The organism is Streptomyces sp. NPDC088400 (assembly GCF_044753355.1).
GTDB lineage: Bacteria > Actinomycetota > Actinomycetes > Streptomycetales > Streptomycetaceae > Streptomyces.
Genome location: NZ_JBIVMZ010000003.1, coordinates 208,928 through 266,598, shown reverse-complemented (window position 1 = coordinate 266,598; position 57,671 = coordinate 208,928). Strand labels below are relative to the sequence as shown.

Sequence of the window (57,671 nt, the reverse complement as noted above, 5' to 3'; positions counted from 1 at the left end):
ACGGTCACGATCCAGTGTTTCGCGGCCCCCGCCTGATCCGACGAAAGACCCGAGTGCCCCTCCGGGCAACAGGTGTCGGTGGCCCCGCGCCGAGGCCACCGAAACCCAGGTCAGTGACGTCGTCCGCCGCGCCCGAGTCCGTTCGCCGACTCCAACCGCACCAGGGCCGCTTCGAGTTGTGGGGCGACATGGCACCAAGTCCAGTCGACCCGGTCGTCCGGAGCGGCACGAGGAACCACCTCCACCAACATGATCAGGTAGAGGTAGCAGCGGTAGAGTGCCATCCGCAGCCGGGCCGGAGCGTCGAACACCACCCGGCCGCCCGCCGCCGCGTATCCGGCCAGAAAGTCGGCGTCGTCCTCGATGTCGCCGAGCAGCGCGGGCGAGACGAACTCCGCGAGCGGATCGCCCCAGAACATCCGCTCGCCGTCGATGATCCCGCTGACCGAACGTGCGCCGGCCGCGCCGTCGAGCAGCACATTGCCCTGCCACAGATCGAAGTGGACCGCGACGGGGACAGCGACCTCGTCGAGCACCTCCGACACCCCGGCCGTCAGGGCACGGATCGCGTGGGAGCTCCGGGGCAGCCGCGCCCCGTAGCGTTCGGCGTCGTCCAGAAGCCGTTCCATCATCGTGGTGAACGCTTCCCGCCATGTCCCGGTGAGTGGGCCCAGGGGGTGCCCCGGGTAACCGAATCCGGGCCCGGTCACCGTATGCGAACGGGCGACCAATCCCCCCAACTCCCGCCGTAGCGCTGCACGTTCCTCAGGCGACAGATCCCCGTCCGACTCCTGCCACGGCGTCCCCGGGCGCTCGGACATGATCAGGAACGCCCCCGTCGCGGCGCCCGGATCGGTCTCGTACCGCACGACCTGCGGCACCGGCACGCCGCCGACCGCGCCCACCGCGGTGTAGAACGTCACCTCGCCGTGGAGCAGTCCGCGCTCGTAGCCGAGTCCGGGGAGTGACATGGGCGGGGGAATCTTGACCACCCACCGGCGCCCGTCGCGCAGGGTGATCCGGACGAGCGTGTTGTACGTGCCGCCCGGCAGAGGCTCGCGCAGCGACACGTCCTCGGGCCGGACGCCGATGGATCCGACCGCCGCGTCCACCGCGGACAGAATCGCGGACGGGGGCATGGGCTGCCCATTTCTTCTGCTTTTCTGATGAGCCGTCAATCTTGCTCCCAGGTGGTACGGATGGGTGTACAGCGGTCGAAACAGCCGCATAGCGTGCAACCGTCTGCTTTCCGTCATCGTCCAGAGTTGTGGAAGGCACGGAAGAGACGGATTACCACAACAGCACGACAGAAGGACACGGAGAGAAGCATGGTGAAAAGGATCAAGACGCTGGCATCGATCGGTGTCGGCGTACTCGCCACCGGTCTGTTCCTGGCCGGCGGTACGGCCACGGCGCAGGCCGCCGCGGCAGGTCTGCCGTACGGCGTCACGGCGTACACGAATGTCAATGTCCGTGCCGAGGCCACGACCGCGAGCCCGATCACCGGACACGTCGCGGCCAATGAGACCCGCGGCGCCTCCTGCTGGAAGACCGGCCAGAACATCACCGACAACGGCTACTCCAACGACGTCTGGGTGCGGCTCGCCGAGGGCTATGTCAGCGCCGTATACCTCAAGGGTGACAAATACGGCGGGCTGCCGGCCTCCGCGCGCTGCTGACTCCTGTTCGTCCCATGGCCGGGCCGGGCGCGGCGTCGCGGGGAAGTGCCGAGCCGCCCGTCCCGTCCGGTGCTCGTCGAGGACACCGGACGGGCAGCGGACGGAACGGTCAGCGCTCCGAAACGGATGCCTCGGCCTGGTCCGGGCCCAGCCTGCGTGTCGAACTGCGCACCACCAGCTCGGGCTGGAGCACGACGGAGCGATGCGTGTGGTGTTCCGTGTCCTGGCCCGTCTCGTCCATCAGCATCTCCGCGGCCGCGCGCCCCATCGCGTCCGCCGGCTGCCGTACCGAAGTGAGCGGTACGACCGCCGCCGCGGCGAACTCGATGTCGTCGTAACCGACGATCGACACATCGCCGGGAACGTCGACTCCGGCCCCGTACATGGCTTGCAGCACCCCCAGCGCCAGCAGGTCGTTGGCGCAGAAGACGGCCGTCGGGCGCTGCGCGAGACCCAGCAGCCGTGCGCCGGCGTCTATGCCGGACGCCACGTCGAGACGCGCCGACTCCACCTGCCGCAGGGCCTCTTCGGGCAGACCGGCCTCGCGCAGGGCGGCCAGCGCGCCCGTACGACGATCCCGGCACTGCGGGAGGAACATCGGGCCACTGATGTACGTGATGGAGCGGTGCCCGGCCGCGAGCAGATGCCGGACCGCGAGCGCGCCGCCGGCCACATCGTCCACCGAGACGGAGCAGCCCTCGGCGGCCGGTACGGCCCGGTCGACATGGACGTACGGAATGTTCTGGCGCGCGAACTCCCGCACATTGCGGCCGGTCGTGTCGGCCGGCGTCAGCAGCACTCCGCGTACCCGCTGTTCGGCGAAGAGCGACAGATACTCCGCTTCCTCGGCCGAACTTCCCGCGCTGTTGCAGAGCATCACCCCGAGCCCGGCCTCGCGGGCCGCGCGCTCGGCGCCCTTCGCGACGGCGACGAAGAACGGGTTCGCCATGTCGAGCACCAGGATGGCCAGAATGCGGCTGGTGCCGACCCGGAGCTGCCGGGCCGTCTCGCTCCGGACGAAGCCGAGCTGGTCGATCACCGCCCGTACCCGGACGCGGGTCTGTTCCGACACCTTCTCGGGTCGGTTGAGCACGTTCGAGACGGTGCCGACCGAGACCCCGGCCAGCCGGGCCACGTCCTTGATGCCGACCGTCTGCGTCACGCGTCCTGCCCGTCCTGTCACATCGTGTTGGGACCCCTGATCGGTGTGACCATCATATGCGCGGCGGGTGCCGCGTAGACGGGTGGCCCGGAGCCGGCCGTACGCGTTACGACCGGGCCCTCCCGGCGCCGATCGATGCCGCCGCCCGGTCCCAGCCGGCCTGGTCGCCGGTGGGCTCGTACCGGCGCGGTTCCAGCGTGCCCCGGAGCAGCGCGCGCAGGTCGGCGAGATCGCCGCCGACGGAGCCGGCCGCGCGTGCCTGTACGAGTACGTTGCCGAAGGCGGCGGCCTCCGCGGGGCCCGCGACCACGGGGAGGCCACAGGCGTCGGCGGTGAGGCGGCACAGGAGTTCGTTGTGCGCGCCACCACCGACGATGTGCACGGTGTCCACGACGCGGCCGGACAGCCGCTGGGCGTCCTCGATGGCGCGCCGGTGGGCGAGGGCCAGCGAGTCGAGGACACAGCGGGTGATCTCGGCGGGCCCTTCCGGCGCGTGCCCACCGGAGCGGCGAACGGCGTCCGTGATGCGCCGGGGCATGTCGCCGGGGGCGAGGAACGCCGGGTCGTCGGCGTCCACGAACGACCGCAGCCCCGGCACATCGGCTGCCTCGCGCAGGAGCCGGTCCAGCCGCTGGGGAGTGCCCTCGGCCTCCCAGGTACGCAGGCATTCCTGGAGCAGCCACAGCCCCATGATGTTGCGGAGATAGCGGACGGTTCCGTCGACGCCCAGTTCGTTGGTGAAGTTGGCCGCTCTGCTCTCCTCGGTGAGGACGGGGGCGTCCAGCTCCAGCCCCGCGAGCGACCAGGTGCCGGTGGCCACATAGGCGAACCGGTCGCCCGACGCGGGGACCGCCACCACGGCGGAAGCGGTGTCGTGGGAACCGACGGCCGTCACCGGAACCGGATCCGTCAGCCCGGTCTCGGCCAGGACCTCGGGGAGCAGCCGCCCCGCTCGGTCGCCCGGTCCGCGCAGAGGTGCGAACAGCGTCAGATCGATCCCGAGGGCGTCCGCGACGGGCCGGGACCAGTCACGGGTGCGGGGGTCGATGAGCTGTGTCGTGGAGGCGTTGGTGATCTCGGTCCCGGCTTCGCCGGTGAGCCAGTACGCGATCAGGTCCGGGATCAGCAGCAGTCGGCGCGCGGCGGTGAGCACCGGACCGCCCTGCGCGGCGGTCAGCTGGTACAGGGTGTTGAACGGCAGGTACTGGAGGCCGGTGGCCGCGTAGAGGACATCCGGCGGCAGCACCGCGGCGACCTTGTCCGCGACGCCCTCGGTGCGGGTGTCGCGGTAGTGCACCGGGTTGCCGAGCAGCGCACCGGACGCGTCGAGCAGCCCGTAATCGACGGCCCAGGTATCGATACCGATGCTCGCCGGCGCCCGCCCCGCTGTCGTACCGGCCGCCCGCAGCCCGTCGAGCACGCCCCCGTACAGGGACAGGATGTCCCAGTGCAGTGTTCCGGCGGCGCGCACCGGGCGGTTGGGGAACCGGTGGACTTCCTGGAGACGCAGTGTGCCCGCGCCACGGTTCGAGACATGACCGACCATGACCCGGCCGCTGGACGCGCCGAGGTCGACAGCGGCGAAGGGGAGCGGTCCGGTGCGTGAGGCTGGTGAGGCCCCCAGGACCGGCGAGGTGCGTGAGGCGGATGAAGTGGGTGACACGACGGACCTCGTTGGTCGGCTGGTCGGCTGGTCGGCTGGTCGGCTGGTCGGTGGATCGGCAGAGCTGCTGATCGATGGATCGGCGGTCGGGCAGGAAGCCGTGCCGAACGGAACACGGTGGCCAGGGCAGTACGGAGCACGGTGGCCGGGGCCGGTCGTGCCCCGGCCCGACGCCGTACGGAGACGGGACTTCCGCAACCCGTCCTGACGTCAGCGCAGGAACGCCGCCGCCACCCCCGCGTCGACCGGGATGTGCAGCCCCGTGGTGTGGCTGAGGTCGCCGCCCGTGAGGGCGAACACCGCGTTGGCCACATGCTCGGGCAGCACTTCCCGCTTGAGCAGTGTGCGCTGGGCGTAGAACTCGCCGAGCTTCTCCTCCTCCACGCCGTACACCGCCGCGCGTTCGGCGCCCCAGCCGCCCGCGAAGATGCCGGATCCGCGGACCACTCCGTCGGGGTTCACACCATTGACCCGGACCCCGAGCCCGCCCAGCTCGGCGGCCAACAGCCGTACCTGATGGGCCTGGTCGGCCTTGGTCGCGGAGTACGCGATGTTGTTGGGCCCCGCGAACACCGCGTTCTTGGAGGTGATGTAGACGATGTCGCCGCCGAAGCCCTGGTCGGTCATCACCCGCGCGGCCTCGCGGGAGACCAGGAAGGAGCCGCGGGCCATGATGTTGTGCTGGATGTCCCAGTCCCCGGCGGTGGTCTCCAGCAGTGGCTTTGAGATCGAGATACCGGCGTTGTTGACGACCAGATCCACTCCGCCGAAGGCGCGGGCCGCCGCGTCGAACGCGGCCCTGATCTGCTCCTCGTCGGTCACATCGGCGGTCACCGCGATCGCCTTGTCCAAGCCGCCCAGTTCGCCGGCGACCGTCGCGGCGCTCTCGGCCTTGAGGTCGGCGACCACGACACACGCACCCTCGGCGGCCAGCCGGTGCGCGACGGCCCGGCCGATCCCGGAGCCCGCGCCCGTCACCAGCGCGACCCGGGTGGCCAGCGCCTTGGGCGCGGGCATCCGGCGCAGCTTGGCCTCTTCCAACTCCCAGTACTCGATACGGAACTTCTCGGACTCCTCGATGGGCGCGTACGAGGAGACCGCCTCGGCGCCGCGCATCACATTGATGGCGTTGAGGTAGAACTCCCCGGCGACCCGGGCGGTCTGCTTGTCCTTGCCGAAAGAGAACATGCCCACGCCCGGCACCAGCACGATCGCCGGGTCGGCGCCGCGCATCGGCGGCGAATCGGGGGAGGCGTGCCGTTCGTAGTAGGCCCGGTACTCCTCGCGGTAGGCGGAGTGCAGCTCGGCCAGCCGCTCCTTTGTCCGCTCCAGCGGCGCGTCCGAGGGCAGATCGAGGACCAGGGGGCGGACCTTGGTGCGCAGGAAGTGATCGGGGCAGGAGGTTCCCAGGGCCGCCAGCCGCGGGTGCTCGGCGCGGGAGACGAAGTCGAGGACCGGCCCGCTGTCGTCGAAGTGGCCGACCTGGGGCCGGTCGGTGGAGGCCAGACCACGGATCAGTGGGGCGAGCGCGGCGGCCCTGGCCTGACGTTCGTCCTCGGGCAGCGGCTCGTACCCGGGGAGTACGGGACCGAAGGGCTCGGGCGTGCCCCGCTCGGCCAGGAAGGCCTCGGCGGTACGGATGATGTGCAGGGAGTTGCGCCCACACTCCTCGGAGCTGTCGCCCCAGGCGGTGATGCCATGGCCGCCGAGCACACAGCCGATCGCCGCCGGGTTGGCCTCCTTGACCGCGGCGATGTCCAGGCCCAGCTGAAATCCGGGGCGCCGCCAGGGCACCCAGACCACGGTGTCGCCGAAGCACTCGGCCGTCAGCTTCTCGCCGTCCGCCGCGCAGGCCAGGGCGATGCCGGAGTCGGGATGGAGGTGATCCACGTGAGGGGCGTCGACCAGACCGTGCATGGCGGTGTCGATCGACGGGGCGGCACCTCCCTTGCCGTGCAGGCAGTAGTCGAACGCGGCGACCATCTCGTCCTCGCGCGCCACCCCCGGATAGACCGCGGTGAGCGCGCGCAGCCGGTCGACGCGCAGCGCGGCCAGTCCGCCCGCCGTGAGGGTGCCCAGATCGCCGCCGGATCCCTTGACCCACATCAACTCGACGTCGTCGCCGGTCACGGGGTCGGTGGCGGATCCCTTCGCGGAGGTGTTGCCACCGGCGTAGTTGGTGTTGCGGGGGTCGGCGCCGAGCCGGTGCGAACGGTCGAGCAGCTGAGCCGCCGCGGGATGGAGGTGAGGCTGGTCGGTCATCATGTCCCTCTGTGATGTGCGGTCCGCGGGCGAGGCGGACCTACGAGGCCGGTGTACGGGGGCGTACGAGGCGGGTGTACGAGACTCACGGGTCAGGTGTGCGGGACGTGCGCGACGCACGTACGGGGCGGGCGCCAGAAGACGGCCGTACGTGACGGCCGTTCAGGCTCCCCAGCCCGCCTGGGTGCCGCCGATCCGCTCGGCGACGATCTTCTTTCCGTAACCGGACGCGTGATACGCGGCGACCGGGTCGGCGTCCGCGCCCAGTTCGGCACGGGCCTCGGCCACCAGCGGGCGTACATCGGTGTTGAAGGCGTCCATCAGCACCGCGTTGGCCGCCAGTACGTCCCCGCCGCGCTGAGCCGCGTCCAGCGCCTCCGCGTCCACCAGCAGAGCCTTGGCCGTGGCCTCCTGGACATTCATCACCGACCGGATGATCGCGGGGATCTTCTCCTCGATGTTATGGCACTGGTCGAGCATGAAGGCGGTGTCCGGAGTGAACCCGCCGCCCCTGATCACCTCGTACATGATCCGGAACAGCTGGAAGGGGTCGGCGGCCCCGACCATCAGATCGTCGTCGGCGTAGAAGCGGGAGTTGAAGTCGAATCCGCCGAGCTTCCTCTCCCGCAGCAGGACCGCGACGATGAACTCGATGTTGGTGCCCGGCGCGTGGTGCCCGGTGTCCACGACGACCTGGGCCTTCTGCCCCAGCCGCAGGCAGTGCGCGTACGCCGTCCCCCAGTCCGGTACGTCCATCGCGTAGAAGGCGGGCTCGAACAGCTTGTACTCCAGCAGCATCCGCTGGCCCTCGCCGAGCCGCTCGTACACCGCCGAGAGTGCCTCGCCGAGCCGCCCCTGGCGTGCCGAGATGTCGTCCTGGCCCGGGTAGTTGGTCCCGTCGGAGAACCACAGCTTCAGATCGCGTGACCCGGTGGCGTCCATGACGTCCACGCACTCCAGCAGGTGGCCGAGCGCCTTGCGGCGCACCGCCGGGTCCGGATGGGTGACGGAACCCAGCTTGTAGTCGTCGTCCTGGAACACGTTCGAGTTGATCGCCCCGACGCGCAGTCCCAGCTCCCGGGCGTGGGCGGCGAGCGCGCCGTAGTCGTCCACGCGGTCCCACGGGATGTGCAGGGCCACCGACGGGGCCACGCCCGTGTGCGCGTGCACCCGCGCGGCGTCGGCCAGTTTCTCCTGCGGTGTCCGCGGCACACCCGGCTGCGCGAACACCTTGAACCGCGTGCCCGAATTCCCGAACGCCCAGGACGGCGTTTCGACGGCCTGCGATTTCAGCGCCGCCTTCACAGCGGACTCGGCGGATCGACCCGTCATCTCTCAGCGCTCCCGTGGTGCGGACTCGCGACGCGAGTCCGCGAGTCAATGATGCGATCAGTGGCGCGATCAATAAGGCAATCAGCGAGGCAATTCCTTATGAATCGTTTCATCGCGGTGAAGCTATGGGAGTCGCGCGGACGTGTCAACCCCTCGTGCGACACCTGTGGTTGCCCGGGACGCACCCCGTGAATTCACCGGAAAATGTCGCGCACGGACCATTGACGCCGTCGGCGAACGGCGTTTAGCTTCCGTGCAATCTCGTTGAAACCTTTCACGGCGTTGACGTCACGAGCCCCGCCGCCGAGGAGCCTCCATGAACCAGCCCGCCCCGGGTCCCGCCCCGGTCCTGGCGCTGAAGGATGTCAGCAAGTCCTTCGGCGCCGTACGGGCCTTGCGGGACGTCTCCCTGCGACTGTTCCCCGGTGAGGCACACGCCCTCGCCGGGGAGAACGGCGCGGGCAAGTCCACCCTGATCAAGACGTTCGCGGGCGTGCACCGGCCCGACACCGGCGCTGTGCTGCTGGACGGCGCGCCCGTCGTCTTCCACGGCCCGGCGGACGCCCGGGACGCCGGAATCGCCGTCATCTACCAGGAGCCGACCCTCTTCCCCGACCTGTCCATCGCCGAGAACATCTTCATGGGGCGTCAGCCGCGCCGGTCCCTGGGCCGTATCGACCGTGCGGCCGTACGGGACACCACCGCCGCCCTCATGAAGCGGCTCGGCGTGGAGCTCGACCCCGACCGGCCCGCCCGTGGACTGTCCATCGCCGACCAGCAGATCGTCGAGATCGCCAAGGCGCTCTCCTTCGACGCGCGCGTCCTCATCATGGACGAGCCCACGGCGGCCCTGACGGGCAGCGAGACGGCCCGGCTGTTCTCCGTCGTAAGAACCCTGCGGGCCGAAGGCGCGGCCGTCCTGTTCATCTCCCACCGGCTGGAGGAGATCTTCGAACTCTGCCAGCGGGTCACCACCCTGCGCGACGGCCGCTGGATCTCCTCCGAGTTACTGGCCGGACTCACCGAGGACGATCTGGTACGCGGCATGGTCGGCCGTGACCTCGGTGAGCTGTATCCCAAGCAGCGGGCGGAGGTGGGGGAGACGGCCCTGTCGGTGCGCCGGCTGACCCGGGAGGGCGTGTTCCGGGACGTGTCGTTCGAAGTGCGGCGGGGCGAGATCGTCGCGCTGGCGGGGCTGGTCGGCGCCGGCCGCAGCGAGGTGGCACAGGCCGTCTTCGGTGTCGACCGGGCCGACGCGGGCGAGGTCCAGGTCAACGGACGTACGCTGGCCGCCGGTTCACCGACCGCCGCCATGGACGCCGGGCTCGCGCTCGTCCCCGAGGACCGGCGTCAGCGCGGTCTGGTGATGGACATGTCCATCGAACGGAACATCGCCCTCACCGGACTCGACCGGCTCGGCCGGGGCGGCATGGTGCGCCGGACGCTGGAGCGCGGCCGGGCCGCGGACTGGGCCGTACGCCTGCGACTCAAGTACAACCGCCTCGCCGATCCCGTCGGCGTGCTCTCCGGCGGCAATCAGCAGAAGGTCGTCCTCGCGAAGTGGCTCGCCACCGAACCGGCCGTGCTCATCGTCGACGAACCGACCCGCGGAATCGACGTCGGCACCAAGGCCGAGGTGCACCGCCTGCTGTCCTCGCTGGCCGCCGACGGGCTCGCGGTCCTCATGATCTCCTCCGACCTGCCCGAAGTCCTGGGCATGGCCGACCGGGTGCTCGTCATGCACGAGGGCCGGCTCACCGCGGAGATCCCCCGGACCGAGGCCACCGAGGAAACGGTCATGGCGGCCGCGACCGGGCGTAACGCGAAGGCGGCGGCATGACCACCACGCTGGACAAGCCCACCACGACGAAGAAGGACGACGGCTCGGCCCGCTCGCTGGTCGACGCGGTGTTCCGGGCCCGGGAGATCAGCATCGCCGGAGCGCTGGCGCTGCTCGTCCTCGGCACCTGGATCTCCAACCCGCGCTTCCTCGACGACCAGGGCGTCAAGGACCTTCTCCTCAACGCCTCCATCCTGGTCCTGCTCGCCGTCGGCCAGTCCGTGGTCGTCGTCACCCGCAACATCGACCTCTCGGTCGGCTCGGTCGTCGGGCTCTCCGCCTTCGCCTGCGGCAAGTTCGTCGCCGGCACCGACCACGGCGTACTCACGGTGATGCTGCTGGGCATCGCTCTCGGTGTGGCCTGCGGACTGGTGAGCGGCGCCCTGGTCAGCTTCGGCCGGGTCCCCGCGCTCGTGGTCACCCTCGGCATGCTCTACATCATCCAGGGACTCGACTACTGGTGGGCGCAGGGCGACCAGATCAGCGCCGTCGACGTCCCCGACCCGATCCTCGACCTGGGCAGCGGGAGCGTCCTGGGCATCCCCTACCTGCCGCTCATCGCCGTGCTCCTGCTCGCCGCCACCGCGTACTTCCTGCGCGGCTACCGCTCCGGGCGCGAGCTGTACGCGATCGGCTCCAACCCGGAGGCCGCCCGGCTGGCCGGTGTGCCGATCCGCCGCCGGATCCTCGGGGCGTACGCCTTCTCCGGCGCCGTGGCAGGTTTCGCCGGCGCCCTGTGGCTCGCCCGCTTCGGAACCGTCGTCGCGGACAACGCCCACGGCTGGGAACTCACCGTCGTCAGCGCCGTGGTCGTCGGCGGCGTCGCCATCACCGGCGGCACCGGCACGGTATGGGGCGCGGCGCTCGGCGCGTTGCTGCTCACCACCATCGGCAGCGCGCTGGTCGTCCTGAAGGTCGACGCGTTCTGGCAGGGCGCCATCACGGGCGGGCTGCTCCTCCTGGCCATCAGCGTCGACCGGATCGTCACCCTGCGCATGACAGCCGCACTGAGGAAGAGGAGCGCCCGGCATGGGAATGGCGCCTGAGACAGAGACAGGGAAAGCGGCGGAGAAAGAGGCAGCGCCGGGGTCCCCGGCGAAGGCGCCCGGCCCCCGCTCCGCGACGGTCCGTGAGTCCGTCAAGGCCGTGGGACTGCGCTGGGACACGGCGGTCGGCGTCCTGCTGGTGGCGGTCCTCACCGTCGGTCTCGGCACCACCGACGGTTTCGGCTCCGGCGAGAACCTCGCCTTCGCCTTCAACGACATCGTCGAAGTCGCCCTCATCGCCCTCCCCATGACCCTGCTGGTGGTGGCCGGGCAGGTCGATCTGTCCGTCGCCTCCATGCTGGGTCTGGGCAGCGCGCTGACCGGGTCGCTGTGGAGCGCGGGCTGGGCCTTCGAGCTGATCGTGCCGGTCGTGCTGCTGGTGGGAGTCGCCGGAGGCCTCCTCAACGGCTGGCTGGTCACACGCGTGGGCCTGCCCTCGCTCGCCGTCACCATCGGCACCCTCGCCCTCTACCGGGGCCTCGCCTCCGTCGTACTGGGCAGCGACGCGGAGACCGGCTTCCCTCAGGCGTACGCCGACTGGGCCGTGGACACCACCACCATCCCCGGAACCTTCATCACGTATCCCATCGCCCTGTTCATCGTGCTGGCCGTGGCCACGGCCGTACTGCTGCACTCCACCGCCTTCGGACGGTCGCTGTTCGCCATCGGCGCGCAGGAGGAGGCCGCGTACTTCGCCGGGATCAGGGTCAAGCGCTTCAAACTGATCCTCTTCGTCGTCACCGGACTGTTCTCCGCCTTCGCGGGGATCGTCTTCACCCTCCGCTACGGCAGCGCGCGCGCCGACAACGGCCTCGGCTTCGAAATGCTCGTCATCGCCTCCGTCCTGCTCGGCGGCGTCGACTTCGACGGCGGCAAGGGCACGCTCTTCGGCGCGGTCGCCGGTGTGCTGCTCATCGGAGTCCTCAAGAACCTGCTCACGCTGAACGATGTGCCGAACGAGGTGCAGGTCATCGTCACCGGGCTGCTGCTCGTCGCCTCCGTCCTCACGCCACGGGTCATCGCCTCCGTGGTCGAACGCCGGCACCGGCGCGCGGCCGTCGCCCTCCCCGAGTCCTGATCCCACACCGGGCCGCTGAGTAGCCGTCAGCCCCCGCGCCCACCGAGCCCGGCCGATCCCCGCCCGAGCGTCTGAACCTTCCGAAAGGCCCACGCCCGCCATGATGATCCGTACCGCCGCCCGGCGCCGCGCAGCTGCCACCGCCGCCACCGCCTGTGCCCTCGCGCTCGCGCTGACCGCCTGTTCCGGAACCACCAAGGACAGCGCGGAGAAGGACACGTCGAACGCGGGCAACGCCGCCGAGGCCGACCCGAGCGCCCCCCTGAAGAAGGACCTCAAGCTCGCGTTCCTGCCCAAGCAGATCAACAACCCGTACGAGAAGATCGTCGACGAGGCGGGCATCGCCGCCGCCGAGGAGTACGGCGGGACCGGCAAGGAAGTCGGCCCCTCCGATGCCAACGCCTCGTCCCAGGTCTCGTACATCAACACACTCATCCAGCAGCGCCAGGACGCCATCCTGATCGCGGCCAACGACCCGAACGCGGTGTGCGGCCCCCTCAAGCAGGCCATGAAGAAGAACATCAAGGTCGTCGCGTACGACTCCGACACCGCCAAGGACTGCCGGCAGGTGTTCATCAACCAGGCCAGCTCGGAGGAGATCGGACGCAGTCTCGTCCAGCACCTGGGCGAACAGCTCGGCTACCAGGGCAAGATCGCCATCCTCTCGGCCACCCAGAACGCCACGAACCAGAACACCTGGATCGAGTTCATGAAGGACGAACTGAAGCTGCCCAAGTACAAGAACATGCGGCTCGTGAAGGTCGCGTACGGAGACGACGCGGACCAGAAGTCCTTCCAGCAGACCCAGGGCCTGCTCCAGGCGTACCCGGACCTCAAGGGCATCATCTCGCCCACCACCGTCGGCATCGCTGCCGCCGCCCGCTACCTCAGCGACTCCTCGTACAAGGGCAAGGTCGTCCTCAACGGCCTGGGTACCCCGAACCAGATGCGCAAGTACGTCAAGGACGGCACCGTCGAGCAGTTCTCGTTGTGGAACCCCGAGGAGCTCGGCTACTTGGGCTCGTACGCGGCCGCCGCACTGGCCTCCGGCCAGATCACCGGCGCCGAGGGCGAGAAGTTCAAGGCGGGCAAGCTCGGCGAGTACACCATCGGCAAGAACGGCGAGGTCATTCTCGGCGAGCCTACCGTCTTCGACAAGAAGAACATCGACAAGTTCGACTTCTGAATCGTCACGTCCGACTTCCGATCGGAGGGGCCCGTGGAACGCGTCTGTTTCCTGCTGAAGGTCCGTCAGGACCGCATCACCGAATACCGGGAGCGGCACGACGCCGTCTGGCCGGAGATGCTCCAGGCCCTGACGGAGTGCGGCTGGGGGAACTACTCGCTCTTCCTGCGCGACGACGGGCTGCTCGTCGGCTACCTGGAGACCGAGGACTTCGCGGCGGCCCGGGCCGCCATGGCCGCCACCGAGGTCAACGCCCGGTGGCAGGCGGACATGGCGCCCTTCTTCGAGAACGAAGCGCCCGAAACCATGGGCGCCGATTTCGTGACACGCCCCAGGCCGGACGAGGCGATGAAGCCGCTCACCGAGGTGTTCCACCTCGCTTGAGCCACACCGAGCCACACACCGAGAGGCATCGACATGAGGAACACGAGGCCCAGGAGACGCCCCAGGACCGCCACAGGACTGGCCACCGCACTCCTCACCGCCGCGACCCTGCCCGGCGCGGCCGGCACGGCACGGGCGGCGGACCCGGCGCCGGCGGTCACCAAGCTCGCCGACACCCGACTCGACAGCCAGGCCGTCTACTTCGTGTCGTACGACGGCCTGGTCAACAACAACTCGTTCCAGAAGAACGGGCTGCTGACCTACCAGGGCTACCAATACGCCGCCTGGTACACCGGTGACCGCACCGCCGTCATCGCCCGCCGTGCACTCGGCGCGTCCGCCTGGCAGACGGCGCGGCTGCCGCACCAGCTCACCGTCAACGACTCCCACAACGTCATCTCCATGGGCATCTCACGCGTCGACGGCCGGCTGCACATCAACATGGACTCGCACAGCAACGGCTTCTTCTACGTCAAGTCGGCGGCCGGGCTGCTGAACGACCCCGCCGGACGCGCCTGGAACAGCGGCCAGTTCGGCTCCGTACAGACCACCCTCGACGGGCTCGCCCTCACCTCGCAGTTCACCTATCCGCAGTTCGTCGCCACCCCTGAGGGCCGCCTCCAGCTCAGCTATCGTGTCGGCGTCTCCGGCAACGGCCGCAACGCGCTGGCCGAGTACGACGGCTCCAGATGGACCGGCCTCGGCGAATGGTCGAGCTCCACCGGCACGTACACCAGCGAGCACGGTTCCAGCACCGCCCGCAACATGTATCTGCACGGTATCGACTACGGCGCCGACGGCAGGCTGAACGCCTTCTACACCTGGCGCGAGCAGAGCAACGCCGTGATGTGCGACAGCGGCGGACTCACCAACCACGACACCGGTTACGTCTACAGCGCCGACCGCGGCCGCACCTGGCGCAACGCCGCCGGCACGGTCGTCGGCACCACAGGCGGATCCGACAAGGTGGCGGTCAACGACGCCGGTACGGTCGTCGACCCCCTCAACCCCGACCACTCGCTGATGAACCAGGAGAGCCAGGCCACCGACCGCGCGGGCCTGCCACACGCGATCATCAGCTATGTCCCCGGCCGTTTCGGCCAGTGCACCACGAACTACGTGAACGACCGGACGGCGAACGGCCGCGCCTTCCATGTCTTCAAGAACGCCGCGGGCACCTGGAAGAAGACCGAGATACCGGTCGCGCCGAACTCCACCCAGCGCACCCACCTCGTCCTCGACCGGTACGACAACGCCTACGCCGTCATGCCGTACGGACGGATCGTCGCGGCCTCCAAGTCCTCCGGGTACAGCGACTGGAAGACCGTGTTCGACGGCGCCGGGCTCAACGCCTTCGGCGAGGTGGTCGTCGACGACACCCGCCTTACCCAGGACGGGTTCCTGTCGTTCATGTACCAGCAGAAGTCGAGCGGCACCACCCCCTCGCCGCTGCGCGTCATCGACTTCCGGCTCCCGTCCTGAGGAACCCTCGGGACCCCCACGGCATTAAGGAACCACCATGCCCCCTCGCACTCCCGCAGTCGCCCGCCGGCCGAAGATCGGCCTGGTCGCCGGGGGACTCGGCGCCTACTGGCCGCAGTTCCCCGACCTGCTCCCGCAACTCGAGCGCTCCGCGTCCCGTGTCACGGAACGTATGCGGGAGTTCGACGCCGAGGTCATCGACGTCGGCTTCATCTCCGACGCGCAGGAGGGGGCCGCTGCCGCCGAGAAGCTGCGCGCCGCCGACTGCGACCTGATCGTCGGCTTCCTCACCACGTACATGACGGCCACCATGCTCGTCCCCATCGCCCAGCGCAGTGGCGCTCCCGTCCTGCTGATCAACCTCCAGCCCACCCCGTCGATGGATCACGCGTCCTTCGACACCGGGCAGTGGCTGGCGTACTGCGGTGCCTGTCCGCTGCCGGAGATGGCCAACGCCTTCGAACGCGTCGGCGTACCGTTCCGCTCCGTCTCCGGGCACCTGGAGGACGAGCGCGCCTGGCGGCGCATCGGCCGCTGGATCCGCGCCGCCGGTGTCCGCTCGGTCCTCCGCAACGGCCGGCACGGCCTGATGGGGCATCTCTACCCCGGGATGTACGACGTCTCCACCGACCTCACCATGGTCCCCGGCCGGCTGGGCGGCCATGTGGAAGTGGTGGAATTCGACGATCTGCGGGTACGGGTCGACCAGGTCAAGGACGACGAACTCACCGCCAAACTGGACGAGACCCGTGACATCTTCGAACTCGCCGACTCCGTGGTCGAGGACGACCTCCGGTGGGCCGCCCGCGTCTCCGTCGGTCTCGACCGGCTGGTCGCCGACTTCGACCTGGACTCGCTCGCGTACTACCACCGCGGGCTGGACGCCGAGATCCACGAACGGCTCGGCGCCGGCATGATCCTCGGCTCCTCGCTGCTGACCGCCCGGGGAATCCCGGCCTGCGGTGAGTACGAGCTGCGCACCTCACTGGCCATGCTGATCGCCGACCGTCTGGGCGCCGGAGGCTCGTTCACCGAACTCCAGGCGCTGGACTTCACCGCCGACGTGGTCGAGATGGGACACGACGGACCCGGGCACCTCGCCATCAGCGAGCGCAAGCCGCTGCTGCGCGGACTCGGCGTCTACCACGGCAAGCGCGGCTGGGGCGTCTCCGTCGAGTTCGACGTACGGCACGGGCCCGTCACCCTGGTCGGGCTCGGACAGAGCCGCGACGGCCGGTACCGCCTGATCGCCGCCGAGGGCGAGGTCGTCCCGGGACCGCACCTGGAGATCGGCAACACCACCTCCCGCGTCGACTTCGGCTGCGACCCGGGGGAGTGGACCGACGCCTGGAGCGCCAGTGGTGTCGGCCACCACTGGGCCCTGGCCACCGGCCGGCTGCTGCCGGAACTGCGCGCACTGTCCGGACTCAGCGACCTGGAGCTTGTGGAAGTCTCCGTCTGATGCGTCGCCCGGTGGGAATCAAGGACGTGGCGGGCGCGGCCGGTGTCTCGGTGGGCACCGTCTCGAACGTGATCAACCGCCCCGAGTCCGTCACCGAGGAGACCCGCCGGCGCGTCCTGTCCGCCATCGACCGGCTCGGCTATGTGCGCAGCGAATCCGCACGTCTGCTGCGCGCGGGCGGTAGCCGAATTCTGGCCATGCTGGTGCTCGACATGGCCAACCCGTTCTTCGTGGGGGTGGCCTCGGGCGCGGAGCGCTCCGCGCGCGCGGCCGGGCTCGGGGTGATGCTGTGCAACAGCGCGGAGAGCCCGGCGGAGGAGGCCGCCTACCTCACGATGTTCACCGAGCAGCAGGTACGGGGAGTGCTTGTCACTCCTGCCGACATGACCGGCCGCAACATCGACATGTTCCGCCGCCATGGCATCCCCTTCGTCTTCGTCGACCGCATCGTGCCGAGTGCGGACGGCTGTTCGGTCTCCGTGGACGATGTGGCGGGCGGTGCCCTGGCCGTACGGCATCTGCTGCGGCGCGGCTGCCAGGACATCGCGTACGTCAGCGGCCCGATGCGTCTGGCGCAGTGCCAGAACCGCCGCGAGGGCGCGCTGCTCGCCCTCGCGGAAGCGGGACTGCCGCCCGACGCGCTCCGGCATGTCGAGGCCGCCCGCCTCGATGTCGCGGCGGGCCGGGACGCCGGGGCGCGGCTGCTCGGCATGGCACGGCGGCCCGCCGCCGTGTTCTGCGCCAACGACCTGCTCGCGCTTGGCGTGTTGCAGACCCTCTACCACGCGGGGATACGGGTTCCCGAGGACGTCGCGCTGGCCGGCTACGACGACATCGAGTTCGCCTCGGCAGCCGCCGTACCGCTGACATCGGTGCGCCAACCCGCCATACAGCTGGGCGAGGTTGCGGCGGATCTGCTCATAGAGGAGACCGGCGACGCCGCCGCCGGACACACGCACCGGCGCATCGTGCTCCAGCCGGAGCTGGTGGTACGCGCCTCCACGCTGTCCAGGCCGTCCTGCTGAAGAGGCCGGGAAGCGCCCTCGACAACTCCCCGACTTGGTCTAGACCTTGACAGGGTCCACGCAACTCGGCTTTGGTTCCTTCACCCCCCATGGCGAGCGCCGGAGACGGCGGCTCGCGCGAAGGAGTGAGTCATTTGAGACCGATCTCGGCACGGTCGGGGCAGCGCGTTCTGGCACTGCTCACGGCGATGGTTTCGGCCCTTGTGATATTCCTGCCCGCCTCCTCCGCCTCCGCGGACACCTTCAGGGCCGACGGTTCCAGGGCGGACCGTGCGGCAATGGCCTGTGAATACCCGGCCTGGGTCGCGGGCCGCTGGTACAACGCCGGCGACATCGTCCGGTACACCGATGGGAACTACTACCGGGCGGAGCACGAGAACCCGGGTTACGACCCGGTCATCAGCACCTGGTACTGGGAGCCGTTCAACTGTGGCGGCGGCGGGAATCCGACCGGATTCGTCGTCAGCGAGGCCCAGTTCAACCAGATGTTCCCGGGCCGGAACCCCTTCTACACCTACAGCGGCCTGACCGCCGCGCTGTCCGCCTACCCGGGCTTCGCGAAGACCGGCGGCGACACCGTCATGCGCCAGGAGGCCGCCGCGTTCCTGGCCAACGTGGGCCATGAGACGGGTGGACTCGTCCACATCGTCGAGCAGAACAGCGCCAACTACCCGCACTACTGCGACTGGTCGCAGCCGTTCGGCTGCCCCGCGGGCCAGGCCATGTACTACGGCCGTGGACCGATACAGCTCAGCTGGAACTACAACTACAAGGCGGCGGGCGACGCCCTGGGCATCGACCTGCTCAACAACCCGCGCCTGGTGGAGACCGACGCGGCCGTGGCCTGGAAGACGGCCCTCTGGTTCTGGAACACCCAGACCGGCGCGGGCAGGATGACCCCGCACAACGCGATGGTCAACGGCAGTGGCTTCGGGGAGACCATCCGGAGCATCAACGGAAGCATCGAATGCAACGGTGGCAACCCCGGACAGGTGCAAAGCCGGATCAACAGCTACCAGCGCTTCGTACAGATCCTCGGAACCACCCCTGGCAACAACCTGAGCTGCTGAGCTCCTGAGCCGCTGAATCCCTGAGTGACCGAGCTCGTGGAGGGCCGAGCCGCTCAGGCGGCCGGGTCCCCCAGTGGCCGAGCCACTGAGCCTCCGAACCGCTGAGCCTCCGAGCCACTCAGGACATGTGACGGGCCGGTCCGACGACATCCACATCGTCGGACCGGCCTTCGTAGGATCCGGGCGGTCCGCCGGCCGGTGGCGGTACGGAAACGGACGCGGCGGTCCGGTCCCTGTCACCTCGGACCAGCTCGGCGTTGAACTGCGCACCGGCCAGCAGGGAGAGGTTGGTGACCCAGAGCCAGACGAGGAACACGATGGCACCGGCGAGCGATCCGTACAGCCGGTTGTACGTACCGGCGTGGGCCGTGTAGACGGCGAAGCCGGCCGACGTCAGCAACCAGAGCGCGACCCCCAGGATCCCGCCGGGCAGGGACCGCCGCAGCCGACGCGTCCCGGGCGGACCGGTACGGAACACGATGAGCACCAGAACGGCCGCGAGCGCCAACAACAGCGGCCACTTCAGCACGTTCCACACCACCGTCGCAGTGGTGGCCATCCCCAGCACACGCCCCAGCGCGACCGCCGCCTCCCCACTCAGCACGAGCGTGAAGGCGCTGGTCACCAGAAGCGCCAGCAGAGCACAGGCCGTGAGCGCGATACGCGGCGCGGTACGCCACGGCGGCCGGTGGTCGACCGCGCCGTGCATGGTGTGCAGCGCGCGGCGGAACACCCCGAGATAGCTGGAGGCCGACCACAGCGCGCCGACCGTGCCGAACGACGCCAGCAGCCAGGCCGCTGCGCGCTGCCGCGCCATCTCTTCCAGCGCGTCGCGGACCAGGATCTGGGACTGCCCCGGCACGAGTGCCGACACCTGGCCGACCAGTTTTCCGCTGGCGTCGGAACCGGCGAGCCCGATGGAGCAGAGGGTGACGAGCAGCGCCGGGAAAATCGCCAGGACGGCGTAGTAGGTCAGGGCCGCGGCCCGGTCCGTGGCGTCGTCGTGCCACAGCGCGATCGGCGTACGCCGCAGCGCGCCGGTCAGCCGGCCCTGGCGCGGCCCGTCGGCCGCGCGCGGCCGACCGCGCTCAGCGGGACCCGCCCCGCCGCCCTGCGACGAGATCCCGCGCCCGGATTCCTCGGCGGACACGCTGCCTCCCACTTCCTCGATCGTGCTGTCCGCGAACCGGCGGACCCGGCCTACCTTGCCTCATCGCGCCCAGGGGCAACGACCCGCGCCGGTCCGCCCTGGCCCGCACTTCGCCTCTACCCGTTCCGGAGCGGATCAGGGCGAACGGTCCTACGGGCCTCTGAACATCTCTTGATCCCTACATCCCTCCATCTCTACATCTTTACGGAGCGTGGCGGTTCGCCCGCCGAAGAACTGTTTGGCCTCCGTCTCGTTGTCCTGGTCGGGGCGGCGGCCGGCCTCTGCGCCCCCGTCGCACACCTGAGCCGCTGCCCCGACCAAGCAATGTGTCCGCGCCCCGTTCCCGGTTCCGGCAGGCCCAGCGGGTTCCGCTGCCGGATCCCGTACGTACGGCGTGGGCACCACCGACGAACGGAGGTCGTTCATGCCAGGCGGAACGCGGACGGAGCCGGAACGCGCGCGGGCGAAGCGGCCCGCACCCGTGGCCGTCGGCCCCGAACCTCCCGGCGAAGCCGCGCCGTCCGGCGGCGGCCGCTCCCGGCGCCGTCTGCTGCGCGCGGCGTTCACCCTCGGTGTGGTCGCGGGCGTCTCGGCGGCGCTGGCCCCTGTCTTCGTGGCGGGCCGTCGGGTCACCCGGGGAGTGGTTCGGGGAGCGGCCGGCGGAGGAGCGGGCACGGCGGCCGAAGTGAGCCGGGTCTTCGACGGGATGTACCGGGGACGCCGTATCCAGATCGGTGCAGGTGGTGCAGGTGGTGCAGGTGGTGCCGGTGGTGCCGGTGCGGTGCCTGCGCACCTCGCCTCCGAGCCCGACGCCTCCGCCCCTTCTGTCCCCCCAGCCTCAGCGGTTCCGGACGACTCCCCGCCGTCGCCGGCATCCGCGTACGACATCCGGATCGACGGCCGCTCCCTGCATGTGATGCGGCGCGCCGACGGCAGCTTCCTGAGCGCGGTCAATCACTACGAGTCGTTCCCGACGCTGCTCGAAACGGCCCGTGCGGCGGTCGACGACCTCGACGGCGCCCAACTGTCGCTCTCCGGGCCCATCCACCACATCTGACAGGAGGAGACCTCACCGGTGTACACCAGAAAGAACCAGCGCAAGCTCACCAGCGCCGAGAAGAAGAGGTTCGTCGGCGCCGTCCTGGAGCTCAAACGCCGGGGTGAGTACGAGGAGTTCGTCCAACTGCACATCCAGTACTACGTCTCCGACGCGGAGGACGGGCCGCGCGCGGGGCACATGGCTCCCTCGTTCCTGCCCTGGCACCGGCGTTTTCTGCTGGAGTTCGAGCGTGCGCTCCGGCGTGTGGACCCGAAGGTGACCGTCCCGTACTGGGACTGGACCACCGACAACACGCCCGCCGCCTCGCTGTGGTCCGAGGACTTCCTCGGCGGCAACGGCCGGTCGCGCGACCATCAGGTCATGACCGGTCCCTTCGCCTACACGACGGGCAACTGGGAGATCAAGGACGCTGTGACGGAGGGGAATTACCTCACCCGCAACTTCGGCCGCCCGTCCGCTTCGGTCTCGCTGCCCACCAAGGACGAACTGGCCTGGGCGATGAACGAGAAGGTGTACGACGCCGCCCCCTGGGACTCCACGGTGACCTCGGGCTTCCGGAACCGGCTGGAGGGCTGGGCGTCCGGCGGCACCGGGCGCTGGCGCAACCACAACCGCGTCCACCGCTGGGTCGGCGGGCACATGCTGGGCGGCTCCTCGCCCAACGACCCGGTCTTCTGGCTCCACCACGCCTTTGTCGATCTGCTCTGGGACCGCTGGCGGCGGAAGCACCCGAAGGCGACCTATCTGCCGAGGAAAAAGCTGCGGGCCGGTGATCCGCAGAGCGGGCGGGCCATCAGCCTGGAAGAACCCATGCCGCCGTGGAACGTCAAGCCGTCCGAACTTCTCGACCACAGCAAGCTCTACCGCTACGAGGTCTGACGGTCATGCACCCTGAGGCGGCGACGGCCTCCCGCGCGAAAACGCGGGAGGCCGTCTCTCACCGGAATCGCACGGCCCCGTGGCCGCGCGGTTTCAACGGGCGATCAGTTGCCGTAGCCGGCCTTGTGGTGACCACCCTTGTGGTGATCCGCCTTGTGGTGACCACCCTTGTGGTGATGGGACTTGACCTGGGGGGCCGACACGTTGGCGCACGTGTTGCCGAACGCCGGGTTGAGCAGACCGACCACGTTGATGCTGTTGCCACAGACGTTGACCGGGATGTGCACCGGCACCTGGACCACGTTGCCGGACAGGACACCGGGCGAACCGATGGCCGCCGCCCCGGCGCCGGCGTCAGCAGCGGCCATACCGGCGCCACCGGCCAGCACGGCACCCGTGCCGACGAGAACAGCGGTTGCCTTCGCGATACGCGACATCAAGTTTCTCCTTGAACGTATGAATCACGGCCGCACGATGTGCGGCCTTCGCACGTTCAACGCCGCGACTCACGCTGGGTAACGGACAACCCGCGATTCGATGGGGGATCTTTGGAACTACCACTGGATCAGAGCAGCGGACCGCGGGCGACCGAACGGTTCGACCGCGTCACCGTGTGTTCTCCCCGCGGTTCCCCCGAACCCCTGGTTCATTGGTGTGTGCACGGCAATGCTGGCGGCTGACAGCGCTCACCCATACGTATGTCCCCGTCCTTCAGGAGAAGTTGTGGGCCCAGGCATCGCCAAGCGGTCCGCCGTGCTGTTCGCGGTGGTGACCGCTCTGACGGCGGGGGCGGTATCCCCGTCCTCCGCAGACTCCACCCCCGACCCCCGTCCTCACACGTCCGCGGAGATGCTGCGGCCGATCGCGCCCCCACCCGCCGGCGCGCCCCGCACGGCGCCCGGATCCGGCGGTTCCCCGCGGGTCGACGCCGACGGGATCGAGACCGCGCGCGCTTCCCGTCCGGTCGCCCCCGGCGTCCGGCTGACCTCGTACGACCGTCTCGAATCCGACAAGTGGCTGCGCGTGAACGCGCTCTCCGTCGATCTCGGCGGCAAGGGCGCACAGACCGACTACCTCTCCTCCGGCAAGGTCTCCGACCGGCGTACGGTCTCCGAACTCGCCGCCCGCCACGATCCCGGACCGGGTCGCCGTACCGTCGCCGCGATCAACGCGGACTTCTTCGACATCAACGAGACGGGCGCGCCCCAGGGCCCGGGTGTCGCGGACGGCAAGGTGGTCCACTCTCCGGCGGCCGGGGCGAACCAGGCCGTCGGCTTCGGTCCGGGAGACGCCGGGCGCCTTCTGAAGCTGTACTTCGACGGGACCGTGACACTTCCCTCCGGGCCGCGCGCGCTGGCCGCGTACAACGCGGCGAACGTGCCGACCGGCGGCATCGGCGCCTATACGGCGGGCTGGGGCGAGGCCGACCGCGCGCTCACCGTCGACCGGGCCACTCCCGTCGCGGAAGCGACCGTACGGGACGGCAAGGTCGTCTCCGTGACGGACAGACCGGGCCGCGGGCCGGTCGCCGAGGGCACCACGGCGCTCGTCGGCCGGGAAGCGGGCGCCGAGGCACTCGCGGCGCTGCGGCCCGGCGACCCGGTCACCCTGGCGTACCGGCCGCGCACCGACGGCGGGCCGGTGCCACGGACCGCCGTCGGAGGCCGCGAACTGCTGGTCGTGGACGGAGCGGCGCAGAACCACGACGGCGAGGGCAACAACATCGCCGCGCCCCGCACCGCCGTCGGGTTCTCTCGTGACGGCGGCACGATGCAGGTGATCACCGTCGACGGCCGACAGGCCGACAGCGGTGGGGTCACCCTCACCGAACTCGGCCTGATGATGCGGCGGGCCGGTGCCTACAGTGCGCTCAATCTCGACGGCGGCGGCTCCTCCACGCTGGTGGCCCGCGCGCCGGGCAGCGACGCGATGCGGGTGGAGAACAGCCCCTCCGACGGTAGCCAGCGCACGGTTCCCAATGGCCTCGCCCTCACCGCGCCGGACGGCAGCGGACGGCTCGACGGCTTCTGGGTCGAGCCCCGTACGCCCGCGGCCGACGCCCCGACCGTCGACCCCGTCAAGGGAGGTCACCCCGAGCGGGTCTTTCCCGGGCTGACCCGTCGGCTCACCGCCACCGGTTACGACGAGACGTACGGCCCGGCGGCCGGTGCTCCCCACTGGCGGGCCGTACGGTCCTCGGTGGGCCGGGTCGACAGCCACGGGGTGTTCACCGCGCGCGCCGGCGGTACCACCGAGGTACGGGCCGAACGCGGACGCGCCCACGGCGGTGCGGAGTTGACGGTGCTCGGCTCGCTCGACCGTATCCAGCCGACCACTCGTCGGGTCGGACTCGCGGACGCGGCGGCGACCGGCACCTTCGGCATCGTCGGACTCGACGCCCACGGGGCCGGCGCACCGATCGAACCGCAGGACGTGCGACTCGACTACGACCGCTCGCTCTTCACCGTCACCGACGACGGCAAGGGAGCGTTCACCGTCAAGTCCCTGAAGGGGACCGGCGCCGGACGGATCACGGCGACGGCCGGCGGCGTCACGACCGTCCTCGCCGTGAGCGTCGGACTCGAGGAACAGCAGGTCGCCGACTTCGACGACGCCGCGTCCTGGACGTTCAGCCAGGCGCGGGCGGGCGGCTCGGTCGCCGCCACCCCGGACGGCCACCCCGGCACCGGGCTCGCCCTCTCGTACGACTTCACCCGGTCCACCGCCACCCGCGCGGCCTACGCGAATCCGCCGAAGCCGGTCCCGGTGCCCGGCCAGCCGCAGTCCTTCACACTCTGGATCAAGGGGGACGGCAAGGGCGCGTGGCCCACGCTCCATCTCAAGGACGCGGCGGGATCGGACCAGTTGCTGCGCGGTCCGTATCTCACCTGGACGGGCTGGCGGCAGGTGACCTTCGCCGTACCGGCCGGGGCGGCGATGCCGCTCAGTGTGAACCGCTTCTACCTCGCGGAGACGGCAGCCGCCAAGCAGTACACGGGGGAGATCGTGATCGACGATCTGACGGCGCAGGTGCCGCCCACGGTGGAGCTGCCCGAACAGCCGCGTGCCGCAGATCCGTTGATCGACACGGCAAGGGGAACGGCGGGCAGGGACTGGCGGTTCGCGGTGATGTCCGACGCCCAGTTCGTCGCCCGCGACCCGGACGGCGCGATCGTGGCACAGGCCCGCCGCACCCTGCGGGAGATCAAGGCCGCGAAGCCGGACTTCCTGGTCGTCAACGGCGACTTGGTCGACGAGGGATCGCCCGAGGATCTCGCCTTCGCCCGCAAGGTGCTGACCGAGGAACTGGGGGACTCTTTGCCCTGGTACTACGTACCGGGCAACCACGAGGTGATGGGCGGCTCCATCAAGAACTTCACCGACCAGTTCGGCCCCGCCCAACGGATCTTCGACCACGAGGGGACCCGCTTCCTCACGCTCGACACATCGAGTCTGAGTCTGCGCGGCGGCGGCCTCGCCCAGATCAAGGCTGTACGGGAGCAGTTGGACGCGGCGGCGCGTGACGACCGGGTCCGCTCGGTGATACTGATCGAGCACGTGCCGCCGCGCGACCCGACCGTCCAGAAGGCCAGCGAGCTGACCGACCGCAAGGAGGCGGCGCTCGTCGAGCACTGGCTCGCGGACTTCCGCCGCACAACGGGCAAGGGCGCGGGGCTCATCGGCAGCCATGTCGGAGTCTTCGACGCCTCGCGCGTGGACGGCGTGCCGTATCTGATCAACGGCAACTCCGGCAAGGCACCGTCGGCCCCGGCGGGCGAGGGCGGTTTCACCGGCTGGTCGCTGGTGGGAGTGGACCGGGTGTCCCGGGGCGAGTGGACGGCGGCGCGCCTCGAACCGTGGAAGGGCGGCCCCGACTGGGTCTCCGTACAGACCCGCGCGCACACGGACGCGCTGGCCCTGGACGCTCCGGCCGTTCTGACCCCCGGCCAGGGCTCGCGGGTCAAGGCGACCGTCATCCAGGGGAGCAGGGCCGTGCCGGTGGGACATCCGTTGAGCGCCGACTGGTCCGGGTCCCCCAACCTCCGTATCACGGACACCGGGAGGGCCGGGACCGCCGAGATCCGGCACGGGGGCCGGCCACGCCATACGGCGGTCTTCGATCCGGCCACGGGCACCCTCACCGCGCTGCGGCCGGGGACGGTCACCCTCGCGGTGACGGTCGGTGGTGTGACGCGGAGGGCGGAGGTCCGGATCGCCGCCGCGTCAGGAGCGACGGTGCCCGCGGCGTGAGGGGATGAATACGGTGGCTCCGCACCCGGCGCCGGGTGCGGAGCCACACGGTAACTGCCCCTTGCGGCAGGCCGATTGACGGGCAGCCGTTAGTCAGTGGTTTGTGACAGCGATGCGGTGCGTGGGCGATGGGCTCGAACGTCCACAGGGCGTCCATCGGGATCGCGAGCTGTCATCGTCCACTGCGTGGGCAGTGTCGCGATCTGTCCGACCGGCCGCCCGGCACCCAGGATTTGCTCGCGAACCTCACACAGCTGCGCGTATGTTCCCACGCGCAGCCCCCATCCCGCATTGCTGAGGGGATCGAGATCAGTGGTGGGGGCGGTAGCGGTTTCGACGATCATCAGGTGGTCATCCCCGCCGACATCGATGACTGCGATCCGAGGCTCAGAATGGGTTGCAGCGCGCTCGAATGCGAGCGCTGCTCCGAGCAACTCCGTGTAGTACGCCACGAGCCGGTCGAGGTCGGTCGTGGACAGCGTCAGATGGTTGATTCCGAAGAGATCGGGCATGGTGCGTCAAGTGTAGTCCAGCCGCTGGACTGCGCCTGGGGCGCGATTGAGATGTGGTCACGGTGCCTGGCGTACCAAGGTGAGTTGAATGGTGGCTTCGTAGCGGATGGCGAGTTTCTCGTAGCGTGTCGCGACGCCTCGCGCCTGCTTGAGGAGCCCTGTCCGGCACTCGGCTTTGTGTCTGGCCTTGTATTGCTCACGGTCGGAGCCGGGCGGGCGGCCACCGGTCGAACCTCGGCGTCTGCGGTGTCCGGCCTGGTCACGTTTCTCCGGAATGGTGTGCGGGATCTGCCGGCGGCGCAGGTACTCGCGGATTTTTCGAGACGAGTAGGCGCGGTCGGCGAGGACGTGAGCGGGTTGGGTGCGCGGATGTCCGCCGCCGATCCGCGGAACGCGGATGCGGTCCATGACCTCGGTGAACACCGGGGCATCGGCCCGCTGTCCAGCAGTGACCACGACAGCCAGAACGTGAAAGGAGGCGTCGACGGCAAGGCGAATCTTGGTGGTCAGGCCGCCGCACGAGCGGCCGAGTGCGTGGTCGTCCGGCTCAGCCGCCAGGCCGTCCGGACTCGTCCGGACTCGATCGGACTCGATCGGCAGCCCCCTTTTGCGAGCCCCGGCGGCGGGTTGGTGGGCTCGACAGATCGTGGAATCGACCGACGCCTCCCACTCGATGTGTCCGGCAGCATCGGCCCGTGTGTCCGTCAGTGTCCTCGGACCGGCCGGGACCCCTCCCGGACCCGGCCCGTGAGAATGGGCGAGGGCCCCTCGGGTGCCCGTACGATGGTGATCGTGAATGTGATGGACGCCGAGGACGTGCGCCGTATCGCGCTGTCCCTCCCGCAGACGGTGGAGAAGGAAGCGTGGGACATGCCCACGTTCCGCGTGGCGGGGAAGATGTTCGTCACGGTCCCCGACGATCAGACGTCATTCGCCGTGCGGTGCCCCAGGCACGAGCGGACCGAGCTGATCGCGGCGGAGCCGGAGAAGTTCTGGGTGCCGCCGCACGAGGCGAGTTCCGCGTGGGTGCGGGTACGGCTCGACGCTCTGGAGGACCTGGACGAGTTGCGTGACATCGTCGTGGACTCCTGGCAGCAGGCCGCGCCGGAGCACCTGAAGTCCGCGTCGTCGTAACAGGGAGAGGCGAGGTACGGAGTGGCTTTCCCGTACCTCGCCCCCTCTCGTACCTCGCCTCTCGCGTACCTCTCGCGACAGTCAGTGGATCTTCCCGGCGCCGGCGCGCCCGTCGACCAGGTGCGGGACCGCGCGCGGGTTGTCGACCTGTGTGCGCAGGGCCGGGGTCCAGCCCGCGTCGGACCGCAGGGTCTCCTCGGGGATCTCCGCGTTGTGGACGGCGAGCAGGTCGACGTACGACCCGTTGACGTGGTTGCCCGCGGTGGTGACCGGCGAATCCTTCCACTTCTTGAGGATCGTCCCGGCGCGCACACCCGCCGGAACCGTGAACGCGTTCTTCTCGGCGACAAGTTGGGATTCGATACCGATGCCGAAGGAGTACACGTAGCCCGACTCCGGGACGACGAAGTGGTTGTTGTACGTGTCGACCTTGCCGAAGCGCACCCGTGGTGCCCGCTCGATGATGTTCTTGAACTGGTTGTGGTGCAAGGTGACATTCAACTTGCCGCGATCGGAGGCGCCCGCGCTGTCGCTGTTGCCGATCATGAGTGTTTTGTCATGGTCGGCGAAGACGTTCCAGGAGGCGGTGACCAGGTCGGCGCCGTGGACGATATCCAGCTCACCGTCGTGCTGCTGATACAACTGGCCGTAGTAGTGGGGCTGTTCGCTGTCCGGGTGGCGGCCGTCGGTAAAGGTGTTGTGATCCACCCACACATGCGTGGAGCCGTACACCACCAGGTTGTCGTACTCGGAGTTCCAGGCGCCGTTCTCACCGTCCGTCGGATCCCACTGCGGGAAGCAGTCGAACGCGTCCTCGAAGGTGAGGTTGCGGATGATGACATTGCCGACGTCCTTGACCTGGAGGCTGCCGCCGAGGATTCGGGCGTTCCCGCCCACACCCACGATGGTCGTGTCGGCCGGGACGTACGCCTTGATCCGCGCGCCCTGTACGGCGGCTGACGCGGCCCGCAGATCCTCCTGCTCGCCGCTCACCGGATTCTCGTGGCCCCAGACCGCCGGATCGTACGCCGCGAGGTACTTGTCGAAGGAGTAACCGGCCACGGCGTAGTCGTCGCAGGTACGTTGGTTCCCCTCGCTGTCGGAGAGCGCGTCGAGTGTGCCCTTGACCCGGATGATCGACGGGCTGCCCTCGGCGGCGGCCAGCGCGGCCTTGAACTCGGCCCAACTGGTCACGGTATAGACGTGTTCGGCGTCGGCGGCCCGGCCGCCGGTGGTGCCGCCGTCGGCCGAGGCCCAGCCGTCGTTCGCGGCGAGGACGGACCGTTCCAGGGAAGGGCCCGGGGCCCGCCCGTGTGCCTGGGCCGGTGCCGCGAGGGTGGCCAGGGCCAGCGCCGTACCGCACGCCAACGCTGTCGTGGTGATGAGTGCATGACGTCTCTGCCTGTGCATGGCCGCTCCTCGGTCTTCGAATCAGGGAGTGAAAGGGGTGAAGGGGGTGCGGGGGAGTGAAGGGGCTGAGAGCCGAGAGGATCAGGCGAGCCAGGTGAGCCAGGATTCGGGAATCTCCCTGTTGAGGCGGCGTATCTCGCCGGGTGCCAGCACCCGCTCGTCCCGCAGCGCGCGTGCCACCATGCGGGCGACCGCGATGGCGCCCGGCGGGCGGAAGTGGGTGTTGTCCGATACACCGTCGGGATAGTTGGGCGACTCGCCGGGCCGGAGCCAGTTGAAGTACGCCTTCGTCGCCTCGGCTCCCATCCGCTGCCACAGCGCCAGTGACGCGGCCTGGATGTCGAGCACCGGAATACGAAGGTCGGCGGCCAACGCGCGCATCGCCGCCGGGTAGTCGCCGTGTGTCGCGAGCGCGTTGCCCGCGGCGTCGTACCTGCGACGCTCCACGGAGGTCAGCAGGACCGGCCGGGCGCCACGGTCCGCCGCGCCCTCCACGTACCGCCCCAGATACTCCTGGTAGGTCGTCCAGGGCTCGGTGTAGCGCGTGGGATCGGCGGTCTTCTCGTCGTTGTGTCCGAACTGGACGAGGAGCAGGTCTCCCGGCCGGATGGCGCGGAGGATCGGGGCGAGCAGTCCCTCGTCGATGAAACTCTTCGAACTGCGGCCGTTCACCGCGTGGTTGGAGACCCTGAGGTGCCGCCCGAGCAGGAAGGGAAGGGCCATGCCCCAGCCGGTCTCGGGGGCGGCCGTCGCGTACTTGTCCGCGGCCGTGGAGTCCCCGGCTATGTAGACGGTTCTGCCAGGGCGTGGACCGTGCCCGCTCGGGGCGTCGGCCGCGGCGGGGGTGGCGGCTGTCGCCGCGGCGGCCAGCGGCAGCGCCGAGAGCGCCGCGGTGGCCTGTCTTCGGGAGATGGACACGCCGATCTGCCTCACATTCCCTGAGCGAGGTGCAGGGCTGGGGGATACGTGGTTAGGGGTTACGGGCTCATATGGACGTGGGCTATGTGAGCGGGGCGCCGGGGGAGGAGCCGGAGGCGGAAAGCGCCCTCGAGGACGTCCACCACCGACCGGCCCCACGACCGGCCGAACCGTGCGACCGGTGGTCAACCCGATCAGCGGTCAGCGATCAGCGGTCAACTCTTGTTCTGCTCCTTCCATTCCGCCTGGGCGTCATTGAGCTCCTTGGCGATCTTGTCCGCGAATTCCTTCGCCGACATGTCACCGAGGAGGACCTTCTGGAAGTTCGGCTCGTTGCCGCTCTTGCTGATGGTGTTCCAGTCGGGCAGGTAGTACGGCAGGTTGACGATCTTCGTGGTGCCGTCGCTGAGTGCCTTCATCGCGGCGGCGGTCGGTTCGGCCTTCTGGACCCAACTGTCGGCGGCGGCATCGGTGTTCGCCGGTATGGAACCCGCCGACTCGTTCCACGCGCTGTTCGACTTGTGAGAGGCCGCGAATTCGATGAGTTTCCAGGCGGCCGCCTTGTTCTTGCTGTTCTTGAACAGACCGAGGCCGTCCACCGGGTTGGAGACCTGGACGCGCGAGCCGTCCTCCCGGGTCGGATAGGGAAGGCCCTTGAACTTGTCCGTCCCGAGCGCCTTCACATGGTCCTGGTAGGAGGCGAGATTGTGGGTCAGCATGCCGATCGAGCTGTTGTCCCACTGGGCGACCATCTTGATGAAGTCATTGTTGACGTCGGCGGACGGTGTCACCTTCTTGTACAGGGCGACGTACTTCTCCAGCGCCGCCACGTTCCTGGGGTCGTTGACGGTGGTCTTGTCGCCGTTCCAGAAGGACGTGATGCCGGACTGCCCGTACATCGCGTCCATCGCGGGTGCGATGGAGCCCGAGCCGCCACGCATCGTGTATCCGAACTGGTTCTTCCCGGCCGCGGTGAGCTTCCGAGCCGCCGCGTAGAACGTGGTCCAGTCGGTGGGCGCCGCCAGATCGGCCTCCGCGAACAGGTCCGTGCGGTACCACAGTGTGCCGTTGTTGCTGGAGGTCGGCACCGAGTACATCTCGTCCCCGCGACCGCCGGCCGACTTGACCCCGTCCACCATGACGGGGACGAGCTTGCCCTTGAGGCCGCTCGCGTCGATACGGTCGCCCACCGGATCCAGGACGTCCCGCACCACGAGGTTGGAGAGATAGGCGGTGCCGACGCCACCGACGTCCGGCAGCCCGCCGCCGTCGATCGCCGTGTCGTACTTCTGCTGGACCTGGTCGATCGGGATGCCGACGTACTTCACACGGATGTCCGGGTTCTGCTTCTCGAAGTCCTTGATGATCTGTGACCAGATCTCCCGCCGCTCACCCGTGTTGTTGTCCCACAGGGTGATCTCGCCCTTTCCGGAGCCCTCGCTGCCGCTTCCGCCGCTCCCGTCGTCACCGCACGCGGTCGCCGTCAGGGCGAGTACCGCCGTCAGCGAGACGGCCGCGGCCGTCCGACCTCTGTACACCTTGGGGATCCTCATCGTCGGCTCTTCTCTCTCGTGTTGTGTCGGATGCCGCCGCCCGTGCGGCTCGTACGGGCCGTGCGGTCAGGAGCGCGTGCGATACGGCGCCCAACCGTCCTTGCCCGACAAGTAGTTGGGTACCTGATGGCGAGCGGCGTCGGCGTCCGGCATCTGGGGGCGGTCTGCCGTCACGGCCGCTCCGGGACCGTAGGTGCGGTATTCGGAGAAGCGCGCCTCCCGCCAGGGGAAGCCGCTCATGTCGGTCCACGGAGAGGACTTGACGGCCGCGGGGAGTTCGGTGTTCCGGATCAGCACCTGGCCGACGGCGTCCGGTTCGCCGCCCGGGTGCCAGGGCCGGCCGAGGTGGAAGGACCGCGCGGGCGCGTCACTGATGATCCGGCTGTCGGTGATCAGAATGCCGTACGGATTCCCCTTCCAGGTCGAAGCGGCGGTGATGTAACCGTTGTTGGAGGAGGAGCCACGGCTGAGCGCCTTGATCACGGAGCGTTCGATGACGGTGGTGGCCCGCCCGTAGATGAAGTCGACGTCACCTTCGATGTACGAGTCGCGGACGTAGACCCGGCTGACAGCGGTCAGTTGGGGGCTGTCGGTCATCAGCGTGTCCTGGTTGCCCTTGAACGCCGTGTTGTCGAAGACGATCCGGTCGCCCGTCGTCTTCATCGCCAGGGCCTGCTCGGAGGCGAGGTCGTGGGCTGCCTCGTCGAAGTCGTTGACGAAGGTCAGATTGCGGGCGGTGACGTCGTTCGCGGCGATCAGTACGGTGGCGCTGCCGCTCGAACCACCGTACTCATTGGGGGTGTCGAAGACGATGACCGTCTTGGAGCGGTCGCTTCCGGTGCCCTGAAAGACCAGATGCGGCTTGTTCGCCGGCACCCTTACCTGTTCGCGGTACGTACCGGGGGCGATGGAGACGGTGACCTGGCCGCTGTTGCCCGCGGGGACCGCGTCCACGGCGGCCTGCACGGTGCGGTAGTCGGCCGGGACACGGAGCACGGCGGCGCGCGTGGCCGCCGCCGGCCGGTCCGCGGCACGGGCGGGCGCCGTGGCGAGGCCCGCGAGCAGGGTGGCCAGGGCGGCCATGGAGGCGGTGGCTCCGGCCCGAAAGCGTTTGCTGCGCAGGTGCGTCATTGCGGCTCTCCTCACAGGCGTTGCGTTCTGGAGTTCTGAAGGGGCGTCGAGCGGTGTCAGCCGGTGATGCGGAAGTCGGTGAAGGGGGCGGTCCCGGCCCGGCCTTCTCCGGTGGGCGCGGTGGCGAAGTCGCGGTACCTACCGTCACCGGGGCCGGCCGTTCACGGCGGGGTCATGCCGCCACCGCCTTGCGGACGAGGGCGGCCGCCGCCGGACGGTCGAGCCGGCCGTCAGCGACGACGGTGACGATGCGCCGGGCGACACTCCCGCCCGCGGGCAGCGGGAGCCGTTGCCGCCAGGCCAGCGAGGAACCGACCCCGGGGTACTCGGTGGTGCGGACGAACCAGGGGTCGTCGCGGGTGTCCCCGTTCGCCCCGCCGAAGATCAGGGTCCAGTCCCGTCCGGCGAGCGCCAGCCAGCCGGCGGTGTGGCCGTGCACCGCGTCCTCGCCCCTCCCGTTCTCGGTGAACACGTCCGGCGCCGAATCCGCCACGCCCTCCTTGGGCGCGCGCCAGAAGAATCCGCCGTAGCCCGCTCCCGGACGGCCGTTGGTGGCCGGGCTGCCGATGGACAGGTCCGTACCCGACACATTGGTGAGCGCCGAGGTGAAGTCGAGGACCCAGGCGTCGCCGGAGAGCGCGAGAGCGCTGATCGTGCGCCGTTCCTTGAGGAGTTCGCGGCCTTCGCGCGTCCAGGACAGTTCCTCGACACAGCCGTCGGGGTCTCTCAGCAGCCAGCCCGTGTGTTCCTGCGCGCCGTGATTGTCCAGCGCGACCGGGCCCCGGTCGCGCACATAGGTGCGCCCGCCCCAGAAGTTGACACCGGAGACGTCCGGCACGGCCATCGACACCCCCAGGTGGTGCACGTGGTCGGGTGGCCGCAGCTCGGTGACGGTGACACCGCCGAGAGTGCGTACGGGATGCAGGTACGGCCGGGAGGGGAGCCCCGCGGGCACCCGGGGCCGGTGCACGTAACGGGCCACGGGGCGGCCGTCACACCGCAGCACCGTGTTGCCTCCGACGCCGGAGAGCGTTCCCGCGCCGGATGAGCCGGATGAGCCGGATGAGCCGGATGAGCCCGACGTGCCGCCGGATGAGCCGGATGAGCTGGACGTGCCGGATGAGCCCGACGTGCCGCCGGACGCTCCGCGCCTTCCGGCGATCCCGCCGGCCCTGGAAAACCCTCGTGTTCCGGAAACCTGTGGCTCGGTCATCTCGGGTGCACCTCCGCCGGGGGCACGGCCCAGCCCGCGCCCAGTTCGGAAAATGTGGAGAGGGACTCCGCACTCGCCGCGATCAGCGCGTCGATGCCCTTGACGATCCGGCGCGGCGGTACGTCGCCCGGTGCGCGGTACCAGGCGTCGGCGGGCAGCGGCTCGGGCGGCGGCCCGCTCCTGATGGCCTCGACGATCCGCATGAAGGCGCCCGTGCGACGGGGCGGTACGAGCAGCTCGTCGTCCTTGAGACGGTGCGCGACCAGATTCTCCAGCAGGTCCGTACGGCCGTGGACGGTCTCGACCGGATCCTGGCCGGTGCGCTCCACCCGCACCCGGTCCTGCTTGTACCAGAAGGTGATCCGGCCGTGAGTCCCGTGCACCACGACGTACGGCTCACCGGCCTGCTCCGCGCACAGGGTGACGGCGACCGTGACGGTGGTGCCCCTGGCCGTCCTCAGACTGAGGCAGGACGTGTCGTCCGCCTCGATGTCATTGGCCCGGAACTGCTCCAGCCGCAGCTCGGAGATGTCGTCGGCCAGGTCGCTGCCGTCGATCCGCAGCGCGGTCGCGACCGCGTGCGCGAGCGGGTTGGTGAGCACCCCGTCCACCACGTCCCGGCCGTTCAGGGAACGGTGCCCGGCCCAGGGGGCGCGGGCGTAGTAGGCGTCGCCGCGCACCCATGCCCCGGCGGCCCCGATCCCCCGGAGCGTCCCGATCGAGCCGTCCGCGATCAGCTTCCTGATCGCCTCGACAGCATGGGAACCGAGCGACTGGAACCCGACCTGACAGTCCGTGCCGTACTCCTCCAGGCCGGCCAGCAGCCGCTCGTACTCCGCGTACGACGGTGTGGTCGGCTTCTCCAGCAAGGTGTGCACGCCCCGCGCGGCGGCGGTGAGCGCGAGTTCGGTGTGGGTGTGGATGGGAGTGCAGATGACGGCGATCCGCGCGCCCGTGCGTTCCAGCAACTCCCCGAAGTCCGAGGACTGTTCGGGAGAGCCGAAGCCGTCCAGCTCCTCGGCGCTCAGTGGCTTCAGCTCGCAGACGCCCACGAGCCGGACCAGCCCCGCCTGTTCGAGACGGCGGATGTTGTGCAGGTGCGTGCGGCCGTGGCCACGCGCGCCGGCGAGTACGACGGGCAGTCCCGCCCCCGCACCGCCGCCCCTCATATCGCTCATGCTGTCGCCCGTCACCTCGCGGATCTCGTCGCTCATCCCTTCACCGCCCCGGCGCTGAAGCCGGTGATCAGCCACTTCTGGATGAAGGCGAAGACGATGACCACCGGCACCGCCGAGATCACACCACCGGCGGCCAGCGCGCCGAAGTCCACACTGTCCGCCCCGATGAGGGTGCTCAGCCCGACCGGGATCGTCTGCTTCTCCTGGTCCATGAGGAACATCAGGGCGAAGAGGAAGTGGTTCCAGCTGTTGACGAAGGCGAAGGAACCGACGGCGATCAGACCGGGCCGCAGCATCGGCAGCACGACGATACGGAACGCCTGGAGCCGCGAGCAGCCGTCCACCCAGGCCGCTTCCTCCAGCGAGTACGGGACATTCTTGATGAAGCCGCTGATCAGGATGATCGACAGGGGCAGCTGGAAGACGGTCTCCGCGATGACCACGCTCCCCAGGGAGTTGATCATCTGGAGGTTCTTGAAGATCTGGAAGAGCGGGACCAGCATCAGTGCGCCCGGGATGAACTGTGAGCACAGCAGCGCCAGCATGAAGCCCTGCTTGATACGGAAGTTGAAGCGCGCCAGGGCGTAACCGCCGGCGAGCGCGACTCCCGTCGTGCAGATCAGGGTGAAGACCCCGATCAGTGCGCTGTTCTGGAAGAAGACGGAGAAACTGCGGTCGTTCCAGACCTTCGAGAAGTGATCGAAGGTGATCGGCCACGGCACCAGCGAGGTGGAACCGGCGGGCCGCAGCGAGAACAGCAGCATCCAGTAGAAGGGGACGAGAGTGAAGAGCAGGTAGAAGCCGACCGGCAGGTAGATCTGCCACCGCGGCACCTCGTCGAAGGCGCGCCGACGCTTGTTCCTCCGTGCGGGCGGAGAGGCCGGGCCGTTGCTCGCGGACACGGTGTGTGTGTCCTTCTCGGCGATCGCCGTGGTCACTTGTCCTCGCCTCCGAACTTGCTCAGGCGCAGATAGAGAATCGAACAGAAGAGGAGGATCGCGAACGCGACGGTGGTCAGCGCGGTGGCGTAGCCGAAGTCGTGTGCCTCGAATCCGGTGACCGCGACATACAGCGGCAGCGTGGTGGTGACGCCGGCCGGACCGCCTTCGGTGAGGGTGAGAAGCAGGTCGACGTTGTTGAACTCCCACACGGCCCGGAGCAGCGTGGTGAGGATGATCGCGTCCTTGAGATGCGGCAACGTGATGTGGAAGAACTGCCGGAAGCGGTTCGCCCCGTCGACCGAGGCCGCCTCGTAGAGATCGCCGGGAATGGACTGGAGATCGGCGAGGATCAGGATCGCGAAGAACGGTACGCCGCGCCAGAGTTCGGCCAGTACGGCCGCCCAGAACACGGTGCCGGTGTCGGAGAGCACGGACGATCCGTACGTACCGATTCCCGCGTCGGCCAGATAACGGCCCACGCCCGTCGACGGGTTGTAGAGCAGCAGCCAAATCGTGGTCGTCAGTACCCCGGAGACCGCCCAGGGAGAGAAGACCAGGGCGCGGGCGACGGCACGGCCCGCGAAGGTCTGGTTGACGAGCAGCGCGAGTATCAGGCCGAGGGCCAGCTGAAGCGTGACCTCGGTGACGACCCACTTGCCGCTGAAGACGAGGCTGTCCCAGAACAGCGGGTCCTCGGTGAAGATGCGCTTGAAGTTGTCGAGGCCCGCGAAGCCGTTCCGCCAGGGCTTGGTGGGGTTGTAGTGCTGCAGGCTGTAGTAGAAGACGCTGAGCATCGGATAGGCGATGAAGCCCAGCATCAGCAGTCCGGCGGGGGCGATCAGCAGATAGGGGAGGCGGCGTGGCGTCGCGCCCGTACGGCGCCCCGGCTTCCTGGCCGCTACCGGGGTCTTGGGTGCTCGGGGCGGCGCCCCTGGTGAGTCCTGCGCCACAGCTGAGGCCATGACTGCTTCTCCGTTCCTTTGGTGAAGCGCTTCGCAGACGGTGTTCGGTATACCGAACTGACGAGGCGGGTGGTGCGGACCTGCTGTCTCAGCTCACGTACGGGTCGGGCACCTCGCCCGGCCTGGACAGGAAGGCGAAGTCGCAGCCGGTGTCGGCCTGGGTGATCTGCTCGTTGTAGAGGGCGCCGTACCCGCGTTCGTACCTGACGGGAGGCGGGGTCCACTCGGCCTGCCGCCGCTCCATCTCCTCGGCGGTGATGTCCAGATGGAGGCTCCGGGCCTCGACGTCCAGCGTGATCGGATCACCGGTGCGTACGAGCGCGAGCGGCCCGCCGATGTACGACTCGGGCGCGATGTGCAGGACGCACGCACCGTAACTCGTGCCGCTCATCCGGGCGTCGGAGATCCGCACCATGTCGCGGACTCCGCGCTTGAGCAGGTAGTCGGGGATCGGCAGCATCCCGTACTCGGGCATGCCGGGCCCGCCCTTGGGGCCCGCGTTGCGCAGCACCAGGACATGCTCCGGGGTGATCCCGAGCTCCGGGTCGTTGATGGTCCGCTGCATCGTCCGGTAGTCGTCGAACACCATGGCGGGGCCCGTGTGTTTGAGAAGCTGCGGTTCGGCGGCGATGTGCTTGATGACCGCGCCGTCGGGACAGAGGTTGCCGCGCAGCACCGCCACCCCGCCCTCCGGCGCGAGGGGCTTCTCGCGCGGCCGGATCACTTCCGGATTGTGTACGAGCGCACCGTCGAGCTGATCCCGCAGGGTGGTGTGCGCGACGGTCGGCCGGTCCAGATGCAGGACATCCGTCAGCCGCGTCAGGAAGGCCGGCAGCCCGCCCGCGAAGTGGAAGTCCTCCATCAGGTACTGCCCGCCCGGACGCAGGTTCGCCAGCACCGGCACGGTCCGGGCGATCCGGTCGAAGTCGTCCAGGCCGAGCCGCAGGCCCGAGCGTCCGGCCATGGCGATCAGATGGATCACCGCGTTCGTCGAGCCGCCCAGCGCGAGGACGGTGGCCACCGCGTCCTCGTACGCCTCCCGGGTCAGGAGCTTCGAGAGCCGCAGGTCCTGCCACACCAGGTCGACGACGCGCCGTCCGGAGGCGGCGGCCATCCGGTCGTGCCCGGAGTCGACGGCCGGGATCGAGGAGGCCCCGGGCATGGTGACCCCCAGCGCCTCGGCGGCCGCCGTGAGCGTGGAGGCGGTGCCCATGGTCATGCAGTGGCCCGGCGACCGGGCCAGACCGCTCTCCAGCTCGGCCATCTCGTCGTCGCCGATCAGCCCGGCCCGCTTCTCGTCCCAGTACTTCCACATGTCCGTACCCGAACCGAGGACCTCATTGCGCCAGTGCCCCGGCAGCATGGGCCCGGCGGGCACGAAAACGGCCGGAAGATCGACGCTCGCCGCGCCCATCAACAGCGCCGGTGTCGTCTTGTCGCAGCCGCCCATCAGCACCGCGCCGTCGACCGGATAGGAGCGGAGCAGTTCCTCCGTCTCCATCGCCAGCATGTTCCGGTACAGCATGGGCGTCGGCTTCTGGAAGGTCTCGGAGAGGGTGGACACGGGGAATTCCAGCGGGAAACCGCCGGCCTGCCACACCCCCCGCTTCACCGCCTGCGCTCGCTCGCGCAGATGGACATGGCAGGGATTGATGTCCGACCAGGTGTTGAGGACCGCGATGACCGGCTTGCCCAGGTGCTCCTCGGGGAGATAACCGAGCTGGCGGGTGCGGGCGCGGTGGCTGAAGGAACGGAGCCCCGAGGAGATTCCGCTTCCGTACCACTGGTGGCTTCGCAGGTCCTCGGGCCGTACGGCCGGCTCGACCGGACCCTCGTCTCCCGCGCTCATATCGCCCACCCGGCCACGAGCGAAGCCACGACGGCCCGTTGGTCCTCGGGCAGCGCGCGGCTCGGCGGGCGGATGTCGCGCCGGCACAGACCGAGCGCGGCCAGCGCCTCCTTGACCACCGTCACATTGTCGGCGGACTGCCGTGCGGCGCGCAGTTCCTCGAAGGGCCTGATCTGCTCCCACACCTTCATGGCCGCCGCGTAGTCCCCGGCCCGCAGCGCCTCCAGCATCCCAAGCGAGACGGCCGGGGCGACATTGACGAGACCGGAGGTGAACCCGGTGGCTCCGCCGGCGAAGTACGAGGGCGCGTACAGCTCGGCGAGCCCCGCGACCCAGACGAAGCGCTCCAGGCCCGCGTCCCGGGCGAAGGCGGCGAAGCGCGCGGCGTCCGGGACGGCGTACTTCACCCCGATGACATTGGGGCACAGTTCCCCGAGCCTCGCCATGCTCTCGCCGCTCAGCTGCGGATTGCGGATGTACGGGACGACCCCGAGCTCCGGCACCGCTTCGGCGATGGAGCGGTGATAGTCGATCCAGCCGTCCTGCGACACATAGGGGTGCACCGGCTGATGGACCATCACCATGGCGGCCCCGGCGTCCCGGGCGTGCTTCGCGGCGGCCACCGCGGTCGGCACCTCCAGACCGATGCCGACCAGGACCGATGCCCGGCCCGCCGCCTCCTCGATGGTCAACTCCGTGACCGCGCGCCGCTCGTCGGGGCTGAGCGCGTAGTACTCGCCGGTGTTGCCGTTCGGTGTCAGTGTGCGCACACCATCGTCGAGCAGACGGCGGAGCAGCGCCCGGTGGGTGTCGGTGTCGATCGTGTCGTCGCTGGTGAACGGGGTTACGGGGATCGCCACGACATCCGCGAGCGCGTCCCGGGACAGGGTGAGATCAGGGGTGTTCATACGTGGTCTCCTTCGGGGAACGCCCGCCGTACAAAAGAGGCGATGTGGTCGTGCAGGGCGCGCGCCGCGCCGTCGGCGTCGCCCGCGAGAGCGAGCCGCAGGACCTCCCGGTGCTCACCGGCCTCCCGCTCCCAGGACGGGACGGCGGCCCACGCGACGGTCGAGACGAGGGCCGCCTGGTCGCGTACCTCGTCGAGCATCCGTGCCAGCAGCGGATTGCCGCAGGGCAGATACAGCGCCCGGTGGAACTCCCGGTTGGCGAGGGAGCGTTCGGCCTGGTCCACCGCTTCGTCGGCCCTGACCAGGGCCTCCCGCGCCGGCTCCAGCGAGGCCCGCCGGGCGAGGGAGCGCCGTAGCGCCGCCGGTTCCAGCAACAGCCGTACGTCGTACACCTCATGGGCCATGGCGGCGTCGACCGTGCGTACGGTGGCGCCCTTGTACTGGCTCATCACGACGAGACCGGTGCCGGCCAGAGTCTTGAGCGCTTCTCGCACCGGAGTCTTCGACACCCCGAACTGGGCGGCCAGTTCGGTCTCGACCAGGGCCTGACCCGGGCTGAGGCCACCGGTGAGGATGCCGTGCTTGATCGCCTCCAGAACGTACTGGGTGCGGGAGGGGATCGGACTCGGGGCGAAGGCCATGGGCGCTCTCACATCTCGTGTCTCATATATGACGTACGAAGTACGACGCGATGAAGCTAAGACCGCGTTGATGTTTCGTCAATGCTTCACACAGAAGCCGCGGGGCGTTGCCGGGCGTTCGATGCGAAGCGCTTCGACGGATGTCGTCCGAACCGTTGACGTACTCCCCGGGGGGTCCTTACCTTCTAGCGGAAAGCGCTTACCTAAAACGATTCAATATGCAACGGGAGGGCCAACTGTGCCTACGACCGGGAGAGTTGACCGGCGCGGCCTGCTCAAGATCGCGGGCGGCTCAGTGGCCGCTCTCGGTCTGACGGCCGCAGGGTGCGGAACGGGCAGTGGATCGGGCGACGGCAGTGTGACGATCCGGTACGCGTGGTGGGGGTCCGACGACCGCGCGAAGAGGATCAACCGGACGATCGCGCTCTTCGAGAAGAAGTATCCGAAGATCAAGGTCAAGACGGACTTCCAGCCCTACCTCGACTTCTGGAAGAAGTTCAACACCCAGGCGTCGGGCGGCAATCCGCCCGATGTGTTCCAGAACGCGATCGGCTTCCTGCGCAAGTACGACGCGAGGAACGTCCTGCTCGACCTGAACCAGCAGGTGAAGGCGGGAAACCTCGGCATGGAGAACTTCCGGGCCGGTCTGGAGAAATTCGGCGAGGTCGACGGCAAGCTGCTCGGCGTCCCCGTCGGCAGCAACTCCATGGCCCTGGTCATCGACGAGAAGGTGTTCGAGAGAGCGGGCATCTCCCCGAAACCGGGCTGGACGTGGGACGACTTCGACGCCGCGATGCGCACGATCCGGGACACCGAGGGCCGGGCCGGTGACAGCGGACTCTACGGGGTCATGTACGTCTACGACCTCTATCTGCGCCAGCACGGCAAGGCCTTCTTCACCAAGGAGGGTCTCGGATTCACCGAGGGCGATCTCACGCGGTGGTGGAACAAGGCGCAGGCCGGGGTCACGTCCGGCGTCTACACCGACCCCAAGAAGGTCGCCCAGATCAGGCCCAAGCTGGCGGTGGCCGCCGAGGTCGCCGGCTGCGAGTTCAACTGGGACAACTTCGCCCTTCGCTACAGCGCCGAGGGGAAGAGCGGCTACGGCCTCGCGCCGATCCCCACCACCGACGGCAGGAGGACGGGCCAGTACCTCGGTTCGCTGATGCTGAGCGGCTCCAAGCGCACCGAACACCCCAAGGAAGTCGCGCAGTTCATCGACTTCATGGTGCATGACCCCGAGGTCGCCAGGATCATGGGCTACGACCGGGGAGTACCCACGACGACCGAGCAGTACGAGGCGTTCCAGCCGACCGACGAGGTCAACAAGGGGATCGCCGCGTACGAGAAGCAACTCGTCGACACCGGAGTGCTGGAGCCGATCACCCCGCACCCGGCGGGGGCCGACGTCGCGGAGGCGGCCTTCCTGCGCCTCGCCGAGGAAATGGCCCTGGGCAAGCGGTCCGTGGACGACGCGGTGAAGCAGTTCTTCACCGAGTCGAAGACGGCCCTCGGCTCCTGATGGGAGCCACGGTGGTACCCACCCGGACCACCCCGGCGGAGCACCTGTCCAAGGACTCCGGCCCGCGGGCCGGCCAGGGCCGCCCCGGCGGTCCCGCCATGGGGCGGGGCCGCCGGGAGAACCTGGCCGGCTATCTCTTCATGTCCCCCTGGATCGCCGGGTTCCTGCTGCTCACAGCGGGGCCGATGGTCGCCTCGCTCTACTTCGCGTTCACCGACTACAACCTCTTCGACGCTCCGAAGTGGATCGGTACGGCGAACTTCACCGAGATGTTCGGTGACCCGCGCTGGCGCCATTCGGTGTCGGTGACGCTGTGGTACGTGATCATCGGCACCCCGCTCAAGCTGGCCGCCGCGCTCGGCGTGGCCCTGCTGCTCAGTCAGCAGCGGCGGGGGCAGGCCTTCTACCGGGCCGCGTTCTACGCGCCGTCGCTGATCGGCGCGAGCGTCTCCATCGCCATCGTCTGGAGGGCGATCTTCTCGGACGACGCCATTGTCGACCGTACACAGCGGTTCTTCGGCGCGGACGTCGGCGGCTGGACCGGTGATCCGGACTGGATCATCTACAGCCTGGTGGCGCTCACCGTCTGGCAGTTCGGGGCGCCCATGGTGATCTTCCTGGCCGGGCTGAAGCAGGTGCCGCGCTCGCTGTACGAGGCCGCCGAGGTCGACGGCGCGGGACCGCTGAGGCGGTTCTGGAACATCACCCTGCCGATGATCTCCCCGGTGCTGTTCTTCAACGTCCTGCTGGAGACCGTCCACTCCTTCCAGATCTTCGGCTCGGCCTACATCCTCGGCGGCGCGGGCGGCAGCTGCGGTCCCGCCGACGCCACGCTTGTGTACACCTGTTACCTCTACGTCCAGGGCTTCGAGAACAGCCGGATGGGCCTCGCCTCGGCCATGGCCTGGATGCTGCTGCTCGCGGTCGGTCTGGTGACGGCGGTGCTGTTCTGGTCCCAGAAGCGCTGGGTGCACTACGAGGAGGGTGCCCGATGAGTACGCAGAGCACGCAGAGCACGCGGGATATACGGGACACGCAGCGGACATTTGCGGCGCGGGGAGTCCTGGCCGGTGTCCGTCGGCGCGGGGCCGGTTCGCTCGCCTGGCACGTCGGCTCCCTCGCGGTCCTCGCGGTGGTGCTCTACCCGGTGATCTGGGTGATCGGAGGGTCGTTCAAGCCGAACGACGAGATCATCGGCAGCCTGGAGCTGTTCCCGACCTCTCCCCTCACCGAGAACTACCGCCGACTCGCCGACGGCATAGCGGACATCCCGATCTCCTCCTTCTTCGTCAACTCCACCGTGCTGGCGCTCGGTTCGGTGGCCGGTGTGCTGTTCTCGTGTTCGCTGGCCGCCTACGCCTTCGCCAGGATCAGGTTCGCGGGGCGCAATCTGCTCTTCGCGCTCATGATCGGCACGCTGCTGCTTCCGTACCACGTCCTGCTGATCCCGCAGTACGTGCTGTTCCAGAAGCTGGAACTCATCAATACATACACGCCGTTGCTGCTGGGAAAGTATCTGGCCACCGACGCCTTCTTCGTCTTCCTGATGATGCAGTTCATGCGGAACCTGCCGAAGGAGCTGGACGAGGCGGCGCGGCTGGACGGCTGCGGACACCTGAGGATCTACTGGTCGATCGTGCTGCCGCTGTGCCGGCCCGCGCTGATCACCAGCGCGATCTTCACCTTCATCAATGCCTGGAACGACTTCATGGGCCCGTTGATCTATCTCAACGATCCGGAGAAATACACCGTTTCGCTCGGGCTGAAGATGTTCGTCGACCAGGACGGCGTCGCCAATTACGGCGGCATGATCGCGATGTCCCTCATCGCGCTGCTGCCGGTCCTGCTCTTCTTCCTGGCCTTCCAGCGCTACCTGATCGACGGTATGGCCACGTCCGGACTGAAGGGCTGAGCGGGGCATGAGCGCGGTCACGAGGCCAGGCGCCAGGGGCGGGAGGCATTCCGCCCGGTGGAGATCGGCCCGGCGGGAGTCCGTCGGGCAGGAGTTCGTCCGGGGGGAATCCACCCGGCGGGGGGAGTCATTCCGTACGGAACAGGCCCGGCAGGAATCCGTCCTCATGCGGAGGTTCGCCGTCTTCGCCGAGTGTCTGCTCACCGGCGTGTGGATCGCGGTGGCGTCGCTGCCCCTGCTCACGCTGCCCGCCGCGTTCGCCGCGGGCGCGGCGCATCTGCGCCGGGTGCTGGCCCACGAGGTCTCCACCTGGCGGGAGTTCACCGCGGACCTGTGGGCCGCTGCCCGCCGCGGCTGGCTCGTCGCACTGGCCGGCTGGGCGTCGGCCTGGCTGCTCTGGGCCGACCTCGCCATCGTACGGGCCGGACTGCCCGGCGGTCCGTTCGCCGGCACGGTCGGGGTGCTGGCCATGCTCGGTCTGCTGGTCGCCGGACTGCGGGCGACCGCGCGCTGGTGCCCCGGCGACTCGTGGCGGGTGCTGCTGGCCGGGGCCGCCCGCCGTACGCTCCGTGATCCCGCCGGATCCCTGTCGCTGGTCTGCGGGATCGCGGTCGTGGCGGCGTCGGCCTGGTTCGCCGCCCCGCTGGCCGCGCCCGCGCTCGGGGTGGTCACCGCGGGCGCGCTGGCCGTCGAGCGCCGGTACCGCGACCACTGATCCGCCCGGCCGCACCGGCGGCGTTCTTTCCCCGCGCACGCACCTCCACCTATTCGAATGTCATGCACATGGGAGGAATGTCGATGTCTCCGATCCCTCGCAGATCTCTGCTCAAGGCGGCCGCCGTCGCCGGCGCCGCCGCACAGTTCAGCTGGGCGCTCGGCCGGGACGACGCCCACGCGGCAGGTGCCCGCGCCGCCGCGGCCGATGATCCCGTCACCGTCGGATGGCTTGAGGACCACGGCCGGGGAGCCGCGCCCGGCAGCACCTTCGGAGTGCCGTGGCCCCAGGGCGCCCATGCCGCCGACACCACGTTCGCCCTGGCCACCACGGACGGCGAGGACGTTCCCGTACAGAGCTGGCCCACCGCCTACTGGCCGGACGGCTCGCTGAAGTGGACGGCCCACGCGGTCGGTGCCGCGGCGGCCGGAGCCGCCGGGGCCGAACGGTTCACACTGGCGGCCGGCACCCCCGCGACCGCCACGAAGAAGGTCACCGTCACCGAGACCCACCGGAAGATCACCATCGACACCGGGGTCGTCAAGGCGGTCGTCGCGAAGAGCGGCGACAGACTCGTCGAGTCCGTGACCCGGGGCGGCACACGCATCGCCACCGACGGCCGGCTCGTCCTCCTGCGCCAGGGTGAGCTGGACGACGCCGACCGTCACACCGCATGGGAACAGTTCGACGGAGAGATCAGCGGCGCGAAGGTCGAACAGGACGGGCCGGTGCGCGCGGTGGTGCGCATCGACGGCAAACACCGCCGGGGCGGGCGCAGTTGGCTCCCCTTCAGTGTCCGGCTCTACTTCTACGCGGACGCCGAGTCGTTCCGGATGGTGCACACCATCACCTACGACGGAGACCAGCGGCCCGGCCGGAAGAAGGGGGACTTCATCCGCGGCCTCGGCGTCCGCTTCACCGTGCCGATGCGTGATGCCGCCTACGACCGCCACATCCGTATCGCGGGGGACGGCAAGGGCTTCCTCACCGAGGCGGTCAAGGGCATCACCGGGCTGCGCCGCGACCCGGGCGCGGTCGTCCGTACCGCCCAGGTCAAGGGCGAGAAGCTGCCCGACCCCGCCACCTGGGACCAGCGGGTCACCACACGCCTTCAATACATCCCCACCTGGGGCGACTACACGCTCTCCCAGCTCTCGGCCGACGGCTTCGCCCTGCGCAAGCGGACCAAGCCGGGCCACGGCTGGATCGCGGCGGGCGGCGGTCGCCGGGCGGCCGGCTTCGGTTACGTCGGCGGGGTGAGCGGGGGTCTCTCCTTCGGGCTGCGCGACTTCTGGCAGAAACACCCCGCCCAACTGGACGTCCGGGGCGCGGCGGGCGACGAGGCGGAGGTCACGCTCTGGCTCTGGTCGCCCGAGGCCCAGCCGATGGATCTGCGCTTCTACCACGACGGCATGGGGCAGGACACCTATCCCGAACAGCTCGAAGGCCTCAACATCACCTACGAGGACCATGAGCCCGGCTTCGGCACCCCATACGGCATCGCGCGCACCAGCGAGCTGATGTTCTGGGCCAACGCCGCCACCCCCACCGCCGACACCCTGGTCGCCCAGTCCGCAGCGGTACGCACCCCTCCGCAGCTCGCCGCGAGCCCCGAAGCCCTCAGCCGGGCAGGGGTGTTCGGCGGTCTGTTCGCCCCCGTCGACCGCTCCACCCCCGCCAAGGCGGAGATCGAGGACCACCTCGACTTCCTCTTCACGTACTACAAGGACCAGGTCGAGCAGCGCCGCTGGTACGGCTTCTGGGACTACGGCGACATCATGCACAGCTACGACAGCGACCGGCACCAGTGGCGGTACGACGTCGGCGGCTACGCCTGGGACAACTCCGAACTCTCACCCGACCTCTGGCTCTGGTTCGCCTACCTGCGCTCGGGCCGCTCCGACATCTTCCGCTTCGCCGAGGCCATGACCCGGCACACCGGCGAGGTCGACGTCTACCACCTGGGCGAATGGGCGGGGCTCGGAACCCGGCACGGCGTACAGCACTACGCGGACAGCGCGAAGCAGCAGCGCATCTCCACCGCCGTCTACCGCCGCGCGTACTACTTCCTCACGGCGGACGAACGGGTCGGCGACCTGATGCACGCACTGGTCGACTCCGACGAGACCTTCCTCGTCCTCGACCCCATCCGCAAGATCCGCACCGAGCCCTACGAGCCCGACCGCAACGCCCTGTCGATCGGATTCGGTACCGACTGGAGCGGGCTCGCCGCCGCCTGGCTCACCGAGTGGGAGCGCAAGGGCCCCAAGGCCGCGAAGGCCGAGGCCCGGCTGCGCTCCACCATGGAGACCATCGCCGCGCAGCCCAACGGCTTTGTCCAGGGCTCGGCCCTCTACGACCTCGACACCGGGAAGTTCGCCGTCGCCGACGAGCCCGTCGTGAACGTCTCCCATCTCTCCTCGATGTTCGGCGCGGTCGAGATGTGCGCCGAGCTGATCGGCATCATCGACATGCCGAAGTTCAAGGAAGCCTGGCTGGACTACTGCCGCTACTTCAACGCGACCAAGGCCGAACAGAAGGCACGGTACGGCTCCGACTTCGGCAGCCTGCTGCTCTTCCAGGGACACTCACGCCAGGACGCCTACGCCGCAGCGCAGTTGAAGGACGACAAGCTGGCCGCGCGCGCCTGGCAGAAGTTCTACGACAGCGACGCCTACACCTCGGACATGGTCTGGGACAAGACGAGGCTCGAAGGCCCCGACGTCCTCGAACCCGGTTACGAGAACGTGCGGATCAACACCAACGACACGGCTCTCTTCGGACTCGCCGCCATTCAGAACCTCGCCCTCGTCGGCGACCGCATCCCGAAGTGACCACCGGCTGAAGGAATAAGGAAGGAGGAACTCGCCCATGAGACGTGTGAGTACAAGACGTATGAGTGCAAGACGTGTGAGTACCGCACTGCTGGCCGCTCTCACCGCTGTCGCGGGTCTGTCCGCCGTGCCCGCCGAGGCGCACACGCTCCGGCACGGCCGCCCGACAGCGCCCGCCGGCTGCACCGGAACCGCCCCCGTGGTCTGCCACTTCGACGTCGCACCGGGGACGTACGACGTCACCGCCGTGCTGGGCGGTGCGACGGCGGGCAGCACCGCCATCACGGCGGAGACCCGTCGTACGATGCTCGCCGAGACGACGACCGGGGCAGGACGGACCGTGCGACGCGGGTTCACCGTGAACGTACGCGAGCCCGAGGGAGAGCCGACGGGCGCGAGCGGAAGCCCCGGCCTCGATCTCCGCTTCGAGGGCTCGGCGCCCCTGCTCGCGCACCTGCGTGTGACCCCCGCGCCCCGGACACCCCAGCTCTTCCTGGCCGGCGACTCGACCGTCTGCGACCAGCAGGGCGAACCGTACTCCGGCTGGGGGCAACAGCTCCCGCAGTACCTCGGAGCAGGGATCTCGGTCGCCAACTACTCGGACTCGGGGGAGGGTTCACAGTCCTTCCTGAACAACCCCGCCCTCTTCCCGGCGGTCGAGTCCCGGGTGGGCCGGGGCGACCTGGTGCTCATCCAGCTCGCGCACAACGACAAGCAGACGCCGGCGGCGGACTACCGCGCGAACCTCACGGCGATGATCGAGCGGGTAAGGGACCGGGGCGGGCGGCCCGTCCTCGTCACGCCCATCGTCCGCCGCTGGTTCAACGCGGACGGCACTCTCGACAACGCGACAGCCCTCAACGTCAACGGACTTGGCGTCGATCTCCCGGCCCAGATGCGTTCCCTGGCGGCGGACCTCACCGTACCGCTCATCGACCTCACCGCCCTGACCAAGAGCCGGGTCGAACACCTGGGCCCCGAGGCGTCCAAGGCGCTCTTCCTGTACGACGAGAAGCGCGACAACACGCATACGTCGGCGCGGGGCGCCACCGAGTTCGCCGCGCTCGTCCTCGGCGAACTGCGCGCACAGAGGCTTGTCCCCGGACGCCTCATACGCTGACACCCGTCGTCCCGTACGGCGCCCCGGACCGTCCGTACCACCATCAGCGGTCCGAGGCACACCGGCAGTTGCCTAGACTCTGGCCAAGGCTTCACCTGAGACCGGGACCGGTGCGACGCTCCGCGTGACACGTGACGACGCACCCGTGAGGAGTGAGATGGCACCGCAGCGCTACACAGGAGACCGGTTCAACACGGGGGAGGCGCACTCGGCGCGCGTCTACGACTACGTCCTGGGCGGCAAGGACAACTACCCGGTGGATCAGGAAGCCGGCGAGACGATGATCCAGGAGTGGCCCGCGTTGCGGGTCCACATGCGAGCCAACCGGGAGTTCATGCACCGGGCGGCCGACTACCTGGTGCGGGAAGAGGGCATCAAGCAGTTCCTGGACATCGGCACCGGACTGCCCACCTCGCCGAATATGCACGAGGTCGTGCAGAAGGTCGCCCCGGACGCCCGCGTCGTGTACGTCGACAACGACCCGATCGTCCTCGCGCACGCGCGCGCACTCCTGACCAGCGCTCCCGAGGGCCGGACCGCCTATGTCGACGCCGACATGCGCGACCCCGCGGCGATACTCGACTCCCCGCAGTTCCAGGACCTTCTGGACCTGCGGGAGCCGGTCGGTCTCATGATCATCGGCATTCTGCACTTCATCCTCGAAAACGACGACGACCACGGCCTGGTCCGTCGTCTCCTCGAACCGCTGCCCGCGGGCAGCTTCCTCGCCATGACCATAGGCACGGCCGACTTCGCCCCGGAGGAGGTCGGCCGCGTAGCCGCCGAGTACGCGCGCCGTGGCATGCCCATGCAGCTGCGCACCCACGCCGAGGCCGGCACGTTCTTCGACGGCCTCGACCTGGTCGAGCCCGGCCTGACGCAGGTCCACCACTGGCGGCCCGACGCCGGCCAGGAAGACATCGACGACCGAGACATCGCCATGTACGGCGCGGTGGCCCGGAAGATCGGCTGAGCCGGGACCGTATGAGGGCGGCCGCTCCCGTGGTCGCCCCTCAGCCGCCCCCGGAGCCGGCGGCATCGGTACCGCAATCGGTAACGGATCAGACCTCGGCGACCGGCGGCATCGCCGAGGTCACACGCGCTCCCCGGTCGGGCGCGATGTTCATACGGGGGATCAGCCCGGGGACCGCGATGCTCGGCAGGATGTGCTCCCACATCAGGGAGATCCGGCGGCCCAGATCCGCGCGCTGGGTGAGCCCCCGGGACATCAGCTGGATTCCGGTGAACGAGCCGACCAGCAACTCCGCCGTGTCGCGCGGCCGCACGCTGGGCAGCAACTCACCCTGGTCCCGGGCCTGTTCCAGCAAGGAGGTCATAAGCTCCGGCCACTGGCGAAACGGTCCGCTGTGATCGACCCCCGGCGGCGCCCCCTGATCCACGGTGAGTCCGACGCTTCCCCTGAGCAGCGCGCTCTTCAGGAGCCGATGGCCGAAAACGAAGCTGATGTCGACGATCTCCTGCAATTTGCACGCCTGTGGTGGAACGGTGCCCAACTGCACCTGTTCGTCCAGTACGGCCTGGGCCAGCGCCTCCTTCGACGGGAAGTGGAAGTAGAGCGCGCCCTTGGTGACTTGGGCCCGCCGCAGCACCATGGCGAGGGTGGTCGACGCGTAGCCGTACTCGTCGAAGACCGCGCCCGCCGCCTCCAGGATCGTCGCGCGCGTTCTGATGGCGCGCTTCTGTATTGCCACGAAACCCCCTTGTGCGGAGCCAGGTTGGCCGAACCACCCTTGCCATGTATTCAGGTTCGAGCACGTGGACCGGGCGCCGACGCTGCAAAAACATACCGTCTGCCCCGAACGATAGTGGGCAGTGGGGTTCGGGGTGAATGGTGGGGTGCGGAGTGAATCCTGTGCAGCCATCGATGTGGTGTGGAGGAGATCCCGCGGGCCATGCTTACGGGAGCCGTCGTCGTCCGCACGTTTTCTCTCCGTCGTGACCGGTTGAGCCCCTGGCATATACGGGGCGGCTGGTTTCCTTCTCTTCCTGGCCGTGCAGGGGGCTGGCGGAAGCGCGCTCGATTTCAGGCCGAGGGGGAGCGTCGAAGTGCCACCCGTGGTCAACATGTCGTTCGAGGGGTCACCCACCTGGATCAATACGCCACTCATCTCCGTGTCGGTGTACTTGTTCGGGACCGTGTGCGAGCCCCTGACGGGAACTTCGGCGGAAGGGTTCCAGCGCCCGGTCGACAGTGCCGATTTGCCGCGTCACTACCCCCTGAACGGACGATGCGGCCAACGTCGGCCCTACGTTCCGTAGCCGCCCGGAAGGTCTCTGACGGTTCATCGGATCGTATGTTGATACTTCCGGAACCCCTTCCTCTGCCCCTTTCACCTGCACATCTCGGGTTGCGGCGAGGTTGACCACCAAGGAGTGTGGGCAGCAGTTCAGAGCGAACACAAATAAAGGAGAGCGCGCCGTGGCGACTCTGTGTAAACCCGCTGTCTCGGTTCCCGAGCATGTGATCACCATGGAAGACACACTCGCTCTCGCGCGCTCGCTGCACGCGGACCATCCGCAACTGCCCCTGGCGCTGCGGCTGATCGAGAACACCGGCGTGGCGAAGCGGCATATCGTCCAGCCCATCGAGGACACGCTGGAGCACCCCGGCTTCGAAGACCGCAACATGCTGTACGAGGCCGAGGCGAAGGCGAGAGTTCCCGCCGTGATCCGCACGGCTCTCGACCACGCCGAGCTGCGCCCCGCGGACATCGACCTGATCGTCTATGTCTCGTGCACCGGCTTCATGATGCCGTCGTTGACGGCCTGGCTGATCAACACCATGGGCTTCCCCAGCCACACCCGGCAGCTCCCGATCGCCCAGCTGGGCTGCGCGGCGGGCGGCGCGGCCATCAACAGGGCACACGACTTCTGCCGGGCGTACCCGGAATCCAATGTGCTCATCGTCGCGTGCGAGTTCTGCTCGCTCTGCTACCAGCCGACCGATCTCGGGGTCGGGTCGCTGCTGTCCAACGGCCTGTTCGGGGACGCGGTCGCCGCCGCCGTCGTCCGGGGCCAGGGCGGCACCGGTATCCAGCTGGAGCGCAACGGCTCGCACCTCGTGCCCGACACCACCGACTGGATCGCCTACAGCGTCCGGGCCACCGGCTTCCACTTCCTGCTGGACAAGCGCGTGCCCACCACGATGGAGCCGCTGGCCCCGGCACTCCGTACGATCGCCGCGCAACACGGCTGGGACGCCACGGGCCTCGACTTCTACATCATCCACGCCGGCGGCCCGCGCATCCTGGACGACCTCAGCCGCTTCCTCGAAGTGCCGCCGGAGGCCTTCCGGTTCAGCCGGGGCACCCTCACCGAGTACGGCAATATCGCCAGCGCCGTCGTCCTCGACGCCGTCCGCAGACTCTTCGACGAGGGAATGGCCGCCGACGGCGCCCGCGGCATCATCGCCGGGTTCGGCCCCGGCATCACCGCGGAGATGGCCCTGGGCAGCTGGACGGCGAGCGGGATGCCCGCCGAGGCCGGTGCGACGGAGCGTCGGCTCGTGGGAACGGCGGGACGGAACTCCCATCCCGTACCCGAGAACGAACCGGTGAGGTGACGGTGACCAGCGACATGGTGCCCGGGGTCCCGAAAGCCGGCCGAATCGTGGTGATCGGCACCCGGTGACCCGCATCCGATGTCCCCGCGCGCGCCCGGCAGCACAATCGCCGGGCGCGTCCGGCCGTACCACCTCACCCCATCGCTCTGGAGCAACCGCATGACCCAGCTGACACAGACCGAGGGGCTGATCGTTCCCCCAGGCGGCGGCACCACCATCCGCACCCCGGCCCAGCAGGTCACCTTCAAGGTCACCGGAGAGCACTCGCGGGTCTCCTCCAGCTTCGAGGTCGTCGTCCCGCCGGGCTTCGATGTCGGCGCCCACCGGCATGTGCACAGCGAGGAGCTGTTCTACGTCCTCGACGGCGAGCTGGACGTCCTCGCCTTCGAACCCCGGGTCCTGAGCGAGGACTGGCGCCACTGGGAGTCCGAGTCGGGCCTCACGGTGGTCCGGGCCACTCCGGGCACGGTCATCGTCGTCCCGCCCGGATGCCCGCACGCCTTCGCCAACCGGGGGGACACACCGGCCAAGATGTTCTTCCAGTCGTCCCCGCCGTCCGACCACGAGCGGTATTTCGAAGAACTGCTCGACATCCTCAAGGACGGGGAACCGCCCGCCCCGGACGCGATCGCCGACCTGCGGTCGCGGTACGACATCGACCAGATCACTCCGCTGCGCCACGACGGATAGGCAGCGGGCGGATGACCGACGTCGCCTCCTGGCGCCCGCCGCGGCGATCGAACCGAGCTGCACGGGCGCCGGTTCTCGGCGTCCTGGCCCTCATGGCCGCCCTGACGGCGGGGTGGCCGCTGATCGACCGCACCCTGAACGACCACGAACCGGTCAGGAACGGCGCGGTGCTGGAACTGGGCCCCGATGACGACATCGCCCTGCTGCGGGTGGTGGGGGAGGGCTGGGCACTGAGCAAATCGGCGAGCGATCCCCAATCCGCGTACGCGCTCTCCCGCGACGGGGTCGATATGGTGGCCGGCTATGTCGACCTCTCCGGCGGCGGAGAAACCGGAGAGCTGTGGTCGGGCCTGCGCAGGGTGCAGTCCGTCGCGGACGGCGACAGCCGCCTGGGCGGTCCGCGACCGGTCGCCGGCACCAGGGGCGCGAAGGGCCGGACAGGAACGCTGACCCGGGACGGCCGCACCGGCACGGCCACCCTCTGGCTGCCGCCCGACAGGAGTTACGCCGTGGAGGTCACCGTACTGGCGAAACCGGGAACGGATCCGCGGGTACGGGCCGACGCCATGGCCATGGCCCGCGGTGTCTCCTTTCCGCCGGGGATGCCATGACGAGGTCCGTCGCCCCCTCCGCGTACGCGGCGGTGCGTGGCTCGTGGGGACGGTGGCCGATCGGCTGGTTGTGCGGCGCCCTGTGTGTCCTGGGCGCGGGGCTGATCGTCTTCGAGTTCGCGGCCGTCGTCCGTGTGTTCCCCGGAGCCGCGCTGCTGGCCTTCGTGCTGCTCCTGATCACGGTAGGGGCCGGGGTGGCCGTTCTGAGACGGGTACGTCCGATCCGGCCGCCGCCGCGCCCATGGGCCTGGAGCGGTGTCGCCTGGGGCGCCACAGCGGCGACCGGCTGCGCGATCGTGGCCAACACGGGTCTCCAGGGCATCTGGTCGAAGACCAACGGCATCGAGTTCGGTTCCCGGTGGGCCGCCGCGCTCACCGCGCCGCTCAACGAGGAACTCCTCAAGCTGTCCGGCGTCGCGCTGATCGCCCTCGGCGCCCGGCAACTGGTCCGTGGCCCGCTCGACGGGTTCTTCCTCGGCGCGTTCACCGGACTGGGCTTCCAGGCCGTGGAGAACTGGACGTACGCGATGAACTCCATCCTGAGCGGCGGGGGAGTGAACGGGAGCACCGATGTGCTGCGATCCTTCACCACCCGGATCGTACTGACGGGCCTGGGATCCCACTGGGCGATGAGCGCCGTCGCCGGAGCGGGCATCGGAATCCTGCTCGCCCACGGCGCCCGGCCGGTGCGCCGGCGGATCGCTCCGGCCGCACTCTGCGTGCTGACCGCCATGGGCATGCACGGGCTGTTCGACGCGCCGCTGCTGGACTCGGTCGCGGGCATCGCCGCCAAGACGGCGGTCAACTTCCTTGTCGCCATGGGCTTCTTCCTCCTCCTGCGGCACAGAGCGCGGCGCAGGGCGCGCGCGTTCCTGCTGTCCCCGCGGACCGTCCTGTCCATCGAGCTGCTCACGCGCCGGTCCCGGCGTCGCGCCCTGCGAGGGGTCTCGCCGGTGTCGCGTCCCGCCATCGAGCTGCGCGCCTCCGCCTATCTCGATGTGGTCGAGGAAGAGGCAGCGAACAGCACGGAGGAGTGGCAGCACACAGGGAACTGAGCTTCGTGACCACCGGAGTGGGCCGCCCGGGAACACGGTGCGACGCAGGGTGAGCATGAACTCCGTTGGTGGCGCGGCCGGTTGCCCAGGACCGCCACGCCGCTGGTCAATCCGTGGTCATGGCCTCGGGAGTACCGGCCATCGCGGCTACTGTGTGCGGACCGTATGCGCATCCACGCAGTGAGCGACTCGAGGAAGGACCCCCGCCATGGCGCCTGAGACCGCGGACCGTCCCCACCACCCCCGGCCCGGCCCGCGAGCCCTGACGGCCGACGGCCGGCGCTCGTTCTCCTTCGAGTTCTTCCCGCCGAAGACCGAGGCGGGCGAGCGCACGCTCTGGAACGCGATCCGCCGTATCGAGGCGCTCGCCCCGTCCTTCGTCTCGGTGACCTACGGAGCCGGCGGTTCCTCGCGCGACCGTACGATCGACGTCACCAAGCGCATCGCCGCCGAGACCACCCTGCGTCCGGTCGCCCATCTCACCGCGGTCGGCCATTCGGTCGCCGAACTGCGGCACATCATCGGCCAGTACGCGGACGCCGGCATCCGGGACGTCCTCGCCCTGCGCGGCGACCCGCCCGGCGACCCGCGAGGCGAGTGGGTCCGGCACCCGGAGGGCTTCGCCCAGGCCAGTGAACTCGTCACCCTCATCAGGGAACTGGGCGACTTCACCGTCGGTGTGGCCGCCTTCCCGGAGCGCCACCCCCGCTCGGCCGACTGGGACAGCGACATCCGGCACTTCGTCGCCAAGTGCCGTGCGGGCGCCGACTACGCCATCACTCAGATGTTCTTCCACGTGGACGACTATCTGCGGCTCCGCGACCGGCTCGTGGCGGCGGGATGTACGACGCCGATCATCCCGGAGATCATGCCGGCCACCGACGTACGGCAGATCCGCCGCTTCGCCGAGCTCAGCGACGCCCGGTTCCCCGAGGAGCTCGCCCGGCGGCTCGAAGCGGCGCGCGACCAGCCGGGGGAAGGACACCGCATCGGCGTGGAGTACGCCACGGTCATGGCCGAGCGCCTCCTCGCCGAAGGCGCCCCCGGCCTGCACTACATCACCCTCAACCGATCCACGGCCACGACGGAGATCCACCAGAATCTGGGCGTGGCCCTCCGGGACGACCGGGCCCTGGCCTCCACGCCTCGCTGATGTGCCCGGCCCGCCGGACAGGGCCGACAGTGAGGCGTGTGAGGCGAGTGAGCCGGACGGGGTTCAGCCCACGGGGGCGGCCGGAGCCGCCTTCACGTCGGCGCCGACGCCGTCGGACTTGCTCTCCTCGGCGAGGCGTTCCAACCCGGTCGTCGTCTTGAGCGGCTTCTCCTTGAGGAAGGCCACGGCGACCAGCGCGAGCGCGGCGAACGGGGCGGCGACGAGGAAGAGCTCCGCCGTGGCCACACCGTAGGCGTGCTCCACGATCTCCCGCATGGGCGCGGGCAGCTTCGAGATGTCCGGTACGGCGCCGTGGCCGCCGGACGCCGCCTGGCCCGCCGTACCCAGGCTCTTCTCCATCTCGGCCGACACCCGGTTGGCCAGCACCGCGCCCAGCACGCTCGTACCGATCGTTCCGCCCATGCTGCGGAAGAACGACAGGACCGAGGTGGCCGTACCGAGATCCGCCGCCGGCACGTCGTTCTGCGCCACGAGGACCAGGTTCTGCATCAGCAGTCCGACGCCGACACCGAGAACGGCCATGTAGAGGCTGAGGAGACCGAAGCTCGTGGTGGCGCTGATGGTGGCGAGCAGCCCCAGACCGGCCGTCATGGTCACGGCGCCCGCGATCAGATAGGCCTTCCACTTGCCGGTGGCACTGATGAGCTGGCCGGCGACGGTGGACGACACGAGCAGACCGAGGATCAACGGCAGGCCCATCAGGCCGGCGGCCGTCGGGGACTTGCCGAGCGAGATCTGGAAGTACTGCGAGAGGAAGACGGTGCCGCCGAACATGGCCACACCGACCAGCAGGCTGGCGACCGTGGTCAGCGAGACGGTGCGGTTGCGGAAGATGGTCAGCGGGATGATGGGCTCGGGAACCCGGGCCTCCACGAAGACCGCGGCCACCAGCAGCAGCACACCCCCGCCGGTGAGGGCGAACGTCTGCCACGACAGCCAGTCGAACTGATTGCCCGCCAGGGAGGTCCAGATGAGCAGCGCGCAGACGCCCGCGACGATCAGGAACGCGCCCAGGTAGTCGATCTTCACCTCACGGCGGACGGTGGGCAGCTTGAGCGTGCTCTGGAGCACCAGGATCGCGGCGAGCGCGAAAGGCACGCCGATGAAGAAGCACCAACGCCAGCCCAGCCACGAGGTGTCCACCATGACGCCGCCGACCAGCGGTCCGGCGACCGTACCGATGGCGAAGACGGCGCCGAAGATACCGGCGTACTTGCCCAGCCGCCGGGGCGGGATGACCGCTGCCATGACGATCTGCGCCAGGGCCGTGAGTCCACCGGCGCCGATGCCCTGGACGACTCGGCTGAAGATGAGCAGCCCGATGCCCTGCGAGAACCCGGCGAGCAGGGACCCGACGACGAACAGGCCGAGGGATAGCTGAAGCAGCAGCTTCTTATTGTAGAGGTCGGAGAGCTTGCCCCACAGAGGCACGGTCGCCGTCATGGCGAGCAGCTCGGAGGTGACGACCCAGGTGTACGAGGACTGGCTGCCGTTGAGGTCGGCGATGATGCGGGGCAGGGCGTTGGACACCACCGTGCCGGCCAGGATGGCGACGAACATACCGGCCATCAACCCGGACATGGCCTGGAGTATCTGCCGGTTGGACATGGAGGTCGGCGCCTGGTCGGGCGCCTCTGTTGCACTCAAGGTGTCCTTCTTCAAATCCATGGGTGGGATGCGGGGCGAGGTCGAGCGGCGGGTCAGCCGTCCGCCGGAGGTCCGGTGGGGCCGACTCCCGGGGGTTCGGGAAGTCCGGCGGCCAGATGGGCGAACACGCGCCGGAAGGTTGCGGGAAAGGAGACGCCCGGATTCTGTGCGCACCAGTGCTCGACGGCGACCCGTACCGCGGTCGTGGCGACGGCGGCGAGCAGCCGCGGGTAGAGACCGAGCGCCGAGGTGTCGGGGACGTGCTCGCAGGGCCCCCGCCCGCCGGACTTCTCTCCGTCCGGCAGGAACGGAGCCGCGCCGAGCCGTACGGCGATGGCCTCGGCCAGTTCGACTTCTTCGGCCATGTGCGCGCCCATGCCGCGGAGCAGCAGATGCGGAGAGCGCTGGAACACCTGGGCCCGCAGGTGCCAGATCTCCTGCTGCTCC

Annotated in this window: 49 protein-coding genes and 1 pseudogene (2 of these 50 running past the window's edge); 27 read left to right on the top strand and 23 right to left on the bottom strand. The window is 69.3% G+C overall.

Annotated features, from left to right (window positions below; all coding sequences use genetic code 11):
* On the top strand, positions 1-36 hold the end of the coding sequence (locus tag ACIQD6_RS09270; RefSeq protein WP_401880095.1) for a GNAT family N-acetyltransferase. The gene continues 495 nt to the left of window position 1, outside the view; 36 of the gene's 531 nt are visible here — the last part of the coding sequence; its start codon lies beyond the left edge, outside the window; it ends in the stop codon at positions 34-36.
* 74 nt (positions 37-110) lie between these two features.
* Here ACIQD6_RS09270 and ACIQD6_RS09265 read toward each other — a convergent pair whose 3' ends face one another.
* On the bottom strand, positions 111-1,139 hold the full coding sequence (locus tag ACIQD6_RS09265; protein ID WP_401880093.1) for a phosphotransferase family protein: 1,029 nt from the start codon (positions 1,137-1,139) through the stop codon (positions 111-113).
* A 189-nt stretch (positions 1,140-1,328) separates the two neighbouring features.
* Here ACIQD6_RS09265 and ACIQD6_RS09260 point away from each other — a divergent pair, with 189 nt between their 5' ends.
* Positions 1,329-1,679, top strand: a complete 351-nt coding sequence (locus tag ACIQD6_RS09260; RefSeq protein ID WP_401880092.1) for an SH3 domain-containing protein — start codon at positions 1,329-1,331, stop codon at positions 1,677-1,679.
* Between the two features lie 109 nt (positions 1,680-1,788).
* Here ACIQD6_RS09260 and ACIQD6_RS09255 read toward each other — a convergent pair whose 3' ends face one another.
* The 4 genes from ACIQD6_RS09255 to rhaI form a co-directional block, all read right to left on the bottom strand.
* Entirely contained in the window at positions 1,789-2,841 is a 1,053-nt protein-coding gene (locus ACIQD6_RS09255) for a LacI family DNA-binding transcriptional regulator (protein ID WP_401880090.1), read from the bottom strand.
* A gap of 106 nt (positions 2,842-2,947) precedes the next feature.
* The gene (locus tag ACIQD6_RS09250; protein WP_401880771.1) at positions 2,948-4,465 is read right to left on the bottom strand and encodes a rhamnulokinase family protein; all 1,518 of its coding nucleotides are present in this window, start codon (positions 4,463-4,465) and stop codon (positions 2,948-2,950) included.
* Between the two features lie 249 nt (positions 4,466-4,714).
* Positions 4,715-6,766: a bifunctional aldolase/short-chain dehydrogenase gene (locus ACIQD6_RS09245; RefSeq protein WP_401880088.1), complete on the bottom strand. Its 2,052-nt coding sequence runs from the start codon at positions 6,764-6,766 to the stop codon at positions 4,715-4,717.
* Between the two features lie 162 nt (positions 6,767-6,928).
* Complete coding sequence (gene rhaI, locus ACIQD6_RS09240) at positions 6,929-8,098, bottom strand: L-rhamnose isomerase (protein WP_401880086.1); 1,170 nt, start codon at positions 8,096-8,098, stop codon at positions 6,929-6,931.
* A 316-nt stretch (positions 8,099-8,414) separates the two neighbouring features.
* Here rhaI and ACIQD6_RS09235 point away from each other — a divergent pair, with 316 nt between their 5' ends.
* The 9 genes from ACIQD6_RS09235 (at position 8,415) to ACIQD6_RS09195 (ending at position 18,671) form a co-directional block, all read left to right on the top strand.
* Positions 8,415-9,938: a sugar ABC transporter ATP-binding protein gene (locus ACIQD6_RS09235; protein ID WP_401880085.1), complete on the top strand. Its 1,524-nt coding sequence runs from the start codon at positions 8,415-8,417 to the stop codon at positions 9,936-9,938.
* Positions 9,935-10,984 (top strand): ABC transporter permease, encoded by a 1,050-nt coding sequence (locus ACIQD6_RS09230; RefSeq protein WP_401880083.1) that lies wholly within the window; start codon positions 9,935-9,937, stop codon positions 10,982-10,984. The genes ACIQD6_RS09235 and ACIQD6_RS09230 overlap by 4 nt, the downstream gene beginning before the upstream one ends.
* The gene (locus ACIQD6_RS09225) at positions 10,968-12,062 is read left to right on the top strand and encodes an ABC transporter permease (RefSeq protein ID WP_401880081.1); all 1,095 of its coding nucleotides are present in this window, start codon (positions 10,968-10,970) and stop codon (positions 12,060-12,062) included. The genes ACIQD6_RS09230 and ACIQD6_RS09225 overlap by 17 nt, the downstream gene beginning before the upstream one ends.
* 100 nt (positions 12,063-12,162) lie before the next feature.
* Positions 12,163-13,248, top strand: a complete 1,086-nt coding sequence (gene rhaS, locus ACIQD6_RS09220) for a rhamnose ABC transporter substrate-binding protein (protein ID WP_401880079.1) — start codon at positions 12,163-12,165, stop codon at positions 13,246-13,248.
* A gap of 33 nt (positions 13,249-13,281) precedes the next feature.
* Positions 13,282-13,632, top strand: a complete 351-nt coding sequence (locus ACIQD6_RS09215) for an L-rhamnose mutarotase (protein WP_401880078.1) — start codon at positions 13,282-13,284, stop codon at positions 13,630-13,632.
* A gap of 33 nt (positions 13,633-13,665) precedes the next feature.
* Positions 13,666-15,114, top strand: a complete 1,449-nt coding sequence (locus ACIQD6_RS09210) for a BNR repeat-containing protein (protein ID WP_401880076.1) — start codon at positions 13,666-13,668, stop codon at positions 15,112-15,114.
* Between the two features lie 37 nt (positions 15,115-15,151).
* A complete protein-coding gene (locus tag ACIQD6_RS09205; RefSeq protein WP_401880075.1) occupies positions 15,152-16,576 on the top strand; it encodes an arabinose isomerase in 1,425 nt (474 codons plus the stop codon).
* Entirely contained in the window at positions 16,576-17,601 is a 1,026-nt protein-coding gene (locus ACIQD6_RS09200; protein ID WP_401880073.1) for a LacI family DNA-binding transcriptional regulator, read from the top strand. The genes ACIQD6_RS09205 and ACIQD6_RS09200 overlap by 1 nt, the downstream gene beginning before the upstream one ends.
* A 188-nt stretch (positions 17,602-17,789) precedes the next feature.
* A complete protein-coding gene (locus ACIQD6_RS09195) occupies positions 17,790-18,671 on the top strand; it encodes a glycoside hydrolase family 19 protein (protein WP_401880769.1) in 882 nt (293 codons plus the stop codon).
* Between the two features lie 118 nt (positions 18,672-18,789).
* Here ACIQD6_RS09195 and ACIQD6_RS09190 read toward each other — a convergent pair whose 3' ends face one another.
* Positions 18,790-19,833 carry a YihY/virulence factor BrkB family protein gene (locus tag ACIQD6_RS09190; RefSeq protein WP_401880072.1) on the bottom strand — a complete coding sequence of 348 codons (1,044 nt, stop codon included), beginning with the start codon at positions 19,831-19,833 and terminating at the stop codon, positions 18,790-18,792.
* Between the two features lie 412 nt (positions 19,834-20,245).
* Between ACIQD6_RS09190 and ACIQD6_RS09185 the strand changes: the two genes are divergently transcribed.
* Both ACIQD6_RS09185 and ACIQD6_RS09180 read left to right on the top strand, forming a co-directional pair.
* On the top strand, positions 20,246-20,878 hold the full coding sequence (locus tag ACIQD6_RS09185) for a tyrosinase family oxidase copper chaperone (RefSeq protein ID WP_401880070.1): 633 nt from the start codon (positions 20,246-20,248) through the stop codon (positions 20,876-20,878).
* Positions 20,879-20,896: 18 nt separating this feature from the next.
* Positions 20,897-21,760: a tyrosinase family protein gene (locus ACIQD6_RS09180; protein WP_401880068.1), complete on the top strand. Its 864-nt coding sequence runs from the start codon at positions 20,897-20,899 to the stop codon at positions 21,758-21,760.
* A 104-nt stretch (positions 21,761-21,864) separates the two neighbouring features.
* On the opposite strand, the gene ACIQD6_RS09175 is transcribed toward ACIQD6_RS09180, so the two are convergent.
* On the bottom strand, positions 21,865-22,197 hold the full coding sequence (locus ACIQD6_RS09175) for a chaplin (RefSeq protein ID WP_401880066.1): 333 nt from the start codon (positions 22,195-22,197) through the stop codon (positions 21,865-21,867).
* Positions 22,198-22,483: 286 nt separating this feature from the next.
* On the opposite strand from ACIQD6_RS09175, the gene ACIQD6_RS09170 reads away from it, so the two are divergent.
* Positions 22,484-26,011 (top strand): phosphodiester glycosidase family protein, encoded by a 3,528-nt coding sequence (locus ACIQD6_RS09170; protein WP_401880064.1) that lies wholly within the window; start codon positions 22,484-22,486, stop codon positions 26,009-26,011.
* Positions 26,012-26,100: 89 nt separating this feature from the next.
* Here ACIQD6_RS09170 and ACIQD6_RS09165 read toward each other — a convergent pair whose 3' ends face one another.
* The gene (locus ACIQD6_RS09165; RefSeq protein ID WP_401880062.1) at positions 26,101-26,523 is read right to left on the bottom strand and encodes a VOC family protein; all 423 of its coding nucleotides are present in this window, start codon (positions 26,521-26,523) and stop codon (positions 26,101-26,103) included.
* Between the two features lie 57 nt (positions 26,524-26,580).
* Positions 26,581-27,198, bottom strand: coding sequence for an IS5 family transposase (locus ACIQD6_RS09160; RefSeq protein WP_401880767.1), 618 nt, complete (start codon positions 27,196-27,198; stop codon positions 26,581-26,583).
* Between the two features lie 108 nt (positions 27,199-27,306).
* Here ACIQD6_RS09160 and ACIQD6_RS09155 point away from each other — a divergent pair, with 108 nt between their 5' ends.
* Positions 27,307-27,657, top strand: a complete 351-nt coding sequence (locus ACIQD6_RS09155) for an MmcQ/YjbR family DNA-binding protein (RefSeq protein ID WP_401880766.1) — start codon at positions 27,307-27,309, stop codon at positions 27,655-27,657.
* An 81-nt stretch (positions 27,658-27,738) separates the two neighbouring features.
* Here ACIQD6_RS09155 and ACIQD6_RS09150 read toward each other — a convergent pair whose 3' ends face one another.
* The 11 genes and pseudogenes from ACIQD6_RS09150 to ACIQD6_RS09100 all read right to left on the bottom strand — a co-directional run bounded on the left by ACIQD6_RS09150 (position 27,739) and on the right by ACIQD6_RS09100 (position 40,361).
* Entirely contained in the window at positions 27,739-29,067 is a 1,329-nt protein-coding gene (locus ACIQD6_RS09150) for a polysaccharide lyase family 1 protein (protein WP_401880060.1), read from the bottom strand.
* Between the two features lie 81 nt (positions 29,068-29,148).
* Positions 29,149-29,985, bottom strand: coding sequence for a rhamnogalacturonan acetylesterase (locus tag ACIQD6_RS09145; protein ID WP_401880058.1), 837 nt, complete (start codon positions 29,983-29,985; stop codon positions 29,149-29,151).
* 215 nt (positions 29,986-30,200) lie between these two features.
* Positions 30,201-31,538 (bottom strand): ABC transporter substrate-binding protein, encoded by a 1,338-nt coding sequence (locus tag ACIQD6_RS09140; protein ID WP_401880057.1) that lies wholly within the window; start codon positions 31,536-31,538, stop codon positions 30,201-30,203.
* A gap of 66 nt (positions 31,539-31,604) precedes the next feature.
* A pseudogene (locus ACIQD6_RS09135) lies at positions 31,605-32,534 on the bottom strand (pectinesterase family protein); the annotation flags it as partial.
* Positions 32,535-32,841: 307 nt separating this feature from the next.
* Positions 32,842-33,675, bottom strand: coding sequence for a PmoA family protein (locus ACIQD6_RS09130; protein WP_401880055.1), 834 nt, complete (start codon positions 33,673-33,675; stop codon positions 32,842-32,844).
* A 203-nt stretch (positions 33,676-33,878) separates the two neighbouring features.
* Positions 33,879-35,060, bottom strand: a complete 1,182-nt coding sequence (locus ACIQD6_RS09125; protein ID WP_401880764.1) for a Gfo/Idh/MocA family protein — start codon at positions 35,058-35,060, stop codon at positions 33,879-33,881.
* 32 nt (positions 35,061-35,092) lie between these two features.
* Positions 35,093-35,998 carry a carbohydrate ABC transporter permease gene (locus tag ACIQD6_RS09120; protein WP_401880053.1) on the bottom strand — a complete coding sequence of 302 codons (906 nt, stop codon included), beginning with the start codon at positions 35,996-35,998 and terminating at the stop codon, positions 35,093-35,095.
* Positions 35,995-36,963, bottom strand: coding sequence for a carbohydrate ABC transporter permease (locus ACIQD6_RS09115; RefSeq protein ID WP_401880051.1), 969 nt, complete (start codon positions 36,961-36,963; stop codon positions 35,995-35,997). The genes ACIQD6_RS09120 and ACIQD6_RS09115 overlap by 4 nt, the downstream gene beginning before the upstream one ends.
* Before the next feature lie 88 nt (positions 36,964-37,051).
* Positions 37,052-38,812, bottom strand: coding sequence for an L-arabinonate dehydratase (araD, locus tag ACIQD6_RS09110; RefSeq protein ID WP_401880049.1), 1,761 nt, complete (start codon positions 38,810-38,812; stop codon positions 37,052-37,054).
* On the bottom strand, positions 38,809-39,720 hold the full coding sequence (locus ACIQD6_RS09105; RefSeq protein ID WP_401880048.1) for a dihydrodipicolinate synthase family protein: 912 nt from the start codon (positions 39,718-39,720) through the stop codon (positions 38,809-38,811). Before ACIQD6_RS09105 ends, araD begins: the two co-directional genes overlap by 4 nt.
* Positions 39,717-40,361: a GntR family transcriptional regulator gene (locus ACIQD6_RS09100; RefSeq protein WP_401880046.1), complete on the bottom strand. Its 645-nt coding sequence runs from the start codon at positions 40,359-40,361 to the stop codon at positions 39,717-39,719. The genes ACIQD6_RS09105 and ACIQD6_RS09100 overlap by 4 nt, the downstream gene beginning before the upstream one ends.
* 238 nt (positions 40,362-40,599) lie before the next feature.
* On the opposite strand from ACIQD6_RS09100, the gene ACIQD6_RS09095 reads away from it, so the two are divergent.
* The 7 genes from ACIQD6_RS09095 (at position 40,600) to ACIQD6_RS09065 (ending at position 49,437) form a co-directional block, all read left to right on the top strand.
* Positions 40,600-41,883, top strand: coding sequence for an ABC transporter substrate-binding protein (locus tag ACIQD6_RS09095; protein ID WP_401880044.1), 1,284 nt, complete (start codon positions 40,600-40,602; stop codon positions 41,881-41,883).
* Positions 41,883-42,878, top strand: a complete 996-nt coding sequence (locus tag ACIQD6_RS09090; RefSeq protein ID WP_401880042.1) for a carbohydrate ABC transporter permease — start codon at positions 41,883-41,885, stop codon at positions 42,876-42,878. The genes ACIQD6_RS09095 and ACIQD6_RS09090 overlap by 1 nt, the downstream gene beginning before the upstream one ends.
* Positions 42,875-43,795 carry a carbohydrate ABC transporter permease gene (locus ACIQD6_RS09085; protein ID WP_401880040.1) on the top strand — a complete coding sequence of 307 codons (921 nt, stop codon included), beginning with the start codon at positions 42,875-42,877 and terminating at the stop codon, positions 43,793-43,795. Before ACIQD6_RS09090 ends, ACIQD6_RS09085 begins: the two co-directional genes overlap by 4 nt.
* Positions 43,796-43,961: 166 nt before the next feature.
* Positions 43,962-44,510 (top strand): hypothetical protein, encoded by a 549-nt coding sequence (locus tag ACIQD6_RS09080; RefSeq protein ID WP_401880039.1) that lies wholly within the window; start codon positions 43,962-43,964, stop codon positions 44,508-44,510.
* An 83-nt stretch (positions 44,511-44,593) separates the two neighbouring features.
* A complete protein-coding gene (locus ACIQD6_RS09075; protein WP_401880037.1) occupies positions 44,594-47,344 on the top strand; it encodes a Tat pathway signal sequence domain protein in 2,751 nt (916 codons plus the stop codon).
* Positions 47,345-47,405: 61 nt separating this feature from the next.
* The gene (locus tag ACIQD6_RS09070; protein ID WP_401880035.1) at positions 47,406-48,464 is read left to right on the top strand and encodes a rhamnogalacturonan acetylesterase; all 1,059 of its coding nucleotides are present in this window, start codon (positions 47,406-47,408) and stop codon (positions 48,462-48,464) included.
* Between the two features lie 157 nt (positions 48,465-48,621).
* Positions 48,622-49,437, top strand: a complete 816-nt coding sequence (locus ACIQD6_RS09065) for an SAM-dependent methyltransferase (RefSeq protein ID WP_401880034.1) — start codon at positions 48,622-48,624, stop codon at positions 49,435-49,437.
* Between the two features lie 88 nt (positions 49,438-49,525).
* Here the strand turns inward: ACIQD6_RS09065 and ACIQD6_RS09060 are convergent, their stop codons facing one another.
* Positions 49,526-50,176 carry a ScbR family autoregulator-binding transcription factor gene (locus ACIQD6_RS09060; RefSeq protein ID WP_401880032.1) on the bottom strand — a complete coding sequence of 217 codons (651 nt, stop codon included), beginning with the start codon at positions 50,174-50,176 and terminating at the stop codon, positions 49,526-49,528.
* Between the two features lie 668 nt (positions 50,177-50,844).
* Here ACIQD6_RS09060 and ACIQD6_RS09055 point away from each other — a divergent pair.
* The 5 genes from ACIQD6_RS09055 (at position 50,845) to metF (ending at position 55,556) form a co-directional block, all read left to right on the top strand.
* Positions 50,845-52,047 (top strand): type III polyketide synthase, encoded by a 1,203-nt coding sequence (locus ACIQD6_RS09055; RefSeq protein ID WP_401880030.1) that lies wholly within the window; start codon positions 50,845-50,847, stop codon positions 52,045-52,047.
* A gap of 159 nt (positions 52,048-52,206) precedes the next feature.
* Positions 52,207-52,737 (top strand): cupin domain-containing protein, encoded by a 531-nt coding sequence (locus ACIQD6_RS09050; protein WP_401880029.1) that lies wholly within the window; start codon positions 52,207-52,209, stop codon positions 52,735-52,737.
* A 92-nt stretch (positions 52,738-52,829) separates the two neighbouring features.
* The gene (locus ACIQD6_RS09045) at positions 52,830-53,348 is read left to right on the top strand and encodes a hypothetical protein (protein WP_401880027.1); all 519 of its coding nucleotides are present in this window, start codon (positions 52,830-52,832) and stop codon (positions 53,346-53,348) included.
* Positions 53,345-54,403, top strand: a complete 1,059-nt coding sequence (locus ACIQD6_RS09040; RefSeq protein WP_401880025.1) for a PrsW family intramembrane metalloprotease — start codon at positions 53,345-53,347, stop codon at positions 54,401-54,403. The genes ACIQD6_RS09045 and ACIQD6_RS09040 overlap by 4 nt, the downstream gene beginning before the upstream one ends.
* Before the next feature lie 208 nt (positions 54,404-54,611).
* Positions 54,612-55,556 (top strand): methylenetetrahydrofolate reductase [NAD(P)H], encoded by a 945-nt coding sequence (gene metF / locus ACIQD6_RS09035; protein WP_401880024.1) that lies wholly within the window; start codon positions 54,612-54,614, stop codon positions 55,554-55,556.
* Between the two features lie 63 nt (positions 55,557-55,619).
* On the opposite strand, the gene ACIQD6_RS09030 is transcribed toward metF, so the two are convergent.
* On the bottom strand, positions 55,620-57,185 hold the full coding sequence (locus tag ACIQD6_RS09030) for an MDR family MFS transporter (RefSeq protein ID WP_401880762.1): 1,566 nt from the start codon (positions 57,183-57,185) through the stop codon (positions 55,620-55,622).
* Between the two features lie 92 nt (positions 57,186-57,277).
* Positions 57,278-57,671, bottom strand: the 3' portion of a protein-coding gene (locus ACIQD6_RS09025) for a TetR/AcrR family transcriptional regulator (RefSeq protein WP_401880022.1). It continues 314 nt past the right edge of the window; the window shows 394 of its 708 coding nt (coding positions 315-708); its start codon lies off the right edge, out of view; it ends in the stop codon at positions 57,278-57,280.

Bases quoted from the DNA above. Each gene is read 5' to 3' on its own strand.
- ACIQD6_RS09265 (WP_401880093.1), bottom strand. From the start codon at position 1,139: ATGCCCCCGTCCGCGATTCTGTCCGCGGTGGACGCGGCGGTCGGATCC.
- ACIQD6_RS09260 (WP_401880092.1), top strand. From the start codon at position 1,329: ATGGTGAAAAGGATCAAGACGCTGGCATCGATCGGTGTCGGCGTACTC.
- ACIQD6_RS09245 (WP_401880088.1), bottom strand. From the start codon at position 6,766: ATGACCGACCAGCCTCACCTCCATCCCGCGGCGGCTCAGCTGCTCGAC.
- rhaI (WP_401880086.1), bottom strand. From the start codon at position 8,098: ATGACGGGTCGATCCGCCGAGTCCGCTGTGAAGGCGGCGCTGAAATCG.
- ACIQD6_RS09235 (WP_401880085.1), top strand. From the start codon at position 8,415: ATGAACCAGCCCGCCCCGGGTCCCGCCCCGGTCCTGGCGCTGAAGGAT.
- ACIQD6_RS09230 (WP_401880083.1), top strand. From the start codon at position 9,935: ATGACCACCACGCTGGACAAGCCCACCACGACGAAGAAGGACGACGGC.
- ACIQD6_RS09225 (WP_401880081.1), top strand. From the start codon at position 10,968: ATGGGAATGGCGCCTGAGACAGAGACAGGGAAAGCGGCGGAGAAAGAG.
- rhaS (WP_401880079.1), top strand. From the start codon at position 12,163: ATGATGATCCGTACCGCCGCCCGGCGCCGCGCAGCTGCCACCGCCGCC.
- ACIQD6_RS09210 (WP_401880076.1), top strand. From the start codon at position 13,666: ATGAGGAACACGAGGCCCAGGAGACGCCCCAGGACCGCCACAGGACTG.
- ACIQD6_RS09205 (WP_401880075.1), top strand. From the start codon at position 15,152: ATGCCCCCTCGCACTCCCGCAGTCGCCCGCCGGCCGAAGATCGGCCTG.
- ACIQD6_RS09200 (WP_401880073.1), top strand. From the start codon at position 16,576: ATGCGTCGCCCGGTGGGAATCAAGGACGTGGCGGGCGCGGCCGGTGTC.
- ACIQD6_RS09195 (WP_401880769.1), top strand. From the start codon at position 17,790: ATGGTTTCGGCCCTTGTGATATTCCTGCCCGCCTCCTCCGCCTCCGCG.
- ACIQD6_RS09185 (WP_401880070.1), top strand. From the start codon at position 20,246: ATGCCAGGCGGAACGCGGACGGAGCCGGAACGCGCGCGGGCGAAGCGG.
- ACIQD6_RS09175 (WP_401880066.1), bottom strand. From the start codon at position 22,197: ATGTCGCGTATCGCGAAGGCAACCGCTGTTCTCGTCGGCACGGGTGCC.
- ACIQD6_RS09165 (WP_401880062.1), bottom strand. From the start codon at position 26,523: ATGCCCGATCTCTTCGGAATCAACCATCTGACGCTGTCCACGACCGAC.
- ACIQD6_RS09155 (WP_401880766.1), top strand. From the start codon at position 27,307: ATGGTGATCGTGAATGTGATGGACGCCGAGGACGTGCGCCGTATCGCG.
- ACIQD6_RS09150 (WP_401880060.1), bottom strand. From the start codon at position 29,067: ATGCACAGGCAGAGACGTCATGCACTCATCACCACGACAGCGTTGGCG.
- ACIQD6_RS09140 (WP_401880057.1), bottom strand. From the start codon at position 31,538: ATGAGGATCCCCAAGGTGTACAGAGGTCGGACGGCCGCGGCCGTCTCG.
- ACIQD6_RS09125 (WP_401880764.1), bottom strand. From the start codon at position 35,060: ATGAGCGATATGAGGGGCGGCGGTGCGGGGGCGGGACTGCCCGTCGTA.
- ACIQD6_RS09115 (WP_401880051.1), bottom strand. From the start codon at position 36,963: ATGGCCTCAGCTGTGGCGCAGGACTCACCAGGGGCGCCGCCCCGAGCA.
- araD (WP_401880049.1), bottom strand. From the start codon at position 38,812: ATGAGCGCGGGAGACGAGGGTCCGGTCGAGCCGGCCGTACGGCCCGAG.
- ACIQD6_RS09105 (WP_401880048.1), bottom strand. From the start codon at position 39,720: ATGAACACCCCTGATCTCACCCTGTCCCGGGACGCGCTCGCGGATGTC.
- ACIQD6_RS09100 (WP_401880046.1), bottom strand. From the start codon at position 40,361: ATGGCCTTCGCCCCGAGTCCGATCCCCTCCCGCACCCAGTACGTTCTG.
- ACIQD6_RS09090 (WP_401880042.1), top strand. From the start codon at position 41,883: ATGGGAGCCACGGTGGTACCCACCCGGACCACCCCGGCGGAGCACCTG.
- ACIQD6_RS09085 (WP_401880040.1), top strand. From the start codon at position 42,875: ATGAGTACGCAGAGCACGCAGAGCACGCGGGATATACGGGACACGCAG.
- ACIQD6_RS09080 (WP_401880039.1), top strand. From the start codon at position 43,962: ATGCGGAGGTTCGCCGTCTTCGCCGAGTGTCTGCTCACCGGCGTGTGG.
- ACIQD6_RS09075 (WP_401880037.1), top strand. From the start codon at position 44,594: ATGTCTCCGATCCCTCGCAGATCTCTGCTCAAGGCGGCCGCCGTCGCC.
- ACIQD6_RS09070 (WP_401880035.1), top strand. From the start codon at position 47,406: ATGAGTGCAAGACGTGTGAGTACCGCACTGCTGGCCGCTCTCACCGCT.
- ACIQD6_RS09065 (WP_401880034.1), top strand. From the start codon at position 48,622: ATGGCACCGCAGCGCTACACAGGAGACCGGTTCAACACGGGGGAGGCG.
- ACIQD6_RS09050 (WP_401880029.1), top strand. From the start codon at position 52,207: ATGACCCAGCTGACACAGACCGAGGGGCTGATCGTTCCCCCAGGCGGC.
- ACIQD6_RS09045 (WP_401880027.1), top strand. From the start codon at position 52,830: ATGGCCGCCCTGACGGCGGGGTGGCCGCTGATCGACCGCACCCTGAAC.
- ACIQD6_RS09040 (WP_401880025.1), top strand. From the start codon at position 53,345: ATGACGAGGTCCGTCGCCCCCTCCGCGTACGCGGCGGTGCGTGGCTCG.
- metF (WP_401880024.1), top strand. From the start codon at position 54,612: ATGGCGCCTGAGACCGCGGACCGTCCCCACCACCCCCGGCCCGGCCCG.
- ACIQD6_RS09030 (WP_401880762.1), bottom strand. From the start codon at position 57,185: ATGTCCAACCGGCAGATACTCCAGGCCATGTCCGGGTTGATGGCCGGT.